The organism is Sedimenticola selenatireducens (assembly GCF_963675335.2).
Taxonomy (GTDB): domain Bacteria; phylum Pseudomonadota; class Gammaproteobacteria; order Chromatiales; family Chromatiaceae; genus Sedimenticola; species Sedimenticola selenatireducens.
The window spans coordinates 461,374-519,044 of sequence record NZ_CAXXYC010000001.1 but is presented as its reverse complement, the minus strand read 5'-3'; the positions used below and the strand labels follow the sequence as shown (position 1 = coordinate 519,044).

56 protein-coding genes (2 of these 56 only partly in view) are annotated in these 57,671 nt (G+C 57.5%); 12 read left to right on the top strand and 44 right to left on the bottom strand.

The genetic code is table 11. The features are described 5' to 3' along the window. The 6 genes from ACHZBF_RS02460 to ACHZBF_RS02435 form a co-directional block, all read right to left on the bottom strand. A protein-coding gene (locus tag ACHZBF_RS02460) for an efflux RND transporter permease subunit (protein WP_321527552.1) crosses the window boundary here: on the bottom strand, positions 1-1,357 show its beginning. It extends 1,817 nt beyond the left edge of the window; only the first 1,357 of its 3,174 coding nucleotides appear in the window; it begins with the start codon at positions 1,355-1,357; its stop codon lies off the left edge, out of view. Then, complete coding sequence (locus tag ACHZBF_RS02455) at positions 1,354-2,637, bottom strand: efflux RND transporter periplasmic adaptor subunit (protein ID WP_321527551.1); 1,284 nt, start codon at positions 2,635-2,637, stop codon at positions 1,354-1,356. The genes ACHZBF_RS02460 and ACHZBF_RS02455 overlap by 4 nt, the downstream gene beginning before the upstream one ends. A 12-nt stretch (positions 2,638-2,649) precedes the next feature. After that, positions 2,650-4,008: a TolC family protein gene (locus ACHZBF_RS02450; protein WP_321527583.1), complete on the bottom strand. Its 1,359-nt coding sequence runs from the start codon at positions 4,006-4,008 to the stop codon at positions 2,650-2,652. Positions 4,009-4,190: 182 nt separating this feature from the next. Next, positions 4,191-4,457, bottom strand: a complete 267-nt coding sequence (locus tag ACHZBF_RS02445; protein ID WP_321527550.1) for a hypothetical protein — start codon at positions 4,455-4,457, stop codon at positions 4,191-4,193. A gap of 133 nt (positions 4,458-4,590) precedes the next feature. After that, complete coding sequence (locus ACHZBF_RS02440) at positions 4,591-5,268, bottom strand: response regulator (RefSeq protein ID WP_321527549.1); 678 nt, start codon at positions 5,266-5,268, stop codon at positions 4,591-4,593. Then, a complete protein-coding gene (locus ACHZBF_RS02435; RefSeq protein WP_321527548.1) occupies positions 5,265-6,722 on the bottom strand; it encodes an ATP-binding protein in 1,458 nt (485 codons plus the stop codon). The genes ACHZBF_RS02440 and ACHZBF_RS02435 overlap by 4 nt, the downstream gene beginning before the upstream one ends. 246 nt (positions 6,723-6,968) lie before the next feature. On the opposite strand from ACHZBF_RS02435, the gene ACHZBF_RS02430 reads away from it, so the two are divergent. After that, on the top strand, positions 6,969-7,451 hold the full coding sequence (locus ACHZBF_RS02430; protein ID WP_321527547.1) for a hypothetical protein: 483 nt from the start codon (positions 6,969-6,971) through the stop codon (positions 7,449-7,451). A 338-nt stretch (positions 7,452-7,789) separates the two neighbouring features. Here the strand turns inward: ACHZBF_RS02430 and ACHZBF_RS02425 are convergent, their stop codons facing one another. From ACHZBF_RS02425 to ACHZBF_RS02375, 11 genes are all read right to left on the bottom strand, one after another. Next, positions 7,790-8,140, bottom strand: coding sequence for a nitroreductase family protein (locus ACHZBF_RS02425; protein ID WP_321527546.1), 351 nt, complete (start codon positions 8,138-8,140; stop codon positions 7,790-7,792). A 113-nt stretch (positions 8,141-8,253) separates the two neighbouring features. After that, complete coding sequence (locus ACHZBF_RS02420; protein ID WP_335342939.1) at positions 8,254-9,306, bottom strand: zinc-dependent alcohol dehydrogenase family protein; 1,053 nt, start codon at positions 9,304-9,306, stop codon at positions 8,254-8,256. Between the two features lie 575 nt (positions 9,307-9,881). Continuing rightward, positions 9,882-10,517, bottom strand: a complete 636-nt coding sequence (locus tag ACHZBF_RS02415) for a DUF6515 family protein (protein ID WP_321527545.1) — start codon at positions 10,515-10,517, stop codon at positions 9,882-9,884. A 13-nt stretch (positions 10,518-10,530) separates the two neighbouring features. After that, entirely contained in the window at positions 10,531-10,749 is a 219-nt protein-coding gene (locus ACHZBF_RS02410; RefSeq protein ID WP_321527544.1) for a hypothetical protein, read from the bottom strand. Between the two features lie 487 nt (positions 10,750-11,236). Next, positions 11,237-12,991, bottom strand: coding sequence for an FAD-binding protein (locus tag ACHZBF_RS02405; protein ID WP_321527543.1), 1,755 nt, complete (start codon positions 12,989-12,991; stop codon positions 11,237-11,239). 4 nt (positions 12,992-12,995) lie between these two features. Beyond that, a complete protein-coding gene (locus ACHZBF_RS02400) occupies positions 12,996-13,211 on the bottom strand; it encodes a 4Fe-4S dicluster domain-containing protein (protein WP_321527542.1) in 216 nt (71 codons plus the stop codon). A 23-nt stretch (positions 13,212-13,234) separates the two neighbouring features. Continuing rightward, positions 13,235-14,617: a ferredoxin reductase family protein gene (locus ACHZBF_RS02395; protein ID WP_321527541.1), complete on the bottom strand. Its 1,383-nt coding sequence runs from the start codon at positions 14,615-14,617 to the stop codon at positions 13,235-13,237. Positions 14,618-14,956: 339 nt separating this feature from the next. Next, positions 14,957-15,094 (bottom strand): hypothetical protein, encoded by a 138-nt coding sequence (locus ACHZBF_RS02390; protein WP_321527540.1) that lies wholly within the window; start codon positions 15,092-15,094, stop codon positions 14,957-14,959. 57 nt (positions 15,095-15,151) lie between these two features. Beyond that, positions 15,152-15,334 (bottom strand): hypothetical protein, encoded by a 183-nt coding sequence (locus tag ACHZBF_RS02385; RefSeq protein WP_321527539.1) that lies wholly within the window; start codon positions 15,332-15,334, stop codon positions 15,152-15,154. A gap of 37 nt (positions 15,335-15,371) precedes the next feature. Further along, positions 15,372-15,623 carry a TOBE domain-containing protein gene (locus ACHZBF_RS02380; protein ID WP_321527538.1) on the bottom strand — a complete coding sequence of 84 codons (252 nt, stop codon included), beginning with the start codon at positions 15,621-15,623 and terminating at the stop codon, positions 15,372-15,374. After that, the gene (locus ACHZBF_RS02375) at positions 15,577-15,810 is read right to left on the bottom strand and encodes a TOBE domain-containing protein (RefSeq protein ID WP_321527537.1); all 234 of its coding nucleotides are present in this window, start codon (positions 15,808-15,810) and stop codon (positions 15,577-15,579) included. The genes ACHZBF_RS02380 and ACHZBF_RS02375 overlap by 47 nt, the downstream gene beginning before the upstream one ends. A gap of 180 nt (positions 15,811-15,990) precedes the next feature. Here ACHZBF_RS02375 and ACHZBF_RS02370 point away from each other — a divergent pair, with 180 nt between their 5' ends. The 7 genes from ACHZBF_RS02370 to ACHZBF_RS02340 all read left to right on the top strand — a co-directional run bounded on the left by ACHZBF_RS02370 (position 15,991) and on the right by ACHZBF_RS02340 (position 24,431). Beyond that, a complete protein-coding gene (locus ACHZBF_RS02370) occupies positions 15,991-16,149 on the top strand; it encodes a hypothetical protein (protein ID WP_321527536.1) in 159 nt (52 codons plus the stop codon). Then, positions 16,146-16,475, top strand: coding sequence for a TOBE domain-containing protein (locus tag ACHZBF_RS02365; RefSeq protein WP_321527535.1), 330 nt, complete (start codon positions 16,146-16,148; stop codon positions 16,473-16,475). The genes ACHZBF_RS02370 and ACHZBF_RS02365 overlap by 4 nt, the downstream gene beginning before the upstream one ends. A gap of 319 nt (positions 16,476-16,794) precedes the next feature. Further along, positions 16,795-17,286, top strand: coding sequence for a MarR family winged helix-turn-helix transcriptional regulator (locus ACHZBF_RS02360; protein WP_394707540.1), 492 nt, complete (start codon positions 16,795-16,797; stop codon positions 17,284-17,286). Positions 17,287-17,342: 56 nt separating this feature from the next. Beyond that, positions 17,343-18,569 (top strand): efflux RND transporter periplasmic adaptor subunit, encoded by a 1,227-nt coding sequence (locus ACHZBF_RS02355; protein ID WP_321527533.1) that lies wholly within the window; start codon positions 17,343-17,345, stop codon positions 18,567-18,569. Positions 18,570-18,578: 9 nt separating this feature from the next. After that, on the top strand, positions 18,579-21,734 hold the full coding sequence (locus ACHZBF_RS02350; RefSeq protein ID WP_321527532.1) for an efflux RND transporter permease subunit: 3,156 nt from the start codon (positions 18,579-18,581) through the stop codon (positions 21,732-21,734). Beyond that, the gene (locus ACHZBF_RS02345) at positions 21,731-23,134 is read left to right on the top strand and encodes an efflux transporter outer membrane subunit (RefSeq protein WP_321527531.1); all 1,404 of its coding nucleotides are present in this window, start codon (positions 21,731-21,733) and stop codon (positions 23,132-23,134) included. The genes ACHZBF_RS02350 and ACHZBF_RS02345 overlap by 4 nt, the downstream gene beginning before the upstream one ends. 133 nt (positions 23,135-23,267) lie before the next feature. Further along, positions 23,268-24,431 carry an IS481 family transposase gene (locus tag ACHZBF_RS02340; protein WP_335342930.1) on the top strand — a complete coding sequence of 388 codons (1,164 nt, stop codon included), beginning with the start codon at positions 23,268-23,270 and terminating at the stop codon, positions 24,429-24,431. Positions 24,432-24,648: 217 nt separating this feature from the next. Here the strand turns inward: ACHZBF_RS02340 and guaA are convergent, their stop codons facing one another. Together guaA and guaB are read right to left on the bottom strand one after the other, a co-directional pair. Further along, positions 24,649-26,232, bottom strand: a complete 1,584-nt coding sequence (gene guaA, locus ACHZBF_RS02335) for a glutamine-hydrolyzing GMP synthase (protein ID WP_273441070.1) — start codon at positions 26,230-26,232, stop codon at positions 24,649-24,651. A 96-nt stretch (positions 26,233-26,328) separates the two neighbouring features. Further along, a complete protein-coding gene (gene guaB / locus ACHZBF_RS02330; protein ID WP_029133878.1) occupies positions 26,329-27,795 on the bottom strand; it encodes an IMP dehydrogenase in 1,467 nt (488 codons plus the stop codon). 120 nt (positions 27,796-27,915) lie between these two features. Here guaB and xseA point away from each other — a divergent pair, with 120 nt between their 5' ends. Together xseA and ACHZBF_RS02320 are read left to right on the top strand one after the other, a co-directional pair. Continuing rightward, positions 27,916-29,280 carry an exodeoxyribonuclease VII large subunit gene (gene xseA, locus ACHZBF_RS02325; protein ID WP_273441069.1) on the top strand — a complete coding sequence of 455 codons (1,365 nt, stop codon included), beginning with the start codon at positions 27,916-27,918 and terminating at the stop codon, positions 29,278-29,280. A 249-nt stretch (positions 29,281-29,529) separates the two neighbouring features. Next, positions 29,530-30,765, top strand: coding sequence for a multidrug effflux MFS transporter (locus ACHZBF_RS02320; RefSeq protein ID WP_273441068.1), 1,236 nt, complete (start codon positions 29,530-29,532; stop codon positions 30,763-30,765). Between the two features lie 179 nt (positions 30,766-30,944). On the opposite strand, the gene der is transcribed toward ACHZBF_RS02320, so the two are convergent. The 20 genes from der to ACHZBF_RS02220 all read right to left on the bottom strand — a co-directional run bounded on the left by der (position 30,945) and on the right by ACHZBF_RS02220 (position 51,151). Next, positions 30,945-32,333 (bottom strand): ribosome biogenesis GTPase Der, encoded by a 1,389-nt coding sequence (gene der, locus ACHZBF_RS02315; RefSeq protein WP_273441067.1) that lies wholly within the window; start codon positions 32,331-32,333, stop codon positions 30,945-30,947. A gap of 24 nt (positions 32,334-32,357) precedes the next feature. Continuing rightward, a complete protein-coding gene (gene bamB, locus ACHZBF_RS02310) occupies positions 32,358-33,524 on the bottom strand; it encodes an outer membrane protein assembly factor BamB (RefSeq protein ID WP_273441066.1) in 1,167 nt (388 codons plus the stop codon). Between the two features lie 15 nt (positions 33,525-33,539). Then, a complete protein-coding gene (locus ACHZBF_RS02305) occupies positions 33,540-34,166 on the bottom strand; it encodes a YfgM family protein (RefSeq protein WP_273441065.1) in 627 nt (208 codons plus the stop codon). A 69-nt stretch (positions 34,167-34,235) separates the two neighbouring features. Then, the gene (gene hisS, locus ACHZBF_RS02300) at positions 34,236-35,504 is read right to left on the bottom strand and encodes a histidine--tRNA ligase (RefSeq protein WP_273441064.1); all 1,269 of its coding nucleotides are present in this window, start codon (positions 35,502-35,504) and stop codon (positions 34,236-34,238) included. A 198-nt stretch (positions 35,505-35,702) separates the two neighbouring features. Beyond that, entirely contained in the window at positions 35,703-36,737 is a 1,035-nt protein-coding gene (locus ACHZBF_RS02295) for a RodZ family helix-turn-helix domain-containing protein (RefSeq protein ID WP_321527530.1), read from the bottom strand. Further along, positions 36,737-37,531 (bottom strand): type IV pilus biogenesis/stability protein PilW, encoded by a 795-nt coding sequence (gene pilW / locus ACHZBF_RS02290; protein ID WP_321527581.1) that lies wholly within the window; start codon positions 37,529-37,531, stop codon positions 36,737-36,739. The genes ACHZBF_RS02295 and pilW overlap by 1 nt, the downstream gene beginning before the upstream one ends. Before the next feature lie 2 nt (positions 37,532-37,533). Further along, a complete protein-coding gene (rlmN, locus tag ACHZBF_RS02285) occupies positions 37,534-38,616 on the bottom strand; it encodes a dual-specificity RNA methyltransferase RlmN (protein WP_273441062.1) in 1,083 nt (360 codons plus the stop codon). A gap of 113 nt (positions 38,617-38,729) precedes the next feature. Further along, positions 38,730-39,158: a nucleoside-diphosphate kinase gene (ndk, locus tag ACHZBF_RS02280; RefSeq protein ID WP_273441061.1), complete on the bottom strand. Its 429-nt coding sequence runs from the start codon at positions 39,156-39,158 to the stop codon at positions 38,730-38,732. Positions 39,159-39,438: 280 nt separating this feature from the next. Beyond that, on the bottom strand, positions 39,439-41,661 hold the full coding sequence (relA, locus tag ACHZBF_RS02275; RefSeq protein WP_273441060.1) for a GTP diphosphokinase: 2,223 nt from the start codon (positions 41,659-41,661) through the stop codon (positions 39,439-39,441). 508 nt (positions 41,662-42,169) lie between these two features. After that, positions 42,170-43,408 carry a DUF1015 domain-containing protein gene (locus ACHZBF_RS02270; protein WP_321527529.1) on the bottom strand — a complete coding sequence of 413 codons (1,239 nt, stop codon included), beginning with the start codon at positions 43,406-43,408 and terminating at the stop codon, positions 42,170-42,172. A gap of 295 nt (positions 43,409-43,703) precedes the next feature. Beyond that, entirely contained in the window at positions 43,704-43,898 is a 195-nt protein-coding gene (iscX, locus tag ACHZBF_RS02265; RefSeq protein WP_435685358.1) for a Fe-S cluster assembly protein IscX, read from the bottom strand. A 17-nt stretch (positions 43,899-43,915) separates the two neighbouring features. Further along, on the bottom strand, positions 43,916-44,254 hold the full coding sequence (fdx, locus tag ACHZBF_RS02260; RefSeq protein ID WP_273441058.1) for an ISC system 2Fe-2S type ferredoxin: 339 nt from the start codon (positions 44,252-44,254) through the stop codon (positions 43,916-43,918). A 21-nt stretch (positions 44,255-44,275) separates the two neighbouring features. After that, the gene (gene hscA, locus ACHZBF_RS02255) at positions 44,276-46,147 is read right to left on the bottom strand and encodes a Fe-S protein assembly chaperone HscA (protein ID WP_321527528.1); all 1,872 of its coding nucleotides are present in this window, start codon (positions 46,145-46,147) and stop codon (positions 44,276-44,278) included. A gap of 15 nt (positions 46,148-46,162) precedes the next feature. Then, positions 46,163-46,708 (bottom strand): co-chaperone HscB, encoded by a 546-nt coding sequence (gene hscB, locus ACHZBF_RS02250; protein ID WP_273441056.1) that lies wholly within the window; start codon positions 46,706-46,708, stop codon positions 46,163-46,165. A gap of 59 nt (positions 46,709-46,767) precedes the next feature. After that, on the bottom strand, positions 46,768-47,091 hold the full coding sequence (iscA, locus tag ACHZBF_RS02245) for an iron-sulfur cluster assembly protein IscA (protein WP_029133896.1): 324 nt from the start codon (positions 47,089-47,091) through the stop codon (positions 46,768-46,770). Between the two features lie 73 nt (positions 47,092-47,164). After that, positions 47,165-47,551, bottom strand: a complete 387-nt coding sequence (gene iscU / locus ACHZBF_RS02240) for a Fe-S cluster assembly scaffold IscU (RefSeq protein ID WP_029133897.1) — start codon at positions 47,549-47,551, stop codon at positions 47,165-47,167. Positions 47,552-47,652: 101 nt separating this feature from the next. Further along, on the bottom strand, positions 47,653-48,867 hold the full coding sequence (locus ACHZBF_RS02235) for an IscS subfamily cysteine desulfurase (RefSeq protein ID WP_273441055.1): 1,215 nt from the start codon (positions 48,865-48,867) through the stop codon (positions 47,653-47,655). 29 nt (positions 48,868-48,896) lie between these two features. Next, entirely contained in the window at positions 48,897-49,415 is a 519-nt protein-coding gene (gene iscR / locus ACHZBF_RS02230; RefSeq protein ID WP_321527527.1) for a Fe-S cluster assembly transcriptional regulator IscR, read from the bottom strand. 60 nt (positions 49,416-49,475) lie between these two features. Then, a complete protein-coding gene (gene cysE, locus ACHZBF_RS02225; protein ID WP_273441053.1) occupies positions 49,476-50,303 on the bottom strand; it encodes a serine O-acetyltransferase in 828 nt (275 codons plus the stop codon). A gap of 122 nt (positions 50,304-50,425) precedes the next feature. After that, positions 50,426-51,151, bottom strand: coding sequence for an RNA methyltransferase (locus ACHZBF_RS02220; RefSeq protein WP_321527526.1), 726 nt, complete (start codon positions 51,149-51,151; stop codon positions 50,426-50,428). Between the two features lie 127 nt (positions 51,152-51,278). Here ACHZBF_RS02220 and ACHZBF_RS02215 point away from each other — a divergent pair, with 127 nt between their 5' ends. After that, the gene (locus tag ACHZBF_RS02215; RefSeq protein ID WP_321527525.1) at positions 51,279-52,076 is read left to right on the top strand and encodes an inositol monophosphatase family protein; all 798 of its coding nucleotides are present in this window, start codon (positions 51,279-51,281) and stop codon (positions 52,074-52,076) included. A 155-nt stretch (positions 52,077-52,231) separates the two neighbouring features. Further along, positions 52,232-52,474, top strand: a complete 243-nt coding sequence (locus tag ACHZBF_RS02210; RefSeq protein WP_321527524.1) for an integration host factor subunit beta — start codon at positions 52,232-52,234, stop codon at positions 52,472-52,474. A gap of 82 nt (positions 52,475-52,556) precedes the next feature. Here ACHZBF_RS02210 and secF read toward each other — a convergent pair whose 3' ends face one another. The 5 genes from secF to queA form a co-directional block, all read right to left on the bottom strand. Next, positions 52,557-53,495 carry a protein translocase subunit SecF gene (gene secF, locus ACHZBF_RS02205; RefSeq protein ID WP_321527523.1) on the bottom strand — a complete coding sequence of 313 codons (939 nt, stop codon included), beginning with the start codon at positions 53,493-53,495 and terminating at the stop codon, positions 52,557-52,559. Between the two features lie 14 nt (positions 53,496-53,509). Continuing rightward, positions 53,510-55,363, bottom strand: coding sequence for a protein translocase subunit SecD (gene secD, locus ACHZBF_RS02200; protein WP_321527522.1), 1,854 nt, complete (start codon positions 55,361-55,363; stop codon positions 53,510-53,512). Positions 55,364-55,454: 91 nt separating this feature from the next. After that, positions 55,455-55,787: a preprotein translocase subunit YajC gene (gene yajC / locus ACHZBF_RS02195; protein ID WP_029133905.1), complete on the bottom strand. Its 333-nt coding sequence runs from the start codon at positions 55,785-55,787 to the stop codon at positions 55,455-55,457. Between the two features lie 189 nt (positions 55,788-55,976). After that, positions 55,977-57,071 (bottom strand): tRNA guanosine(34) transglycosylase Tgt, encoded by a 1,095-nt coding sequence (tgt, locus tag ACHZBF_RS02190; RefSeq protein ID WP_321527521.1) that lies wholly within the window; start codon positions 57,069-57,071, stop codon positions 55,977-55,979. A gap of 185 nt (positions 57,072-57,256) precedes the next feature. Beyond that, on the bottom strand, positions 57,257-57,671 hold the 3' portion of the coding sequence (queA, locus tag ACHZBF_RS02185; protein WP_321527520.1) for a tRNA preQ1(34) S-adenosylmethionine ribosyltransferase-isomerase QueA. Its footprint extends 617 nt past the window's final position; 415 of the gene's 1,032 nt are visible here — the last part of the coding sequence; its start codon lies beyond the right edge, outside the window; its stop codon occupies positions 57,257-57,259.

Sequence of the window (57,671 nt, the reverse complement as noted above, 5' to 3'; positions counted from 1 at the left end):
GGTTGGTCAGGATGCTGAAGGCGATCGGTATCGATACCTCGCGCGCACCCGCAATCGCCGCGTCGAGATAGCCCATCCCCTGTTGTCGTCGCTCGTAGATATTTTCACCCGCGATTATGGCGTCATCCACCACGATACCGAGGGCGACGATGAAGGCGAACATGGAGATCATGTTGAGTGAAACATCCATGACCGGCAGAAACAGGAAGGCGCCGAGGAAGCTGGTCGGGATACCGAGGGTGACCCAGAAGGCCAGCTTGAACTCGAGAAACAGGCCCAGCAGCACCAGCACCAGCACCAGGCCGAGAAAACCGTTCTTCAACAGCAGGTCAAGGCGCTGCTGGTAGACCTCGGACATATCGTGATCGATGCTCAGGGTGACCCCGGGCGGGAGTTCCGGGGTGATCTCGGCGATCACCGCGCGGGCGGCGGCGGCGACCTGTGCCGGCGTCTGATCACCGACCCGGTAGATCTCCAGCACGATACTGGGGTTGCCGTTGAATGTCTGGGAGCTGTCGTCGTCCTCGAAGCCATCCGTGACGGTCGCGATCTGATCCAGGGTCAGGTAGCCGCCGTTGGCGGTGGTCACCACCGGAATCCGGGCGAACTGAGTGGCCCAGTCGCTGCGCTGTTTGACTCGCAGCAGGATCTCGCCACCGCTGGTCTCCACACTGCCGCCGGGCAGCTCCACCGAACTGCTGTCGATGGTCGTAGCGATATCGGCCAGCGTCAGGTCATAACGTCGCAGGGTATCCCGATCGACCTCAACCTGGATCTCATAGTCGCGGTCGCCGCGCATCTCCAACTGGGTGATATCCGGTTGCAGCAGCAGACGATCGCGCAGGGTCTCGGCCACCTCGCGCAGGATCCAGTCGCTGACCGGGCCCGCGACCGCCACCCCCAGCACTTCCCGCTGGCGGCTGGCAAGCGAGACCTGCGGCTCCTCCGCATCCTCGGGCAGTGTGGTGATGGCATCGACTTCCTGCTGGATCTCCTGGTAGACACGCATGACCTCGGCATCCGTGCTGAGTTCAGCGCTGACCGACGCACGGCCTTCGCTGGCGGTGGCGGTGATCTCCTCGATACCCTCGACGCCTCGAATAGCCTCTTCGATAGCCAGTACGATGCCCTGCTCCACCTCTTCCGGACTTGCACCCGAGTATTCCACCGAGATATCCACCTGATCGAGGGTGAAATCGGGAAACACCTCTTCCTTGATGGTCCAGGAGGTGAACAGGCCACCGACCAACAACACCAGCATCATCAGGTTGGGTGTGACCCGGTTGTGCGACATCCAGGCGATCGGGCCGCGGGTCTGACGGTTCTCGTTATCAGTGTGGTTGTCAGGCGTAGTCACGAATCGGTCTCCAGCCGGGCCACCGGGGCGTTGCCGGCGCGCTGCGGGCGAGCACCCGGGTTAGCCGAGCGCAATTGCAGCGGCGTGCCGGCCACCGGCGTGCTCAGATCCACGGTAATGATTCGATCGTCGCGGTCGATTCCGGTCTTGATCAGCACGTGCTCGCCAGCCTTGTGTACTACCTGGACCTGGCGGATCTCAAGCCGGTTGTCGGCGCTCATGACCCAGACCATATCGCCATCGCGGAGCAGCTTTCGGGGCAGCTTGACCACCTCGGCGAGCGGCTCACCGGCGATGCGCACCCGGAGGTATTCATTGACCATGATGGGTGGCAGGCCGGCGTTCTCATCGCGCAACGCGAGTGGATCGTCGATCTCGATCAACAGGCGTGCGGTGCGGCTTATACTGTCGAGTTCCGGAACCAGCCGCAGCACCCGGCCATGACGGCTTTGCGCCGCATCCCATCCCGTTTGATGCAGTTCGACCTGTGCCCCGGTGTCGCCGTCTTCGCCGGGGATGGCGATTCGGGCAAGGTCGGTGACAGGCAGGCTGACCTCGACCCAGAAGCTATCCACGCTGATCAGTGTCAGCAGCGCCGTGCTGGTGGTGACCCGGGTACCCAGGTCGACGTTGCGTGACAGCACCATGCCATCGAACGGCGCGGTGACCCGGGTGCGCGCCAGATCCAGGTTGGCCTGGTCGCGATCCGCCCTGGCGCTCTCCAGTGTCGCGCGGGCGCTGGCCAGCTGGGGCTGACGCAGAACCAGCGCCTTGTCCGCGGCCGCCAGGTTCCGATCGAGCAGCTCGTATTCACGTTTTGCCACCTCCTGCTGCCCCAGCTCCTCCTGCAGCGCAGACTCTGCCTGCGCGACCGATGCCTGTTGTTTGCGCAGGTTGAACCGGTAGTCCGCCTCGTCGATGCGCAGTATCTCTTCGCCGGCCCTGAACCGTCCGCCCGGCATCAACTGGTCGCTGACGGCAACGATCGGTCCGCTGACCATCGGGTAGAGCGTACTCTCGTGAGCGGCGATCACCGTGCCCATCGCCTCGAACACCGGCGTGTGGGTGGACGGTGTGAACGAGGCGGTTTCCACCAGCCTGGGTTGCGCGGCTGGCGGGGCCATGCGGGCCTGGGGGCCGCTACCGAGCAGTGCCAGGCCGGCAATGGCCCCTGCGCCGATAACCACCAGGGGCAACATCCAGCGCGACAGACGTCCAGCGACTCCGCGCGGCGGTTGAGGGGCGCTGTTGGGTTCCGGGTTCAGTGTGGTCTGGTTCATGAATCCTGTATCTCAGTCATTGGACGATGTGACCGCGGCGGTCTGCTCAAGCGTGTCAGCCAACCAGCCACCAGCCAGGGCACGGTGCAGTGCGATGCGGTAGCTGATCAAGGAACGCCGGGCGGTGAGTTGGTCGCGCTGCAGGCTTTGGTGGGTACGCAGGGCATCGAGGACATCGAGGTAATTCACAGTCCCCTTGGTGTAGTTGTAACGGGTGCGTTCCACCACTTCCGCGGTGAGGGCGAGCTGGCGATCGAGGCTCTGCAGCCGCAGACGTTGCTGCTGTTCGCGTACCAGGGCATCTTCAACCTCGCCGAGGGCGTCGATCACCACGCTGCTGTAATCATACAGCGCGGCACGTGCGGCGGCCCGGGTACGATCCACTTCTGCGACCCGTTGTCCACCATCGAACAGCGGGCCGAGCAGGTCCATGGACAGCAGCCTGATCCAGTCGCTGAACAGGCCACTCAGGCTGCCGGCTGACGAGGTCAATGTAGCGCCCAGGCTGACACTGGGAAACCGGTCGGCCACGGCCACGGCCACATCGGCCTCGGCCGCGCGCAAGGTATGAAACGCCTCGCGCACATCCGGCCGCTGTTTTACCAACTCTGCCGGCAGCCCGGTCGCCGGTAGCGGCGGCAACTCTATCAGCTCACCAGCCGGGAATAAGGTACCGGGTGTGGTCGGTGACTGCCCCAGCAACGCCTTCAGCTGATGTTCGAGTACGGCCCGCTCGGAGCGCGCCGTGGCGAGCAGCGCTTCGGCCGATTCGATCAGCTGGCGTTGCTGCAACACATCGGTGGCCTGCACCTTGCCGCGATCAAAACGAAGCTCGACCAACTCCAGCATCTGGCGATTGGTCTGCTGCTGTTCACTCAGCAGTTCGATCTGGCCTGCCTGCTCGATCAGCTGGTACCAGGTGTCTGCCACCTCGGCGGTCAGTGTCACCGCGGCCGTATCCAGAGCCCCACGACTCGCCAGCCAGGACTGGCGCGCCGAGTCGGCCTGGGCTTGCAGTCCACCCCAGAGATCGAGCTCATAGCTGGCCGCCAGGGTACCGACATGACTGCTCGTACCGTCCGTGTCCGCGCTGGAGAGGCCCGCATTGAGCTGGGGATAGAGCACAGCACCACTCTTTCGGGCCAGCGCAGCGGCCTGGGCCAGGCGCGCCTGGGTCGCCAGCAGGTCCGGGTTGGCATCCAGTGCCTTCTGTTCCAGGGCCTGGAGGTGGGTATCGGGGAGCGCCTCCCACCAACGGGATTGCAGGGGAACCGTACCGGATTGGGAAAACTGCCCGGCAGGCTCCGCGACCGCCGCCGGCTCGCTGAACAGCGTGGCACAGCCAGCCAGGGGCAGCACGGCGATTACCATCAAGCCCCAAATCCGGCTCAGGGAGGCAGTACGGCGGTTATGTCTGTTGCATCTCATTGCTGAACGTTTCTACTCTTCCGCGACCATGGAAAATCTTGCTTGGATGAGTATGCGGGCCGATTGCGCAATAAATAAGCAAAAAACGGGGAAATCTGTCTGTGTCCTACCGCAGATCCAGTCGGTTAACTTCCTGTTAAGTGTGGGGCCCGCAGTATGTAGTGATGATAAAGCGCTGCCAGCACGTGCCCGGCGGTCAGCAACCAGGCCACCCATTGGCCGAACAGCTGCTTGTGGATGAAGTCCATGGGCACCTCGAACACCTCGAGTGTAATTCCCAGTCCATCACTGATGGGGCTGGAAAACAGTCGGGTCTGTTCAAGTTTGGGGATTTCGAACAGGAAGAAGAAGTCGGTGTCGCCACCGGTTCCGGGATGGCCGGCCAGGGGCACGGGATATCCTTTGCCTGGCCACAAACGGCGACAGAGCCTGCAGTGAGGTCATCCTGATTTGATACAGGCCTATTGTGCAATACCAATGAGCAACAAGTTTGCACCAATCGGGGATGCGATGAGACAGCTGGTATCAGCTGGTGGGATCGTATTTGTAACCCACACCATAGACGGAATGAATGACATCCCGGTCGGGTATCAGCGAGGCAAGTTTTCGACGCAGCTTCTTTATATGGCTGTCGATGGTGCGTTCACTCACAATGCGTCGGTCTGTATAGATGCGGTCCATGAGCTGGTCGCGCGAATAGATACGGCCGACGGACTGGCTCAGCGTCTGCAGGAGATGAAATTCAACGGCAGTAAGTTCCAGTGATCTGTCGCCGGCAACCACACGTAACTCTTCTTCGTACAATTCCAGCGGCGGCTTGTATGCAGGCTCCCCCTGCTGAACTACCCGACGCAGAACAGCACGCACACGGGCCACGACTTCGCGTGGACTATAGGGCTTGCAGATGTAGTCATCTGCACCCAGTTCCAGACCCAACAGGCGATCGATCTCCTCCACCCGGGCTGTCACCATGAGAATGGGTATGTTGCTGAATGCACGCACATCACGACAGATGTCCAGTCCGTCAGCACCCGGCAACATCAAATCGAGCAGTATCAGATCCGGCTTGTGCTGACGGACCCAGGGCGTGGCCTCCAGACCGTCATAAATGCAGTGAACCGAATAGCCGGCCTGTTCCAGGTAACTGGCAAGCAGTCGCGCCAGTTTCTCTTCGTCTTCCACGACCAGAATTGTCTCGTTCATATCTGTTCCTCCGGGATGAGAGGCAGTTCAAGCGTCATACAGAGTCCGCCCAGGGTCGACGAAGTGGCTGTCAGTGAACCGGAATGGGCTTCCGTGATATTTTTGCAGATGGCAAGCCCCAGACCTGTGCCGCCAGTCTTGCGATTACGCGACGAGTCGGTCCTATAGAGTCGATCGAACAGCTTCGGCAACTCCGACTCGGAAACCCCCGGCGGAGAGTCTTCCAGGTGCAGGCAAACCGTATCCCCCTTTCGGGACAAAGTCATTCTGACGTGACCTTGGGCGTCGGTATAGCGCAGGGTATTCTGCAGCAGGTTGGAAAGCAGCTGGTCGAGACGATCGGGGTCGGCGTATACAATCGCCCGGGGCTCATCCTCCAGACCTTCCGTATCGACACAGATCGATTTTTCCGAGAATGCCGAAACGACTCCCTCCAGGGCGTCCCGCGCCGCGGCGCCCAGATCCACGGCCACCTTGTGGTAGTCGAGGGCCCCGATATCGGACATCGACAGTTCATAGAGGTCGTTAACTATCCGCGAGAGCAGCAGTGCCTCCTGGTGCAGGGAGTTCAAGGCGTTGTCGTCCAGCGTATAGACGCCATCGCGAATGGCGTCGATCTCACCCAGGAGAATCGCCAGCGGGGTGCGCAGTTCGTGAGAAATATCCGCTACCCATCGACGGCGTAGCGACTCGTTCCGGTTCAGCGTGATAGCGAGTTCGTTGAAGTCCCGGGCCAACTGACCCAATTCGTCGTTGGTCTGGTGCTGGATACGAGGCGTGTAGTCACCGGAAGCGAGTCGCCGCGTAGCCAGCGTGAGATCCTTGATCGGACCGACAAGATGGGAGGCCAGAGGCATGGCGACACCGGCCGAAATCAACAACATGACCAGTGCAATGACCAGATAGGCCTGGTTCTGCTGTTTGGAGAACTGCAGGTCACGAGCAGCGGAAAATGCCGCATCATCCTGTTGCACACCGAGATAGCCCACTATATCGCCGCTGTCATTTTTGATCGGGTGAAGATCCAGCTCCGACAGCGGTTCATTCCCGCGCCCGTAGATCATCTGACGCTTCGCATCCAGCAGCCGGATACGCCACTCCAGTGGTTGAGGCAATCCTGCGGGCGGTGCCTGCAATTGCCTGGGTGGCCACCCCATCTCGCGCAGACGTTGAGCACGACGCTCCAGTCGTTCTCCGGTCAGGGGCAGGCCAACGGCCGAGGTGACCAGTTGCAGCCAGCGCTCGGGAGAGGTGGCCAGTCGCTCCCAGCCACCATCCGTGGCATAAATGTGGCTCAATTCATTGACCAGGCCCTCGGTGAGCTGACTCTCCCGTTCGTAGACATAGCGTATAAAGCCTCGGTCGAAAGACCACTGCACGAAAAAGTACATGCCGCTGACCAGGACCAGAGCAATCAACAGTTGGCTGATAAAAAGTTTGCGCGTAATCCCCATTTCAGATGTCGGTCGCCCGATTCGCAGTGTGACGGATACGCGCAGTATGCATGTAAATGGGCAAAAAAAAAGGATGGGCACCGGACCCGAAGGTGCATTTTGGCGCTGGGGGAGCAGTTCCATCCGCATCCGCCCGCTGAGGAATCAACAAATTTTGAGGAAAAATTCATTATTCGTGCACATTGTTTGCTTGTTCGCGCCCCATACTGCGGCCGAATCCAGCGAATTTTGGGAGCTACAGAGACCATGAGCATTGAAATCCCAGGCACCACAACAGCGGGCTATTACGCCATGCAGTCCACTTCGAAAAGTGCCACCCTGACACAGGACCAGCTGCAACTGGTAGAGGAGACGCTCTCCAACTACGATCCAAACCAGTTGACCCAATCAGATGCCTCGAACATCGTTGCCGCATTCAGCGATGCAGGGATAACAGCAGGACACGAACTGGCTGAAACCATGGCCAGCTTCGGATTCGATGCCAGGACGATCGGCGAGATGGCCGGTATCGGCCAGACTCAAGGCGACAGACCACCTCCGCCACCAAGCGGCGGTAATGTCCTGACCCTGGACATCAGCGACGATACGCTGCAACAACTCAACCAGTTGCTTACGGACTACTACGATTCAGATCTGACGAGTGACGAAAAGAGCAGTACGCTTGACGCGATCAAGGATATTTTTCAACAGACCATGCCTGAAGGGGGGCTGGTGGATATTCACGCCTGATAGCGCAGCCTGTTTTCCCCCGAGTACAGTCGCCCCGACCGTCGAGCACGTATCAAGCGTGCCGGTTGGAGCGGCGCGGGAATCCCAACATTGGCGAACGCTTGTGGGAATCGTGGTATGCCACTGACTTTACCCGCATCTTAAAGCAGGCATTAGGAAATATAAAATCCCGTTGTGTACCTGCATAATCTCAGGCATGCCTGAATTCGCGCTGTCCAGGGCAAGGCAGCATCCTGCCAAGTGCCCCACACAGGTAGCGATTTTCCAGATCACTGTTCGCGTAGCCCGATGCGGTTGCGCAAAACACTCGACGCGAAGACGGGTTGAACTTAATGTTTTCAGCAGCAGAGACACCACCTGTCTGAACAACAGGCCTGGAGCTCGTTGTCGGGCTCTTGACAGATGGAGCCAAGGCCCTTGCCGCGCAATCCACACGCTTCCGCGTCCAGATACAAAACCTGTGTGATCATCCCCGCTTCCCAATGCAGGCGGCGATACGCCCAGGCACCGGCCTGATCCAGCACCGGGCCGATCGCGCCTATCATCCCGACACTGTAAGCCCCGCGACCCGCGATACCTTGATAACAACTGAGCTGCGCAGCGAGCCTGGTGCAGTCTGTTGGCGCGGACAGCCGGTAGAGCGGCAGCTCGGTATCGGGCTCCTGTGTCCATACCAGCCCCTTTGCCATGCATCCCATGCTCACCCTGTCGGCAGTGGGGCAGCGACTCGACCGCGGCATGACGGAAATAGTGAGGATCTAAGGGGGAGAGAAGAGAGGGAATGCCTCCCTTCCCCCAAGGTTCAAGCGTCGATAATCACCTTCAGGGCCTGTTCGCGCGCCGCATTACCGAACACTTCGTATGCCTTGAGCATCTCATTGAATTTGAAACGGTGGGTGATCAGCTGTGCCGGCTCCAGGGTACCGGCCTGCACGGTTTTCAACAGCATGGGCGTGGTATTGGTGTTGACCAGGCCGGTAGTCAGCGTAAGGTTCTTGATCCAGAGATCCTGAATCTGCAGATCAACACTGGTGCCATGTACGCCCACGTTGGCAATGTGTCCACCGGGTCTCACGATACGCTGGCAGATCTCGAAGGTCTGCGGAACACCCACTGCCTCTATCGCCACATCAACGCCATCCTTGGTCAGTGCCAAAATCGCATCAATGGTATCGGCGCGACTGCTGTTGATCAGGTCGGTGGCGCCGAACCTCTGCGCCATCGCCAGCCTGGCATCGTCGAGATCGACCATGATGACCCGGCCCGGCGAGAAGAACTGTGCAGTCAGCAGAGCTGCCATGCCAATCGGCCCGGCGCCCACGATCGCTACCGTATCGCCAGGCTGGACCGAGCCGTAGAGCACACCGATCTCGAAGCCGGTGGGCAGGATGTCGCTCAGCATCACCAGCGCCTCTTCATCGGCGCCGTCCGGAATCAGGTAAAGGCTGTTGTCAGCATGGGGAATGCGTACATATTCGGATTGGGTGCCGTCGATCAGGTGTCCCAGGATCCAGCCGCCATCTTCGCAGTGCGAGTACATCTGCCGCTTGCAGTATTCGCATTTACCGCAGGAGGTGATGCAGGAGATCAGCACCCGGTCACCGGGTTTGAAGTTGCTCACCGCAGCGCCCACCGCTTCCACGACTCCCACGCCTTCATGACCGAGAATCCGCCCCTCGGTGACGGCGGGGACATCGCCTTTTAGGATGTGTAGATCGGTACCACAGATGGTGGTTTTGGTAATGCGGACCACGGCGTCGGTCGATTGCAGAACCGTCGGTTTGGGCACGCTGTCCAGCGATTTACTGCCGGGGCCTCGGTAGACAAGTGCTTGCATGGTGTCAGAGGTTGTCATAGTCAGTGTCCTTTTGCTGATGTGCCTGTTCTGGCTTCAAAGCCTAACAGAGGTTTACTGTTTCCGTTGTCGCTCCGGGTCAGTATCAGACGAATTTCCAGCGCCGCCAGGCTAACATGACCCTGTTATCCATCTTTCCCGCCATTTCTGAATACTCTAAATCCCTGCTCTCCGACTGGATAACAGGCGAGGTCGACCCGCATTTATCGGCCTGGCCGCCTTCCCTTGCCAGGAGGACCGCCTTCCGGTGCACAGGCCAACTGCTCCTCATCACCCTGTAGTGCCGTGCAGATACCACTGATTTCATCATTGCGCGGGCCAGTGAAACTGCACGCATCACCTGCTGAAAGGTCTGCGCATGCCTCGATCGCCTCGGATGGAGGCCCTTGGGGTCTGTCACGCTCTCGCGGCCCTGCTGCGCAGGATGCCAAGACTGATACCAGGGACGCGACAAACAGTGTCGTGGACCATCTGTACCTGTTCCGATTGACTGACATCTTCAACTCCTATTCTGGTTTACTCTCGTTATGCACCGAGACGCCCTGACCAACAGCCAGGTGCCCGGCACAAGGCGCTCAGCGCACGCTATAGCCGCGCGCCTCCATGCAGGCAGTCATGGCCCGCAGGTAGTCGCTGCGCCGCTCGGCGCGCTTCTCCCCACTTACCCCGCCACCATTGCGGGTCGGATCATATCCGGCCTGGTCGCTCGCCCACTCGTGGCATTCGAAACGGTCGTTGGCCTGCTGCGCCGCGCTTTGCGCCTCGCGCGGGTAAACGAACAACTCGTCCGATGCCGGGTCGATCACCACCGGCACCTCGACCGGACGCTCCACCACCCGGTAGCCGTCGTGCTCATGCACGTAGTAGACGCCGCCATAGCGGTAATGGGGCACACCACCGATGGTCAGCACCACCGCTCCCCTCGGCAGGAGAGGCACCATCAGCCCGGCCGGCGGTGCCACCACCATGAATCGACTGCCAAAAGGCCGATACCAGATACCGTCGTGAAAGTGGTAGGGATGACCGCGATAATTGATCACCCGGTTCCCCCGCGGCATGCGATCGACCACGGCCCCGCGGGACGGATAGCGAAAGGCATCGGCCCCGGGGCCACCCGGATCTCGCCCCGGGGCGGCCTGGACCGGTAATGCCAGCAGGCTGCTCAGCAGCACGGCAGTTACCATGGCGACGTGTTGAATTGTCTGTTTCATACTCACCTCCAGTTCAGCGCACGCTATAGCCGCGTGCATCCAGACAAGCTGACAGGGCGCGCCGGTAGGCCGCGACGCGGCGACTCTCCGCCTCGACGACACTGGCATCGTAGCGAGCCTGGGCCGCATCGGCACGGGCCTGGTGCTCCGCGTCCACGCTGGCGCCGGCCAGCGCACCCACTACCGCACCGACAGCTGCTCCGGCGCCACCGTGACGCGGCCCCGATACCAACGCGCCGACGGCAGCCCCGGTCACCGTGCCCGTGACTGTCGCGGCGCCAGCGGGCGGGTCGGGTACCACCCGAGTCCCCGCCTCCATGGTTTCGCTCTCTGCTGCCGGGTCATAACCGCTCTGGCGTACCGCCCACAGATAACACTCATACCGATCCTGGCGGATCTGGCGCTCGCTCTGGCCCCGCTATGGATAGGCAACCACTTCTGCGGTGTCGGCCGCTAGCGGCAAGCTCGGCGCGCCGGCGCGTGGCGCGGCGCAACCGGCCAGTAATACGACCCCGACCCAAACCGGCACCATGGACACGGCAGACAGGGCCGTGAACCATCCGTATCTGTTCCGATTGACTGACATCTTGAACTCCTGCTTTTTTTACCCTCTACGCAGACAGTGTGCCGGTCCAATAAGGAGTGACTGTGGAGGAATCATGGAAAACTCCCCCTGTTACTGACTATGGCCGGAACTCCATCTGCACGCTGCACGGCATCTAGGCAGGCCAACGACCGAACGGCTGCTTTTCCAGTTGCATGTTGCCTTCTGCGTCTTTGCAGATATTGATCCAGGCCTGCCAGTTCTCGTCATCGATCTCCGGGTAGTCGAGCCGGTAATGACTGCAGCGGCTCTCTTTGCGCATGAGCGATGCCTTCAACTTCATCTCGGCTGTCATGATCATATTTCGGGTTTCATGGGCTAGGCGCAACTGATGGCGGTCTTCCGCCAGCAGCATGGGGACATGGTGATCTCTCAACTCCTCCACGTACGCCAGTGCACCGTTCATCATGCGTTCTTTCTTGATGTACAGCACGAAGTTCGGAATCATGACTGCCTGCAGAACCTGGGTCACCCAGGCCGGACTGTAGCCTTTCTCTCTTTTCAGCGGCGCCAGGATCTCTTCCCTGATCTGATTTCGCTTCGCCACCGCGATGGGTACAGGCGTAACCCCGGCGCTCGCGTGGGCCGCCGCTTCCCCCGCAATGGCGCCCTGCACCGCGGAGCCCGCCAGCGAACTGCCGATCTGGGTATAGATACCGCCGGACATATGGGAACCCAGTGCATCACCCGCGGCGTAGAGCCCCGGCACCGTGCTGAGTCCGGTATCATCGACAGGCACCAATCCCTCGGATTTGTGGATAGCCATACCCGCTGACGATCCACCGACCGACTCGCCCCCCATTCCCGGTGGCCCGTCGTGCTTGTTTGATCTGAACAGGGCAAACAGTCCCTGTTCCTGTTGTGGCGGTGGTGGCGGCCCTCCGGTTCTGCGAAACGCTGCAGGCACATAGGGTCCACCCGAGGTTTGAACGGAACCGTTTTCAGGCTTTTCACCGGGTTTAGGTGGCCCCATCGATACCGGACCACCCTGCATATAGGCCTGATAGTTGAGATCAACACCAAGATCGTGATGAACCTCGACCGTGGTGGTGCTAGGCTTCTCTTCTATCTGGCCGTGCCAGTTGTCGTAACTGGAGCCCGAGTTTTGCGCAGAAGCCGGGTGCCCGTCGTTCCACTCCTTCCCGGTGATTTTTGCGCCGATGTCATAGGCCATGATGGAGCCGTCGTGGGTCAGGTCACACACCGGGAAACCGCTCGGCTTGAAACCGCCTGAGCCGGTGCAGAGCACCACGGTTTTTGCCGAGAAATGAATGATTTTGTTTTCATCCAGGCTGAATCCCGAAGCGCCCACGACACGCCCCCTCTCTTTCACCAGGTGCGTAATCATCACCCTTTCCACCAGGGGAATCCCGCGGTCCTCGATGGGTCTCCTGAAGCTGTTGGCATACAGCGCTGAATCAAAAAATCCCCACGCCTTCAACTCCTGAACGCGGTCATAAGAGTGTTCCGCAAGCTGGCGGGTAAAAACCGGGTTGTTGGTACCGATGGCCGATTCCGATACCTGGGTAACAAAGTCATCGATGCTCATCGGGGCATTTGACTTGTCGTAACTGAAAATACCCTTGGCAAAAGGCGTCAGGCCCGAACTGCCCAGGCGACCCTTGACAACCATGGTGACTTTGGCGCCGGCATCATGGGCCTTGACGGCCGCGAACAGGGCTGCCATGCCGCCGCCGATGACCAGTACATCGGTTTCCAGCAGTTCCTGTTTGAACTCCTTCGCCTCTATTTTCGGCCTGTTTGGCACAGGTTCTGCGCCAAATGCCATGGAGGCAAACGTCGCCGCACCCAGCACACCGGAGGTCACGCTCATGAACTGGCGTCGCGACATATCACTTTTTGAACTCATACCATTACCTCCAGGAAACCATGACCGGAATACTCTTTTCCGGTGTTATGGTGATCGCATCAACTGGACAATAGAGCCGGCACAGATGGCAGATCTGGCAGTCTTCCGGATAAGTAATCACGGCTTTGTTCCTTTCCTTGTCAAACTGGATCACATCGGTCGGGCAGGTAGAAATACAGGTTTTACACCCGATACAACCGTTTATTTGATGAATGGGCATAGCCTTACCTCGTCAACCTGTGGTTAGAAAGAGAGCTGTTCATAGTGAACGTTCGCGGCGGGAATACCCAGCGACCCGAGGCTTGCCTGAACTGATTCAATCATGGCTTGCGGGCCACAAAGATAGACGGCCCAGTGGCTGGCAAGCTCGGGGTCGATGGTCTCCGCGATATACTCCTTGGTGATCACACCACGGCGAACCTCTGGATCGTTCGTCGGGTTCACGCACACCGGTATCTGCGCAAAATCCGGCATGGTTTTCTCCAGTGATTTGATCTCGTCCTGCATCACCATCTGTTCATGAGAGTTATTGCCATAGAGCAGACGAATCGGGCGGGGATCATTATTCACTGCCAGTTCTCTTAGCAGGCTCAACATGGGTCCAATACCGGCACCCCCGGCTATCAGCGTGACGCCTTTGGCAGTTTCGCCGTCGCGCAGGCTCATGCTGCCATAGGGTCCGTCGACATAAACCTGCTGGCCGATGGTCAAGGTATCGAGTTGTGAGGTGTAATCGCCCGCCTCACGAATAATCAGGGAGATTTCAGGCAAGTTTTTTTTGCACGATGCAATGGAAAAGGGATGTTCATGCATGCTGTAGACAGAGCCGCTGGTATTGATCCAGATGAACTGGCCCGCTTCAAAACTGAATTCCTGTGACGAATCATTCCGGAGTGTAAGCAGCCAGTCTCTGCTGCTGATTCTGGCAAGGCCGGTTAGTTTGAATGGTTTCTGTTTCAGATCTGCTTTTTTAATAAGCTGGTTGTAAACCACGAGCCCGATGGCCATGGCGCATAAGCTCCACCAGAGTATGTTGAACTGTTCATCAAACTGGCCATGACGGCCGACACTGGTGATATGCAGGGTGGCCAGTACACAGATAACGACAAAACCGAGCAGATGGCTCAGGCGCCATGTTTCGTAGCTGATTTTTATTTTGTCTCTGAAAACAGCTGTCAGAACCCACAGGATCATGACCAGCCAGGCAATAATACCGGTGAGCAGTTGAGGTGAGGTCACGGCTTCAACCACACTGGTCATGCCATCATCAAACGAAACCAGAAAGCGTGGTGCGAGTATCAACAACGGATGAAGTAAAAAGAAAATGCCCAGCCACTTTCCAACTTTTTTATGTCTCGACATGCTCCAGTCGATATTTGAAAACAGGGGCAGATGTTTAAGACGTCCCACCAGTGGAAACTGAATAAAAAACGCCATCATGGCAACCGTATTCAGGAAACCCAGCAGCGCCTGGTAGAGCCCCTGGTAATCGATATCCAATGAACGGCTGGCAAGATAAGGAATTAATAACATAGCCAAATAAACCACTGCCATGCTGCTTTTTTTAATATCGAACCGCTGGCGTAGCGGCCTGGCCAGACGTATTGCTAAAGAGTGTTCAGTCATGCCCCATTCTGCCCGTATAGTAAAACACTAAGAATTTGCTGCAGGTTTCGTTGCCGCCGTTAATGCCAACGGCACGGCTTCCTCCTGCTTGACTGGGGACCACTCTATTAAAATAAAGCGCAGAAAATGTGCAGATAAAATGAATATGTTACGGTTTCGGCATTAACAGTGGGAATATCTGGAACTCTTCACAACGCTTGAGCACGGCTTCAGCGTTATCGCTGCAATCTGACGACATCCGGCGCGCAGTTGCGTCCGACACCGAGTACTTCCACCCGTTTATCAGGCCGCAGCAGGAAACCGGTTCTGACCTGCTGCCACCCGGTGGGCGACCGGGCATCAGCCCAGGACGCCGGCACTTATCCCTCCCCCATCAAATTCGCCCAGGGCATCAAGCAGCGCACCCCACAGGTACTCCGCCGAAGCACTGTCGCTAAAGATGGAAAACAGCTCCAGTCCATTAACTTGATCATTCACAATCACGCTGTTCACCCGGGCCAAGGAGGTCTGCGCAATCGCACCCGGCTCAAACGCCTACGGTCGCAGATCGACCCCACAGAGCTTTGCCACCACCTCGGCGCGGTGGTCTCCGGTGAGCGCAAACCAGCTACGACTGTCTTCGCAATAGCCGGGGTAGCAGCGCTCACCCGCGATCTTCGGCAATGGCTTGTCGGTCCGCCGCGGGTTGCCCAGCAGCCAGTACTCGATCTGACTCAAGCGCAGCACCCAGCGGCCCGAAGAACCGAAGGAGAGCTTAGGCTGGTACGCCAAGCATCACCTGGCTCGCTTTGAACAAGGCGATGACCTCCACCCCGTCGGCAAGACCCAGCTCGGTGGCCGCCTCGGCGGTCACCACCGCACCGACCACCGCACCGACCACCGCCCCATCGGGCATCGTGATCGAGACCTGAGTGTTGATCGCTCCGGGGACCAGTTTGAAGATTTTACCGGTGAGTTCGTTACGAGCAGTGAAACGGTATTCCGGGGTACCGGTAGCAAGGAACACTGAGGGCCTTGACCAGGGCCACCACCTCCTTGCCGGGGGCGAGGTTGAGGCTGCGGACACTCTGGTCGGTAACCATGGCCACCACCCGGTCACCACCCTGGGTGGTTAACTCCACTTCCGCGCTGATCGGGCCCTCCTTGAGGTTGGTGATAGTACCTTTAAACTGATTGCGCGCGCTGATTTTCATGGTCGTTCTCCTGTGTAGAGGATGATGGGTGTGCCTTCGGTGGGACACGAGGTTCGACTCCCGCACCAGGAGTCTTCGACGCGGTAATTGTTGGTCATCTCGCTATATATTGAACACCATAACGAGCTGCAATACGGGCTCCCCGCGCCCCACCCCGAATGAGTCATCAAGGAGTAACCGATGTCCACTTTCTCCGCCAACCAAGGCGGGCTCTCCCCGGATACTGCGGTAGGCAACTTTCTCGGCGAGACCCGCATCCATCTGCTGGAGGCGATCGACAAATACGGCTCGATCGTGCGGGCCGCAAGGGCGGTCCCCCTCTCCTACATGGTGTCATGAAATGCGGTGGACATCATGAACAGCCTCTCACCCCAACCACTGGTGGTGCACACTACCGGCGGCGGCCGCAGCGGCGGTACCGAACTGCCCCCTACTGCCGCCTGCTGCTTGCCGCCGGGACGGAGGGCGTCACTGACTTCCGACGCATGCTGGCGCGCCTGACCACCCGCTCCAGTGCACGCAACCAGTTCGCCGGACCGGTGGAGTCGCTACGTTACGATGCGGTGAACTGCGAGGTACGCATCCGCCTGGAGGATAGGCTGCAGGTCACCGCGCTGATCACCACAGAGGTCTGCCAAGCACCTCGACCTCCGGGTGGGCCCTGAGGTTCACGCCTTCGTCAAGTCCTCCTCGGTGCTCCTGCTGTCCGGAGCACCGGGGAGCCGGCTGTTGCCCCCCAACGGATTCCAAGGAGTGGTAATGCGCATCCATCGGGGGCCGGTCAACACCGAAGTTGGGTGTTGTCAGAATCCAGCATCATCCGACCCTCTTTTCTTGCCTTGTTGCACAGGCGTAAAGGGTTGGTTGGTCAGAGACCTGATGCAAACTGCAAACAGGCTTGAATTGTTCTTTGCGAGTTGCACAGGCCAACTGATATTAGTATACTAACTATTAGCATATTAACTTTGGTTGCGATATTATCCGATGTCTTTCAAGAAAAGGTACAATTTTCATTTGCATATCCACTTCGCACATCTTCTCGAAGAGCGTTTGCGTAACCGGCTGGCGCCGCTCGGGATTCATCCTCGACAGGCCCGTATTCTCGGTGTTCTCGGAATGATGGGGCAGGCATCCCAGGCGCAATTGGCTCGCGAATTTGGATTGACTGCCGCCAGCATGAGTACCATGACATCCCGCTTGTTGGCAGCGGGTCTAATCGAGAGGCATGTCGACCCACAGGAGCATCGCAGTAATGTGCTCAAACTCACTCGACACGGAACCAACCTGCTGGAGCAAATTCACCGGGAGTGGCAAGCAATCGACCGTGAGACCACCGAAGTACTCGGTGAGGAGAACGCCGCACTCTATGCCGCTTTGTCCTTGCGACTAAGAAACGCATTCGGCGGTTCAACACCGGGCGAGGAGTGTCTGGATAAAGACGCTGTAGCATCACCCAGTCGCGGGGAGAACGCGTGAATAGAAAAACCATGTTTAAACCTGAATCATCATCCACGCACACAGGGAAAGACATTATGCGAAAGACCCCTGGCACCTCCCATGTGTGCCCACGCCCAGGCCGGGTATTAGTTAACAGGATCATGGTTGCAGCACTGGTGTTGACGCTTGCCGCCTGCAATCAGGAATCACCGCCGGCACCTGAAGAAGCACCACCCGTGGAGGTCGTAGCCTACACCGTCGAGAGCAGGCAAGTGCCTATTTCATCCGAGTTGACCGGACGCGTGGTCGCCGCTGTCACCGCCGAGATACGGCCCCAGGCGGGTGGTATTGTTCGCAAACGCCTGTTTACAGAGGGCAGTGAAGTTGAAGCCGGGCAAGTACTGTATGAGATCGATCCGACGTCTTCACAGACTGCCGTCAGAGATGCCGAAGCGACGCTTGCCAGCGCAAAGGTGGCCCTCGCCACTGCCAGGGCCAAAGCAGTGCGTTATCGCGAACTGGTCGCTATCGAGGCGGTAAGTCAGGAGAGCGCTGAAGAAGTCGAAGCTGCCTACAAACAGGCGATCGCGGCGGTTGACTCTTCCGAGGCCAATCTGGAGGCAGCCAGACTCTCCCTGTCTTACGCTAATGTCACCTCCCCCATCAATGGCCGCATCGGGCGCTCGAGTGTGAGCGAGGGTGCACTGGTCACTGCCAACCAGACTACCGCACTCGCCACCGTGCAGCAGCTCGATCCCGTCTATCTGGATGCAACGCAATCGGCCACTGAATTCCTGCGTATTCGCCGGCAATTTGAACAAGGTAAGGTCAAACTGGAAAATGGCCGTCCCGTCGTGCGACTGATCAAGGAAGACGGGAGTCTCTATGACCCGGTCGGAAAGCTGGAACTGGATGATGCCATCGTGGATGAGACAACCGGTACGGTGACCGTACGCGCGCAATTTCCCAACCCGAATAGCGAATTGATCCCGGGAATGTACGGGCGGATAAGACTCGAAGGTGCGGTTATGCAAAATGCACTGGTGGTGCCCCAGGTGGCCATCAGCCGCGACGTGAAAGGAAATGCGCTGGTCTATGTGATTGGTGAGAACAACAGGATAGAAGAACGAACATTAACCACAGGTCAGACACTGGGTGATCAGTGGATCGTGGAAAGCGGATTGAAAGCGGGCGAACGTATCGTCGTTGAAGGTTTGCAAAAGATCCGAGTCGGCTCCGTGGTGAGCGTCGCTGAAGAGACGGAGGAGACGCCCGCCACCCCTCCCAACTCTGAGGCCTCTACGCCATCGGCGTCGGAGTGATCAAACATCATGTCTCAATTTTTCATTAATCGACCCATCTTCGCCTGGGTGCTGGCTATCGGCACGATGCTCGCCGGCGTGATGGCAATCAGCTCGCTGGCCGTGTCACGCTACCCGGCCATCTCGCCTCCCACCGTTTCTATCAGCGCAACTTACACCGGTGCATCCGCGGCTGCGGTGGAGGAATCCGTCACGCAAGTCATTGAGGAAAACCTCACCGGCCTGGATGGACTGCGCTACATATCCTCCTCATCCAGCTCTAACGGTTCATCCAGCGTGCAGCTGACATTTGAGATCGGCACCGATCCGGACACCGCGCAAGTGCAAGTCCAGAACAAGGTGCAGCAAATCACGTCGACGCTACCGGCATCAGTACAGACGCAAGGCGTGACGGTCACCAAATCGGGCGACGAGATGCTGATGGCGTTGGGCCTGGTATCCAGCGATGGCAGCCTGAGTTCGGCAGATTTGGGAGACTACATCTCTTCCAACCTGAAAACACCGCTGAGCCGCGTCGCGGGCGTTGGTAGTGTGGGAGTGCTTGGCGCCCAATACGCCATGCGCATCTGGCTCGATCCCGTCAAGCTGAGAGAATACAAACTCACGCCCGATGACATCAGCAGCGCAATAGCGGCACAGAACACGCAGGTCTCCTCAGGTCAGCTTGGCTCCTTGCCGGCTGTTGATGGACAACAGCTCAACGCCACCATCACCGCGCAAAGTCGTCTGCACACCGCGGAGCAGTTTCGCAACATCATTCTCGTGACCAGCACGAGCTCGGCCACCGTACGTATATCCGATGTGGCCGATGTCGAAATAGGCAGTGCCAGCTACGACGTCAAGAGTACCTATAATGGCCAGCCAGCCGCGGGTATGAGAATCATGCTCTCAACGGGTGCCAATGCGACTGATACGGCCGCGGCAGTCAGGGCCGAAGTGGAAAAATTGTCAGCGTCTTTTCCCGCCAACATGAAGGTAGTAACAGCCTACGACACCACCCCGTTCATCGATGCATCCATTGAAAGCGTGATTGACACCATGGTCGAAGCCGTGGCACTGGTGTTTCTGGTCATGTTCCTGTTCCTGCAGAACTGGCGCGCAACACTGATACCGACGCTCGCCGTGCCCGTGGTTCTGCTGGGCACCTTCGCCGTACTCTCGGCTTTTGGCTACAGCATCAACACCCTGACAATGTTCGGTATGGTGCTGGCGATCGGCCTGCTGGTGGATGACGCCATCGTTGTCGTGGAAAACGTCGAACGCGTGATGACCGAAGAGGGTCTATCACCACTGGAGGCAACGCGTAAATCCATGAAACAGATTTCCGGGGCGCTGATTGGCGTTGGCCTGGTGCTGTCGGCAGTGTTCCTGCCCATGGCGTTCTTCAGCGGTATGACAGGAGTCATCTATCGCCAGTTCTCCATCACCATTGTGTCAGCCATGACGCTTTCGGTGCTGGTAGCACTGATCTTCACACCAGCGCTATGCGCCACCTTGCTCAAGCCAACTCCGGCAGGGGGGCATGGGTCGAATAAGGTGTTTGGTGGTTTCAACCGCCTGGTGGAGCGTACGACGAAAGGCTACGAGACCGGCGTGGCTCATGTGCTCAAGCGCGGCGGCCGCTTCGTGTTGCTGTACGCTCTGTTGGGCCTCGTACTGGCCATGCTTTTCATGCGCCTGCCCACCTCTTTTGTGCCTGACGAAGATCAGGCCGTAATGTTCGTGAGCCTGGAGTTGCCTGCCGGTGCTACGCAACAGCGTACCAACAAGGTCATTGAGCAAGTAGAACAGCATTTCCTCGAAAATGAGAAAGACACGGTGAAATCTACCTTTCTGGTCGCAGGCTTTGGCTTCAACAGCGGCGGCCAGAATGTAGGCACGGGGTTCATTCGACTGAAAGACTGGTCTGAACGCACAGAAGATTCGCAAAGTATCACGGCTATTCAGGGCCGTGCCATGGCAGCCTTTGGACAGATCAAGGATGCGCGAATCTTTGTTCTGGCGCCTCCGTCCATTCCCGGTTTGGGGTCCACCGGCGGCTTTACAATGCAGCTACTGGATCCAGAGGCCCAGGGCACCGAGAAGCTGACCGCCGCTGCCGATGCACTGGTGAATGCCGCCAACAGGAATCCGCGATTGCAGGGCGTACGCATCAGCATCCCTGCCAATACCGCGCAATACATCCTGGATATCGACAATGCCAAAGCCGGTGCGCTGGGTGTCTCGGTAAGTGACCTTAATAGTGTGTTGTCTATCGCCTGGGGAGGAAGTTACGTCAATGACTTCATTGACCGGGGCAAAGTCAAAAAGGTGTACGTGCAAGCCCGCGCCGACGCACGCATGCTGCCCGAGGATCTGAACAAATGGAGCGTGCGCAACAACAATGGCGACATGGTGCCGTTCTCGGCTTTCACCACGGGCAAGTGGACAACGGGTTCGCCCACGCTGTCACGCTTTGACGGTGACTCCTCCATTCAAATTCAGGGCGATGCCGCTGCGGGCGTCAGCTCGGGTACCGCCATCGCCGCAATGGAAGAACTGGCGCAGGAATCGGCTGAGGGCTTCAGTGTGGCCTGGAGCGGCCTGTCGTACGAAGAGCAGCAGGCCGGGGCCAACGCCACTGCCTTGTATCTGTTTTCCCTGCTGGTGATCTTCCTGTGCCTGGCCGCACTGTACGAAAGCTGGTCAGTACCACTGTCGGTGCTGCTGGTGCTGCCTGTCGGCGTGTTAGGTACCGTGCTGGCCACACAGATACGCGGGCTGGAGAACGATGTGTACTTTCAGGTCGGCCTGCTGACGATCCTCGGACTGACCGCCAAGAATGCCATTCTTATCGTTGAATTTGCCAAGACAGCAGTGGACCAGGGGCAGGAAGTGGTTGCCGCCACACTGCATGCCTGTCGCCTGCGACTACGCCCCATCGTCATGACATCAATGGCCTTCGGCCTGGGTGTTTTACCGCTGGTAATCAGCTCCGGCGCAGGCTCAGGCAGCCAGCACGCGGTAGGCACAGGCGTTATCGGCGGGGTGGTCACCGCCACCTTTTTGGGTATCTTCCTGGTTCCACTGCTCTATGTGCTGGTACACAGACTATTTACACGGAACAAGACCAAGCTACCAACAAGCGATTCGGTAACCATCACTACACGCCCGGAGGCGCCATGAACTTCTCTCGCCTCTCACTGCTGGGTGCCATCCTTGGCGTCACCTTGACGGGCTGCGCCAATCTCGCACCTGAGTATATCCAGCCTTTGGCGCCCGTTGCTGCAACATGGCCAACGACGCAAGTCGGCGATTCAGAAACGATATCGGTGGACGAACTCGGATGGAAGGAATTCTACGGTGACGAACGCCTGCGTCAGCTCATCGAGCTGGCGCTGAACAACAACCGCAGCTTGCGACAGAACGCGCTTGCCGTTGAGTCAGCCCGTGCACAATTTCAAATCACCCGTGCTGACACGCTGCCGACAGTCGATGCCGCCGGTAGCAGTACCGCGCTGCACTCTGATGGCGAGACCACTCATGCCTATAGCGCTACTCTGGGTATCAGTGCTTTCGAACTGGACTTCTTTGGACGTCTCAACAATCTGCGTGATCAGGCGTTGGAGACCTACCTGTCATTCGAAGAATCACTACGTTCCATGCGCATCACGCTGGTCGCAGAAGTTGCCACAGCCTACTTTACACTGGCGGCAGATCAACAAAGACTGCGCCTGGCAGAAAGCACGCTCGAAAGCCAACAGAAATCGCTGGACCTGACTCTGAAAACCTTCGACATCGGCACCGCGTCGGGTTTGGATGTTGCCACCGCTCAAACCAGTGTTGATACAGCGCGCGCTGACATTGCTATTTACCGAACGCAAGTGGCACAGGATCTCAACACGCTGACCCTGCTCGTCGGTCAGCCTATCGAACCGGCATTGGTCGCAGACGCCGGCACCCGTGTCAACGATCCACTTGCGCCGTTGATCCACGCTATTGGTCCGGTGGTGGACGCGCCATCCGAACTGCTGCAGCGTCGCCCCGATGTACTGGCTGCAGAACGCACCTTGCGCGCGACATACGCCGATATCGGTGCTGCTCGCGCGGCGCGCTTTCCAAGTATCACACTGACCACGAGTGTCGGCACCTCCAGTAGCCAGTTGTCTGACCTGTTTGGCGGCGGCTCCGGCCTGTGGAGTTTCATCCCGTCAGTGTCGGTGCCCATTTTTGACGGCGGCTCGGGAGAAGCGACGGTGCGCGTTGCGGAAGTCGGGCGTGATGCTGCTCTGGCGGAGTATGAGTACACCATTCAAACAGCTTTCCAGGAAGTCTCAGACGCCCTGAACGAGCAGAGTAATATGCAAGAACTATTGGCAGCACGCCAATCACTGCTGGAAGCTAATGAGAAAATCTACCGCCTGACCGAAGCAAGCTACCGCAAGGGTCTTGAAAGCTCGCTGTCGGTCCTGACGGCACAACGCTCCTATTACGCCGCACAGCAAAACATGATTACAGCGCGATTGGCGGAAGCCAGCAATTGGGTCACCCTCTACCGTGTGTTGGGTGGGGGATGGCAGCCGTGATCACTGATGCAAAATTACATGGTGGCGCAGGCTGTGCTACCTGACACATAGGTTACAGACGATACCGGAGACATAGGTTACACATGACGGTATTTGGGAGGAATCTCAAATGCCCTGGAAAGAGTGTAACCGTATGGAAGAACGCCTTAGATTTGTTGCCCGTCTGCTTGACGGTGAAAAAATGGCTCCCCTTTGCCGGGAGTTCGGCATTTCCCGTAAAACAGGTTATAAGCTATTCAATCGCTATAAAAATGAAGGATTAGCAGGGCTGGAGGACCAAAGCAAACGCCCCTATCGGCATGCCAATAAATTACCCTTCCAAATTGAACGCGCCATTCTCAAGATCAAGACGGAACATAAGAGTTGGGGCGCACCTAAAATCCGCGAGAAACTGATTCGCCTTTATCCAATGATTCGGCCGCCAGCCAAGAGTACGGTCCATGCCGTGCTTGATCGACACGGCCTGGTCACACGCAGAAAACGGCACCACCCAAAGGCTCAAGGCACCTCGCTACGTGACAGTCAAACCCCCAATGGACTCTGGTGTGCCGATTTCAAGGGCGAATTCCTGTTAGGCAATCGCTGTTATTGCTATCCGCTAACCATGACGGATTACGCCTCACGATATCTACTATCCTGTGAAGGCTTGGAGTCCACCAAGGAAGTAGGCGCTTTTCCTGTCTTTGAGCGGACCTTTAAACAATTTGGCTTACCGCAGGCTATCCGCACCGATAACGGCGTGCCTTTCGCCTCGCCCAATGCGCTTTTTGGTCTGAGCCGACTCTCCGTCTGGTGGTTGCGCCTGGGCATCGCTATCGAGCGGATTCAGCCGGGACAACCGCAGCAGAACGGGCGGCATGAGCGCATGCATTTAACACTGAAGAAGGAGGCCACAAAGCCGCCTGCGTTCAATTTTCTTCAGCAGCAAGAACGATTTGACCAATTTTTAGAGGTCTACAATAACCAGCGCCCTCACCAGGCACTGGGCATGAAGTACCCCGGTGAGCTGTATACACCTTCCACCCGTGAATATCGCGTTCCCGAAGTACCTGAATACCCTTTTCATGATCGCACCGTAAAAATCACGAAGTGCGGACGTATCTGCATCGGCCGCCGAAAAATTAATCTCAGTACGGTGTTCGCCGGTCAATATGTGGGTATTCGCGAGGTCAGTGACAAAATTTGGCTTGTCAGCTTTATGAAATATGACTTAGGATTTTTTGATGAAAACGAAGAAAGGGTTGAGCCAGCGCCCAACCCTTTCTTGACCGAAGTGTTACCTATCTCTCCGGTATAAAGTGTGACCTATGTGCTCGGTACACACCGGCCGCATATCCGGTATGCACTTCGGAGTTGAATCCGCGACTCGAGAACAAGTGAATCACTGATGGAAACAAACACACTCATCAGTCATACCTGTTCTCCAGAAAGATCCTCAAGCCTGCGCGTGATGGGCTGAAGCCGAGAACTTGCCGAACTCTAGATGGATACCTGCTGGTGCCTGCCAGTTCCGATCACTCCCACTCAATAGTCGCCGGGGGCTTGCTGGAGATATCGTAAGCCACCCGTGAGATACCGGTCACCTCGTTGATGATGCGCCGTGAGACCAGCTCCAGAAACTCGAACGGCAGATGGGCAAAGCGGGCCGTCATGAAATCCACCGTCTCCACCGCACGCAGTGATACCACGTATTCGTAGCGTCGGGCATCCCCCACCACGCCCACCGATTTCACCGGTAGGAACACGGCAAATGCCTGGCTCACCTGATCGTAGAGATCGTGATTGCGCAGTTCCTGAATGAAAATGTGGTCCGCCTGGCGCAGCAGGTCGGCATAGGACTTCTTCACCTCGCCCAGGATGCGCACACCCAGACCGGGACCCGGGAACGGGTGGCGGTAGACCATCTCGGAGGGCAGGCCCAGCTCGACACCGATCTTGCGCACCTCGTCCTTGAACAGCTCGCGCAGCGGCTCCACCAGCTGCAGCTTCATGTAGTCGGGCAGGCCGCCCACGTTGTGATGCGACTTGATAACGTGGGCCTTGCCGGATTTGGCGCCGGCCGATTCGATCACGTCCGGATAGATGGTGCCCTGGGCCAGGAACTCGACACCTTCAATCTTGGCCGCCTCTTCCTCGAAGATGTCGATAAACAGGTTGCCGATAATCTTGCGCTTCTTTTCCGGATCACTCTCGCCGGCCAGGGCATCCAGGAAACGGGCCTCGGCATCCACCCGGATCACCTTCACGCCCATGTGCTGGGCAAAGGTGGCCATCACCTGGTCACCCTCATGCAGCCGCAACAGGCCGTTGTCAACGAAAATGCAGGTGAGGCGATCGCCAATCGCCTTGTGCAGCATGGCCGCCACCACCGAGGAGTCGACCCCGCCGGAGAGACCCAGCAGCACCTTGCCCTCGCTGCCTACCGTCTCGCGGACCTGCTCGATACTGTCTTGAATGATGCTGGCCGGATTCCACAGCGCCTCGCAGCCGCAAATATCGAACAGGAAGCGTTCCAGAATACGCCCACCCTGGCGGGTGTGGGTCACTTCGGGATGAAACTGGATGCCGTAGAAGCCGCGCGCCTCATCGGCCATACCCGCCAGCGGGGCGTTGTCGGTCTCGGCGATTACCATGAAGCCATCCGGCAGCGTCTCCACCCGGTCGCCATGGCTCATCCAGACATCCAGCAGACCATAGCCTTCCGCTGTGGTGTGATCCTCGATATCCCGCAACAACCGGGAGTGTCCGCGGGCACGCACCTGGGCATAGCCATATTCATGAGCATCGGAGCCGGCCACCTTGCCACCCAGCTGCGCTGCCATGGTCTGCATGCCGTAGCAGATACCCAACACCGGCACCCCCAGTTCGAACACCAGGGCCGGCGCCCGCGGGGTGTCCTCGGCCGTTACCGACTCAGGACCACCCGAGAGGATGATACCGGCCGGGTTCTGCTCCCGGATGGCGTCCTCGCAGTTGTCATAGGGCCAGATCTCGCAATAGACACCGGCCTCGCGCACCCGCCGGGCAATCAGCTGGGTGTACTGGGAACCGAAATCGAGAATGAGGATGCGATGAGCGTGGATGTCCTGATTAGTCATAGGTCTGCATTCCAATCATGCTGAAACAAAAGAACCGCAGAAAGGTGGTGAAGCCTCACCACCGGCCTGCGGCTTCCAGATAGCGCTGCGAGGCGATCAACTCTGGCGGTAGTTGGGCGCTTCCTTGGTGATGGCGACATCATGCACATGGGACTCGCGCATGCCCGCGTTGGTCACCCGGACAAACTCCGGTTTTGTGCGCATGTCGTCGATGGTGGCACAACCAGTGTACCCCATGCTTGCACGTACACCACCGGTCAGCTGGGTAATTACGTTAACCAGTGGGCCTTTATAGGGAACGCGACCCTCGATGCCTTCAGGCACCAACTTGTCGGACTCTTTTGTGTCCTCCTGGAAGTAACGGTCACTGGAACCGTTGCGCGCCTGCATCGCCCCAAGACTACCCATACCGCGATAGGCCTTGTAGGAGCGTCCCTGGTAGATCTCGACTTCACCCGGCGCCTCTTCCGTGCCGGCCAGCAACCCACCGACCATCACGCTGTAGGCTCCGGCCACTAGTACCTTGGCGATATCACCCGAGTAGCGCAAACCGCCGTCGGCGATCAGTGGTATGCCGGTGCCCTCCAGCGCTTCCGCCACGTTGGCGACCGCCGTGATCTGGGGAACCCCGACGCCGGCGACAATCCGGGTCGTACAGATGGAACCTGGACCGATGCCGACCTTGACCGCATCCGCTCCGGCCTCGACCAGCGCCCGTGCAGCCGAAGCGGTGGCGATATTGCCGCCAATCACCTGCACCTGTGGATAGTTTTTCTTGACCCAGGCAACCCGATCAAGCACGCCCTGGGAGTGGCCGTGGGCGGTATCCACCACGATCACGTCAACTCCGGCCCTGACCAGCGCATCCACCCGCTCCTCGGTGCCTTCTCCGACACCGACAGCGGCGCCGACCCGCAACCGCTCCTGATCATCACGGCAGGCATTGGGATAGTCCTTGGCCTTCTGGATATCCTTGACGGTAATCATGCCGCGCAACTGGAAGGCATCATTCACCAGCAGAATCTTTTCAATACGGTTGGCCCGCAGCTTGGACATCACTTCATCCCGGTCGGCGCCCTCCTTGACCGTGATCAGGCGCTCCTTCGGGGTCATGATGGCGGAAACCGGTTCATTCATGCGGGTCTCGAAGCGGACATCGCGGTTGGTGATAATACCCACCAGGTCTTCACCTTCGACTACCGGCACCCCTGAAATCTTGTTCGCCTGGGTAATCTTGACGAGCTCGCCGACCGTCATGTCCGGCCCGACGGTAATGGGGTCGATGATGACGCCACTTTCATAGCGCTTGACCGCGCGAACCTCGGCAGCCTGCTGTTCGGCCGTCATGTTTTTGTGCATGATGCCGATCCCTCCCTCCAACGCCATCGAGATGGCCAGGCGGGATTCGGTCACAGTGTCCATGGCCGCGGAAACCAGGGGGATGTTGAGCCGGATCTCACGGGTGAACTGGGTGCTCAGGTCCACGTCCTTGGGCAATACGGAGGAGTGGGCCGGCAGGAGCAGAACGTCATCAAAGGTAAGGGCTTCCTGAACAAGGCGCATAATCGGTTCCCAAGTGAAAGGTTTTCAGTAAACCGGGTATTATAAAATCTTGGCGAATCAAGGTAAACTCGAATTAGCATTTATTTATAGACAATATCGACTCAAAGCGGCCGTTTTTTTATGTCTTCCAGTGATTCAGAAGTAAACTTCCAGCGGGACATCTACAGCGTGTCGCGCCTCAACAGCGAAGTCCGGAGCGTGCTGGAAGGCAGCTTTCCGCTGCTCTGGGTGGAGGGGGAGATCTCCAACCTGGCCCGCCCCGCATCGGGTCATATCTATTTCACCCTCAAGGACCCCCAGGCCCAGGTACGCTGCGCCATGTTTCGTATGAAACGGCAGCTGTTGCGCTTTCAGCCGGAAAACGGTCTCAAGGTGCTGATTCGGGCCCGTGTCGGCTTGTACGAGGGGCGCGGCGAATTCCAACTGGTGGCGGAACATATGGAGCCGGCCGGCGAAGGCAATCTGCAGCAGGCATTCGATGCGCTGAAGCTCAAGCTGCAGCAGGAAGGCCTGTTTGACAGCACACACAAAAAGCCCCTGCCCCTGCTGCCAAAACGAATCGGCATCATCACCTCTCCCAGTGGCGCTGCCGTGCGCGACGTGCTGAGCGTGTTGCAAAGACGCCTGCCCGCCGTGCCGGTGCTGATCTACCCGGTGGTGGTACAGGGGGAGGAGGCTCCCCGCTCGATACTCAACGCCCTGCGACTGGCAGAGCAACGACAGGACTGCGATCTGCTGATACTGACCCGGGGCGGCGGGTCCCTGGAGGACCTGATGGCCTTTAACGACGAGGCGGTCGCACGCTCCATTCACGCCCTCACCATCCCCCTGATCTCGGCAGTGGGCCATGAGGTGGATTTTACCATTGCCGATTTTGTCGCCGACCGGCGCGCCCCCACGCCCTCGGTAGCGGCGGAGCTGGCGACACCGGACAAACAGGAGATTCTGGACCGGCTCAACTCCCTGCAGCGCCGGATCAGACTGGGGACCCTCCGCCACCTCGCCAGCAACAGACAGACCCTGCAGGCTCTTGGCAAGCGGCTTGAGCGGATGCACCCTGACATGCGGCTGCAGCAGCGGCAGCAGTACCTGGACGAACTCGCAATGCGTCTTCTCCGCAGCATCCGAAGCCAAATGGAACAGGGCGAGGTAAGAACCGGCCTGCTGGCAAGCCGGCTGAACGCAGTCATCCCGACCCATCGGATCAACCAGCAGCGGGAGCTATTCAATGGCCTGAAGCGCCGCCTCCTGCTCGCAGTGGATTCAAGGCTGCGCATAAAGCGCCAGGGACTGGGGCTGGCCATCGGAAAACTCGACACCCTGAGCCCCCTCGCCACCCTGCATCGCGGCTACTCCATTACCCGACTGCTGCCGGAACGAAACGTGCTGCGGGATACCAGTCAAGCCAAGACTGGTGACAAACTGGAAACCCGGGTGAGTAACGGAACGGTCATCTCGACCGTGGAAACCACCGTGCCTTTGTAGGAGTGGCTTTACGGATTTTAGCCTTTGCCGCAATTTGGCTGAACAGCAACAGGTGGATGCGCCTGCCGGCTTATCCGCCCTGCCTCGACGCCTTGACGACACCCCGGGTTTGACCGTGACCAGGTTTGTCGTAAAAACCGGAAAACCGAAAACTTTTTTCCTCCCAAGCCATATCCCACAACAGAAAAAAGCTTATTTGTTTCAAGTGAAACTATTGCGCTGCAAAGTAAAACAGGGTAAGAATGTCGCATGATCTCACCCAAGTCTCTCCTTGCCACCGGCATCATTGCGTCCCTTGTGGCAATCGGCCCGCTCTCCACCGACATGTATCTACCGGCCTTTCCGGCACTGATGCAGAGCTTCGATGCCGATATCAACCAGGTTCAGCATACCCTGAGCATTTTTCTGATCGGCTTCGCCCTGGCCCAGCTGATCTACGGCCCCCTGTCCGACCGCTTCGGCAGAAAACCAGTCCTGATGGCGGGCTTGCTGTTGTTTCTGTTGAGCAGCCTGGCCATTGTCTTTGCCGAATCCATTGCCACCCTCTCCTCCCTGCGGCTATTGCAGGCGATCGGCGGCAGCGCCGGACCTGTATTGGGACGCGCCATGGTGCGGGATATTCATGGCCCGAGGGATTCCGCCCGACTGCTCTCCTATATCGGCACCGCAATGGCAGTGGCCCCTGCCGCCGCCCCTATTATTGGCGGCTACCTGACCGTCTGGTTTGGCTGGCAGTCGATCTTCCTGTTTCTCACCGCCTACGGCGTGGTTGGCGTGATGCTGCTGGGAATGCGCATTCCCGAGACCGCCCCGCCGGGCAGTCACCACATCATGACCATCGGCAATCTGTTGAAAAATTACGGCATTCTGCTGAAGCATCCAACCTGGCGCTGGTACACCCTCACCTGTAGCTTTGTATTCGCCGGGCTGTTCTCGTTTTTGTCTGGCTCATCTTTCGTCATTATCGATTTTCTTGGCTTCAAAGAGGAGCAGTTCGGCCTCTTCTTCGCCCTGGTGGTGGGCGGGTTCATGATCGGCACCCTGATCGGGGGGCGGTTGGCCCGCAGTGTCGGCATCAAACGACTCCTGGGTTACGGCTCAGTCGTTGCGGCAACCGGCGGCGTCAGCATGTTGGCATTCGCCCTGGCCGAGGTACATCACGTGGCCGTAATTGTACTGCCGCAGATGATCTATATGATCGGTGTGGGCATCGTCATGCCGCAATCCATGGCGGGGGCACTGGCCCCTTTTCCACACATGGCCGGTACAGCCTCCGCGTTACTCGGCTTTATCCAGATGTCGGTCGCCGCCGGCGTTGGCGTTCTGGTCGGGCACTATCATGATGGTTCGCCGCTTTCCATGTCACTCTCCATTGCCCTGATGGGGATCTTCACCCTGATCAGCTTCCTGCGACTCCGCCGCATTGATCATGAGGAAGAGGATGATAATGAAGATGGCGGGGTGGAGCCGTCCGGCATCCTGTAAGCATCCGCGTGGGCACAAAAGGTGTGCCCTACGAATCTGCGTACCTCTCGGTCAACGTAGGATGGTCAAAACAGAGTGTGCCCATCTTTTCCCCAGGTTAACGATTTGTATTTGATGGGCACGCAAGCTTTGCCCATCCTACGCACTGCGCGCCTCTCAGCAGGAAACAGTGACGGGAGTTATTTGCGCTTGCTGAAGGACTTGAGCCGTTGACGCTTTTGCACCTGACGCTGGGTCAGCTTGTTCTTGCGATCCTTGAACGGATTATCCCCGGATTTGAACTCGATGCGAATCGGGGTTCCGGTCAGCTTCAGGACTTCGCGAAAGCGGTTGATCAGATAACGTTTATAAGTGGTCGGCACTGCATCGGTCTGATTACCGTGAATTACGATAATCGGTGGATTCTGGCCGCCCTGATGCGCGTAGCGCAGCTTGATCCGTCGGCCATGCACCATCGGCGGCTGATGCTCCTGAACGGTCCATTCGAGGATGCGGGTCAGCTCTGGCGTGGCCAGTTTGCGGGTGGCGTTGGCATAGGCTGAATCCAGCGCCTGATAGAGCTTGCCGACGCCTGAACCATGCAGCGCGGAGATAAAGCGCTTGGCGGCAAAATCGAGAAACGGCAACTTGCGGTCGATGTCCGCCTTGATCCGTTCCCGCTGGTCAGGTTGCAGACCGTCCCATTTATTGATCACCACCACGAGGGCACGGCCACTCTCCAGAATATGTCCCGCCAGGGTCGCGTCCTGCTCGCCTACGCCCTGATGGGCGTCCAGCACCAGCATCACCACATTGGCCTGTTCGATCGCCTGCAGCGTCTTGATGACGCTAAACTTTTCGATCATCTCATTGACCCGCGCGCGGCGCCGCACGCCCGCCGTATCGATCAGGGTATAGGGTTTGTCGTCATGGCTGTAGGTGATGAAAACGCTGTCCCGCGTGGTGCCCGGCTGATCAAAAGCAACCACACGCTCCTCACCCAACATCCGGTTCACCAAGGTAGACTTACCCACATTGGGACGGCCAACCACCGCAATCAGCGTGCCCTTTTCCTTCTCCTCGGCAACTCCGTCCGGTTCGGGAAAGGCGTCCAGCAAGTCATTGATCAGGGAGCGCACACCGCGTCCATGAGCGGCGGAAATAGGCAGCGGATCGCCCAGTCCAAGTGAAAAAAAGTCGGCGCCGGCCATATCCCCATCCAGACTTTCGCTCTTGTTCACCACCGCGCTAACCGGTTTCCCGGTACGCCTGAGCTGACCCGCGATGGCGGTGTCGGCAGGCGTGCATCCGGCGCGGGCATCCAACAGGAATAGAATATGATCGGCCTCGGCAATGGCCGCCTGTACCTGCTGTTCCATCAACTGGTCGACGCCACTCGCTTCACCACTTAATCCTCCAGTGTCCACGACGACATAGGGGCGGTCACCCAGTTTGCCGACCCCGTACTGGCGATCACGCGTTAGTCCCGGTTGATCTGCCACCAGGGCATCGCGACTTCGAGTCAGACGATTAAACAGGGTGGACTTACCCACATTGGGCCGGCCCACCAGGGCGATTACGGGCAGCATGTTTGGCACATTTACACTCGGAGATCAGAGATCGGAAGTTGTGATGGCAGCCATCTCACCACCATCAGCATAGATATAAACAATGCCATCGATGACCAAAGGCTGCGTGGAGATAGCGGATTTGGCAACCCGCAGACGGCCCTCCAGACGGCCATCCACACGCGACAAAAAGTGCAGATAACCCTCAAAATCCCCCACCAGAATACGCTCGCCCAACACCACAGGGGCAGTCAGTTTACGATATTGCAGTTTCTTGTTCTTCCAGAGCGCGGAACCGTTACCGGGATCTACCGACAACACATGATCAGCATCATCAGAGACGTAGATCTGGGCATAATCTGCCCCCATGCCAGCATAGGAGGAGAGCTTGCGCCGCCACAGCACGACCCCCGTTTGCAGCGATACAGCCGCCATCTCTCCCTGGTAGGTGACCGCGTATACCACATCACCGATCACCAGCGGATCACCATCGATATCCACCATACGCTCCAACTCGGAGCGGCCGCTTGGAGCCGATACCGTAATCTCCCATAGCAGTTCACCACTCAGCAGATCGAGCATCACCAGTTTGCCGCTGGCAAAACCGCCGATCACACTATTTCCCACAATTACCGGTGAACTGCTGCCGTGCAGGGTCAACACGGGGATGGAGCGGTCATAGATCCACTTCTGGGTACCGGTCAGGGCGTCCAGACCAAACAGCTTGCCGTCAATGGTATGCACCACCACCACACCCTGACCGGTCTTCGGTACCGACAGCACTTCGCTACTGACCCGGGCGCGCCATTTTTCACCGCCGGCGGTCTGGTCCAATGCGACCACCTCACCGTTACTGGTACCAAACAGCACCAACCCCTCTCCCGCACCCGGTCCGCCGGATATCTCCAGATCGGTATCCACCGACCAGAGTGCTCGCCCGGTGGCGGCATCAAGCGCCCGTACCTCGCCGCTTCGACTGGCGGCATAGACCCGGTCGCCATCCACAAACGGCACCAGCTTGACCCGCTGTTCATCCGCGCCGTCACGAATCGATGTTGACCAGAGGATTCGGGCAGGAACTGACTCGGTCATTTCCACCAGTTCGGCCGGCGGTTCGGAATTATCCTCGTCGGTAAACCAGTCCACCGGGTTCATCGACCCGCAGCCGCTTAACAGCAGGGCAAGCAGGGAAATCGACAGATAGCGCGTCATCGGCAATCCTCGGTACTATTCGGCCGCAGCCAGATCATCAAACTTCATCTGTACCAGGGCGCTGTTGCTCACCTGGTACTCCAGCGCTTCCTTATAGGCTTGCCGTGCAGCCGCCCGATCGCCTTTTTTCAAGGCTATATCGCCTCGCAATTCGGCAATATCCCCTTTGAAATTATCTGACGGGGCCTGCGCGATCAAGCTCGACGCTTGATCCGCATCCCCCTGATCCAGCAGCAGGCGAGCCAGTCGTAAACGGGCAATCTGCTGCAGTGACTGATCATCGGCTTTGGCCATCACCCATTGCAGTTGCTCCTTTGCCCCTTCAACATCGCCCTGCTGAAATTTCACCTTGGCCAGGTTCAGTGCGGCAAACACCGCATAGGGGCTTTGCTCATACTGGGCAATCACAGCTTCAGCCTGGGTAACCGCCGTCGCCGAACCAGCAGCCACACTCTCCGTCAGCCGCTCAAATTGCTGCGAAGCCTGCTCCGCGACCTGTTGCTGATGTTGATTCCAGTATTGCCAGCCGAACACGCCACCCAGGCCGATAACAATACCCGCGACAACAGATTTCCCGTTCTCTTTCCACCAGTTTTTCAGCGCTTCAACCTGTTCATCTTCCGACAGATTCACATCAACCATTTTGTCCTTCCTCTTCGCCGATAACGGCTAAACAATTCGTTACCAAAAACCGTCCGGTCCCCGGTACAGTCAGATTTGTCCTTGCAGATAGTTCGCCAGACTGTTCAGCGCCACCCGTTCCTGTTCGCGCTCTTCACGCAGATACTTAACACCGATAACGCCCTGCTCAAGCTCATCCTCGCCCAGCACCAGCGCAAAACGTGCACCGCTGCGATCGGCTTTTTTGAACTGGCTCTTGAAGCTGCCGCCGCCGCAATGACTCATCAGGCGCAGTCCCGGCACTTCCCGGCGCAACCGGTCAGCCAGCAGCACACCTTGCTTTTGCGGGGTATCCCCAACCAGCACCAGATAGGCATCCAGGGTCTGCAGTTGCAGGGGTGTTTCCCGCTCTTCCAGCAGCACAATCAGCCGCTCCACCCCCATGGCGAAACCGACCGCCGGTGTCGGTTTGCCGCCCAGCTGTTCCACCAGACCATCGTAGCGGCCGCCGGCACAAACGGTTCCCTGGGCGCCCAGTCGATCGGTCACCCACTCGAATACCGTGCGGGCATAGTAGTCAAGCCCGCGCACCAGACGGGTGTTCACCACATAAGAGACACCGGCCCCTTCCAGCCCGGCACAGAGTGTCTCAAAGTGGCCCTTCGATTCATCCCCCAGATAATCCATCAGTGAAGGGGCTCCGGCAATCAGTTCACGCATCTCCGGATTCTTGGAGTCCAGAATCCGCAGTGGATTGCTACCAAGGCGACGCAGACTGTCTTCATCCAGCTGCGCTTTATGTTCGGAGAGATAGGCCACCAGTTGCTCACGATAGACGGAACGTTCATCGGGAGTCCCCAGCGTATTGATCTGCAATTCCAGACCCTCCAGGCCGAGACACTCCCAGAACCGCCGGGTCAACAGGATCATCTCGATATCGATATCCGGTCCGTCGAGTCCATAGGCCTCGGCGCCGATCTGATAGAACTGGCGATAGCGACCCTTCTGGGGACGTTCGTGCCGAAACATCGGCCCGTAATACCAGATTCGCTGCACCTGGTTATGAAACAGTCCATTCTCAATACCCGCCCGTACACAGCTGGCGGTACACTCCGGCCGCAGTGTCAGGCTGTCGCCATTGCGGTCCTCGAAAGTATACATCTCCTTCTCGACGATATCGGTCACCTCGCCGATGGAACGCTTGAACAGGTCGGTCATCTCCACCACAGGCGTGCGCAGCTCCCGATAACCGTAACTGTCCAGCACCGCTCGCACCTGCTGTTCCAGGAAATGCCAAACGGGTGACTGGTCCGGCAGGATATCGTGCATGCCACGAATGGCTTGTATATTTTTGGCCATTACTCTCGTTCTGTACTCTTGCTTAACTTTTTCTGATTTTCCATCTAACTCAGCATGTTCGCCGGATTACGCTGCGCTAATCCGACCTACCGGGCGAAATGCTAGGCTGTAGGTTGCGTTAGCCGAAGACGTAACCCGACAAGCGGATTTAGCTGACAAATTTTATCTGTTTTTCTACCACCTGCGCCCACCCTTCTGTCATTCAGGCTGAAGGGTAAACTTGGCGACATTGCCGCGGATGTGGGGCGTCAGATCGAAGGCGGCGCCGTCAACCAGAATAGTCACCGCAGAAGCGTTACCGAATACCATTTTATAAGGCGCTTCGCCTGCAAGCACGAGGCTGTCGCCCCCCGCCTTATTGCCGATCACTCTATAACTGCCCGTGGCATCCTTGATATCAGTCCAGCAGGCATCAGAAAATCTGACCTGTATCGCCCCAGAAGCCTGGACCTGGGCGGGTTCCGCCGTGATTACCCCGGTTGCCGGCGCTACTTCCACCGCACTGTTCGGCAATGCGCTATCCATCGACCCGGCGACAGCGCCCTCCACCGGCCGCGGAGCCTCAGCGCCGCTCACTAACGGGCCAGCGGCACCTTCCTGTGGCGTCATGTCCACCGGGCTTGGGGACTCATCCACACCAGACCCGGCCGGCTCGACAACCGGTGCATCCAGTATTTCCGGCTTATCAATCAACACCGGCAGGGTCATTTTGCCGTCATCGTCAACCGGTAGGTTATCCGACGCAGCTGGCGGGGTTTCCGCCTGCTGTTCTACCGCCTGATTGCCGGCTTCAAGGCCCAGATTGAGCGGCCATTGCAGATACCCGCGCCACCAGGTCACCACCAGGGCAATGATAGCGATGACGATCAGCCAGGTGGTCAGTCGAATAATGGTATGACTGCTGCGCACTTCATGCTTGATCTGGGCGGCCTTCAGATTCATGGCCTCTTCATCTGCCGGCCTGTACTGATGGAAAGCCTCCAGTATGGAGGCCACAGGAATATCCAGCAGGCGGGCATAGTTGCGCAGATAGCCCTGCACAAATACGGCACTGGGCAATTTGCTGAAATCATCCGCTTCCAGCGCCTCCAGCATCGAGACGTTCAGGTGCAACAGACTGGCCACCCGGTTGATATCCATATCCTTTGCAATGCGGATTTCCCGCAGCTGTTTTCCAGGGCCCTGGATAACCGGTGGTTCAAGCGCCTCTTCGTTATGATCGGCGTCATTCATTAGTGTTCGGAATTCCTCAAGAGCTGCACCTCCCGGGAGTCAGGGAAGTTATTTTTTAACATCAGCGAATAACTGGATACGGCATTCTGATCGCCCAGGAGCCGCTCATTCTGGATACCCAGCCACAGTGATGCCGGTGTTGGCCTGGCCTTTTCCAGATAACGCTGCAGATAGGCACGGGAGGAGAGATTTTCTCCCGCCTGAAAACTGATCTGAGCCATCTGGATCAATGCCAGTGAAAATTCGGGGTTAAAAGTCAGGGCCCGGCGAAGGTAGTTCTCCGCTTTTTGCAGATCATTGTCGCGTGCCGCACAGATACCAGCATTGGTCAGTGCCACCTCGGGAGTCCTGTAGAGCGGATTTTCCAGCGCCTTCAGAAAATATTGATCGGCTTCCGCAAAACGCTGTTGCTGACAGAGAAATGAAGCGTAGGCATTCAACACATAGGAGTTTTTGGACTCTATTTTCAGACTGCGAAGAAAATGCTTCTCGGCCAGGTCACGCTCACCCAACCGGTCATACAGCAGGGCAATAACGTTGTGGCCTTCCGCATTCGCGGGCTCAACGGACAGCGCCTGCTTGGCCTTCTTCAGGGCGACATCAAGATGGCCTTCCCGCATATAGGCGATAGCCAGCTTTACATAGACATCGCCCGCACCGGTTTGGCTGTCCTGCCCGAACTGGCCGGTATTATCCACCATATCAGGCGAAGTGCCGCCCGGTCGCACCGCCCCCTGCTGACAACCCACAAGGAAAAGCAGTGCGAACAATCCCAGAACAGAGACCTGGCTCACTTTCAACGTACAACTCCTCCTGAATGTTTCAATTCACGCCGACTGCGATCCTTCACCCGCCCAACCAGCTGCCCGCAGGCCGCATCAATATCCTCGCCCCGGGTCTTGCGGGTCGTGGTGACTATACCAGCCCGGACCAGCCGCTGACGAAACGCGTCGATCCGTTCTGGTGGGGAGCAGCGGTAACCGGTTCCCGGAAACGGATTGAATGGAATAAGATTGATTTTTGACGGTGTCCCTTCAAGCAACCGGATCAGCTGTTTGGCCTGTTTGTCACTATCGTTGATACCATCCAACATGACATATTCCCAAGTTACCTTGCGCCGCTTGTCGCCCCGGAGATAGTCCCGGCACGCGGGGATCAGCTGTTCCAGGGGATACTTGCGATTGATCGGCACCAACTGATCGCGCAGCTCGTTGGTCGGAGCATGGAGTGAAACCGCCAGACTCACCTCGGACAACTCCGTGAGCTGTTTGAGTGCAGGTACAATCCCCGAAGTACTGATGGTAACCCGGTATTTCGACAGCATGTAAGCCAGGTCGTCCTGCATGATATTGGTCGCCGTTACCACCGGATCAAAGTTGGCCAGCGGCTCGCCCATCCCCATTAACACCACATTAGTGAGCGATTTACCCAACTCCCGCTCGGCCACCCACACCTGACCGATTATCTCCGCCGCCGTGAGGTTGCGGTTGAATCCCTGCTGCGCCGTGGAACAGAAACTGCAGTCCAGCGCGCAGCCGACCTGGGATGAGATACAGAGCGTGCTGCGATTGGGTTCCGGAATAAAAACCGATTCGATCCGGTTGTCGCGGTCCAGTTCGATTACCCATTTATGGGTACCATCCAGTGCCGGCTGATCGAATACGATCTCCGGCACCCTGACCTCCGCCACCTGCTTGAGCTGTTCACGCAGTTTTTTCGACAGGTCCGTCATGGCATCGAAATCGGTGACACCGTGCTTATGAATCCATTTGAGCACATTGCGGCCGTTAAAGGCCTTGGCACCCAGACCTTCAAAGAAGGACTCCATGCCCTTGCGGTCAAAATCCAGCAGATTGACTTTCTGTTCGGCGCTCTGCATTACCCTGCCACTCCACACAGTATTTGAAAGGTGTTGTCGCTGCCCTGCGAACGGAGACACGCTCGGCAATCAACGCCGTGGCGAAGGCAATGCAGATTGATCAAGGGTCGACCTCAACGCAGCCTTTCGCAGACACCTTCGGGAAAGAAGAAGGCGATCTCCACAGCGGCAGTTTCCGGTGCGTCCGAGCCATGAACAGCATTCTCATCAACCGTCTCGGCGAAATCGGCACGAATGGTCCCCGGCGCTGCGTCTTTCGGATTGGTGGCACCCATTACTTCGCGGTTCCTGGCAATGGCATTTTCACCCTCCAGTACCTGTACCATCACCGGGCCGGAGGTCATGAAATCGATCAGGTCATTGTAGAAGGGACGCTCTTTATGCACGGCATAAAACTCGCCGGCCTGCTCACGGGTCAGCTGCAACATCTTCGAGGCAACAATCTTGAGGCCTGCTTCTTCAAAGCGGCTATAGATTTTTCCAATAATGTTCTTCGCCACCGCATCCGGCTTCACAATTGAGAATGTACGCTCGATCGCCATCAAAAACTCCAATAATTTCAAACAATAAAAAAACAATGCCCAGCCGACAGGCTACGCAGGAAACCTGAATTCAGTCCTCTGAAATAACCGCATGTCAATCTGCGGATGGCACTTGCCCGGAGAAATCGCACCTTTTTGCCAAATGTGCCTGAGAGGATCCGTTTTCTATTTACAAAACCAACGCTTAGTTTACCTTGCGGCAGGGGAAACAGGCAATTTATCATTCCGCCAGATCTGTTTACTGATGGGCCAGCCCGTCTCCCTTCCCCATCGCAACGCCTTACACGTCTCGCCTGACCGTCAACACATCGGGCAACTGGGCGATCTTCTCCAACAGGCGGCTCAGTTGACGCATATTGGTAATCTCGACGGTAAAGCGCATATTGGCCCGATCCATCTTGCGGTCCGACTGGGTATTGACCCCGAGCACATCCACCTCTTCATTGGTGAGGATGGCCGATATATCCCGCAGCAGCCCCTTCCGGTCGGTTGCAGTGATCTTGATATCGACCTGATATGAGCCGGTGGCGCCCTCACCCGCCCAGGCCACATCGATCAGTCGCTCGCGATCCTCATCATCCAGATGGGTAACCATGCCACAGTCACTTCGATGCACCGTGACGCCGCGTCCCCGGGTGATAAAACCGACAATCTCATCATTGGGCACCGGCTTGCAGCAGCGCGCAATATGGGTCATGAGATCCTCCACACCCTCAACAACCACCTCACCCCGCCCGGCTTTCTCAGACCGTCCCGGTTTTGGATGGGGTAACTGCTCGACATGGGACGGCTTCTGCGCCGGCATCTCATGAGCCACTCCCATTCCCGCCACCTGGATCGGCGAAACATCACCCCGGCCGATGGCTGCCAACAGGTCATCACTCTTCTTGAAATTAAACCGCCTGACCGCAACAGCCAGATCCGGTTTCGCGACGCCCAGCCGATTGACTTCACGCTCCAGACTGATCTTCCCGGCATGCAGATGCTGTTCGTAATCCTGCTGCTTGAACCATTGCCGAACCCGATTGCGCGCCCGACTGGTTTTCAGATATCCGAGATGAGGACTGAGCCAATCCCGGCTGGGACCACCCTCTTTAACGGTTAAAATCTCCACCAGCTGGCCACTTTCAAGCGGTCGGGTGAGCGGCCGGATCTTGCCATCGATCTTGGCGCCACGACAGCGATGCCCCACGTCAGAGTGTATGGCGTAAGCGAAATCCACAGCGGTGGCGCCCTTGGGCAGCTCCACCACCTTGCCCTGCGGTGTAAGCACGTAGACTTGCCGGGATTCAAACTCGCTTTTCAGATTATCGACAAAATCCTCTGAACCGGCCGGATCATCCTTGACCTCGATCCAGTTGCGCATCAGGGAGATGCGCCGTTCAAACTCGGCATCACCCTTGCTCCCACCCTCTTTGTAACGCCAATGGGCGGCCACGCCGAGTTCTGCATGTTCATGCATATCGTGGGTGCGGATCTGGATTTCCAGGGTCTTGTCTTCCGGCCCGATCACCGCCGTATGGATCGAACGGTACATATTGGCCTTGGGGGTGGCGATATAGTCATCGAACTCACCCGGAATGTGCCGCCACAACCCGTGCACCACACCAATAGCGGCATAACAGTCAGCCACACTATCCACCAGCACCCGGACCGCCCGCAGATCAAAAATCTGCTCGAAGGGAACCGACTTCCGCTTCATCTTTTTCCAGATGCTGTAGATATGCTTGGGGCGTCCGGTTATCTCGGCGTCGATATGCAGCTCGGCGAATTTTGCCTGCAGGATATCGACCACATCCTCAATATAATCTTCCCGGTCAGCACGCCGTCCATCCAGTTTTTTGGCAATGTCCATGTAGGTATCCGGCTCCAGGTAGCGGAGACAGAGGTCCTCCAGCTCCCATTTGATCTGCCAGATACCGAGTCGGTTGGCGAGGGGGGCGTAAATCTGCTGGGTTTCACGCGCTTCCTTGACCCGCATTGCCTCGGGCAGGGATTTCAGGATGCGCATGATATGCAGCCGTTCCGCCAGCACGATCAGGACCACCCGGATGTCATCGGCGATGCTGAGCAGCATGCGCCGCAGATTTTCAGTATGCGCCACCTCCTTGTCGTGCTGACTGGCCGCGCGGTCCCGGGAGACGAAGCCGATCCGCGCCATGTCATTCACCATGCGCGCAACACTCTTGCCGAACTGCTTTTCCAGCCGGGACAGGTTAACCTGATCGCCCGGCAACACATCGTGTAAAATGGCAGCCGCCAAGGTCTCCCAGTCCAGATCCATCTCGGCCAGAATCTCTGCAACGGCAAGGGCATGACGCAGGGTCGTTTCCCCCGTAACCTCGACACCCTCGCGATGAATTTCAAACGCGAGATCACACGCCTCGTGCAACTTCTCCATCTCTGCCGCACTGCGCTTGACGGCCAGACCAGCCAGCCAGACACGAATATCCCGCTCATCCAGACCATCATTTTCAGGAAGGTTGGTTGTGATGCTAACCATCTGAAGTCCTTATGGAAATTTCAATCCAAGCATTACCGAACCAAAACAGGATTCAGTGCCCTAGCAATTTTTATAGTTGTTTTCGTATTTAATAATGGGCGCCAATCCAGAATATTCCCAGCCCACAGGAGAATAATACCATTCAGATCAGCGGCACCATTTTCCTGATAAATCAGCCGCGCATTATTCAGGAAAACGCACGCAATGCCAAACCATGCCCCCTGAGTCTAGCCAAGACGGGAGGGTTACCATATGAACGAGATCAATAAAAAAGGTTCACCGGAACCGAGGATAAACCTTATCCTGACTTTACCCCAGTCACTGTCAACTTTCGGATTAAATATGAGGATAGAAGGCATTTTCCGATAAAACATCTCCCTCCGCCGTTACTACCCTGCACTTGAGGCAATGGCAACGGCGAAAGAATATGAAGGGCCTGGAGAAGATTCACTTCCGTATACGACCACCCCTGCGCCGCGGAATTACTCTTTCGGGAATCCGGGAGTCATTAAAGCAGATGACTGACCAGCCCATCGGCCAGTTTTGGCTCAAACCAGGTGGATTTGGGCGGCATGATCTGGCCTGCGTCTGCCACCGCCATCAGGGCATTCATGGTCGTCGGATAGAGTGCGAAGGCTACCGCCCATTCACCACTGTCCACTCGCTGCTCCAGGGCCTTCAGCCCCCTGATACCACCCACAAAGTCTATCCTGCTGTCGGTGCGTTGATCAGTGATCCCGAGCACTGGATCCAGCAATTCATTAGCCAACAGACTCACATCCAGACTCGCCACCGGATCCAATGATGGAATGCGCGCATCCGCAAGCACCAGTTGATACCAGGCGCCATCCAGATACATGCCGAAATGGCCGGTCTGCTCCGGTTTAACCGGCTGGTCTGCCGCTTCAACCTGAAAGCGATCCCGCACGGCCTGCAGAAATTGCGGCGCGCTCATGCCGTTCAGATCCCTGACAATACGGTTGTAATCCAGGATGCGGGTCTGTTTATGGGGAAAGATGACTGACAGAAAATAGTTATACGGCTCTTCACCTGTATGTTGGGAATTTGCCGATTTGCGCTCAGCCGCTACACGGGACGCTGCGGCCGAGCGGTGATGCCCATCGGCCACATAGAGGGCAGGTAACTCATCGAACAGCAGGGTCAGAGCGGTAATCCGGGTCTTATCCGACAGCACCCATATCTGATGGCGCACCGAATCAGCCGCCGTTATATCCACCGCCGGATCACCCTCGGCGGCACTGCTGAGCAGGTCATCAATGCGGTCGTCACTCGGATAGACCAGAAACACCGGGCCGGTCTGTGCATTCAGCGCCGATATCTGCTTGACGCGATCCTGCTCCTTGGCGGGACGGGTCAGCTCGTGCCGCTTGATCCTGCCGTTGTCATAGGCATCGACAGAGGCAGCCGCCACTACGCCCAGCTGGGTATGGGCACCCATGGTGAGCCGATAAACGTAATAACAGTCACTGCTGTCCTGGATCAGCACGCCCTCGCTGCGCATGGCAGCGAGATTTTCCGCCGCCTTGCTATAGACTTCAGGTGAGTAAGGGTCAACAGAGACGGGAAGGTCGACTTCCGGACGGGAGATATGCAGAAAACTCCAGGGTCTGCCTTCGACCATCTCCCTGGCCTCCAGGTCGCTCATCACATCATAAGGCGGAGCGGCAACTTCTTCCGCACGGCCGGTAGCAGGCCTCAGCCCGGGAAACGCTCTGATCAGCGACATAACTGTCCTCGAAGGATATGCTTGGGAACGGCAGACTTATTCAGCCCGCATTGTTCCAAAGCGTTCACCCGCTGTCCAGACAGAGATGCTTATCGCGATATTAGCCGTTGTTTCGGTGTGGAAAATCCCGCCGCGGGAGTGAATCGGTTTGCCTGATCTGCTGCCATAACCAAACCAGTGCAGATGTGTGATGGAGTTGTAGCGGGCACAGCCCGCGCTGGAAGATCGCCTGGGCGGGATGGATGTGCAGCACCCGATCAGTGTGGTCGCCGTCCCGAAAGCAGGATCAAGGGCGTTATTCCCGCTCTTCAATCCAGGCCATCTGGATGGCCTCCAGAATCCGCTCGCCGGTATGTTTCGGGTCATCATCAAAATCGGGCAGCGCCGTGACCCACTTATTCAGGTCGACGAAGTTGACATGATTGGGATCGACATCCGGATACGTCTCATCCAGTTCAATCGCGATGTTGAGAGAATCCGTCCATTTCAAACCCATAGCCTGCCCCCTCAGTGAGTTTCTGAAACCATATTAATAGTGTATTTGGGTATTTCGATCACCAGGTCCTCATCACCGACCAGTGCCTGACAGCTGAGTCGGGATTCCGGCTCCAAACCCCACGCCTTGTCCAGCATATCCTCTTCCACCTCATCGGCCTCTCCCAGGGAATCAAGCCCCTCCCGGACGATCACGTGGCAAGTCGTGCAGGCACAGGATTTTTCGCAGGCGTGCTCAATCTCTATGCCATTTTGATTGGCGGCATCGCAAATGGAGATACCGGGTTCCACCTCGATCACCGCCCCCTCCGGGCAGATCTCTTCATGTGGAAGAAAAATTAGTTGAGTCATGATCAATCCTACTGGCTTCTGCTATTCAAAATCATCAACGCTGTGGCCGGACATGGCCTTGCGCACACTGGCGTTCATGCGCCGTTCGACATAAAACTCGCAGGATTTTTCCAGCGCGTCCACTGCCGATTTGATCGCCGAATGATCTCCATTGCGGGTAATTTCAGCAAGTGTCCGCAGCGCTGATTCCACACTGCTTCGTTCATCCGCATTCAGCAACGCATCGCCATCGTCCTTGAGTGCAGCGGTCAATGCCTCGATAACACGTTCGGCTTCTACCTGCTGCTCGCGCAGCTTGCGCGCCTCCATATCCTCCTGGGCATGGTCAATGGATTCACGCAGCATGGACTCGATCTCGCCATCGGTCAATCCATAGGAGGGCTTCACCTCAACACTCGCCCTGACCCCGCTGCTCTGCTCTTGTGCTTCCACACTCAGCAGGCCGTCGGCATCCACCGAGAAGGTTACCCGGATACGCGCCGCGCCGGCCACCATCGGCGGTATCCCACGCAATTCGAAGCGCGCCAGCGAACGATTGTCGACAACCAGTTCTCGCTCTCCCTGCAGCACATGCACGGCCATGGCCGTCTGCCCGTCTTTGAAGGTAGTGAACTCCTGGGCCCGGGCCACCGGAATGGTGGTGTTCCTCGGGATGAGCTTCTCGACCAGTCCGCCCATGGTCTCGATCCCGAGCGAGAGCGGATTGACATCCAGCAGCAACATCTCGTTATCCGATTTATTGCCTACCAAAATATCCGCCTGGATAGCGGCACCGATCGCCACCACGCGATCCGGATCGATATCCACCAGCGGCTCGGTACGGAAAAACTCACCCACCAGTTCCCGCACCCTGGGGACCCGGGTGGAGCCCCCGACCATCACCACATCCTCGATATCCTCCGGCGTCAGGCCGGCATCACGCAGCGCGCGGCGACAGGGCGCCAGGGTCTTGCGAATCAGGGGATCGACCAATATATTGAACTGTTCGCGGCTCAGCTCACCCTGCCAGGAGGCGCCGTCCGCCAGGACCACTGATATCGCCGCACTGTCCGATTCGGTGAGCGCCTCTTTTGCCTGGCAAGCCACCTGCATCAATTGCCGCAACGTGGAGCGGTCCGCATCCCGATCAATATCAGCCTGGGACATAATCCACTCGGCAATCGCATGATCCAGATCATCACCACCGAGCGCGGAGTCCCCACCTGTCGACAGGACTTCGAACACACCCTTGTTGAGGCGCAGGATTGAGATATCAAAAGTACCACCACCCAGATCATAAATGGCGTGCACGCCGTCCGATCCGGTATCCAGGCCATAGGCGACTGCCGCCGCCGTGGGTTCATTCAGGAGCCGCAATACCTTTAGACCGGCAATCGTCGCCGCATCCTTGGTGGCCTGTCGCTGGGCATCATCAAAATAGGCCGGGACGGTGATCACAATCCCCTCCAGCTCTCCACCCAACGAGCTTTCCGCGCGCCTTACCAGGGACTTGAGAATTTCCGAGGAGACTTCGACCGAACTGACATCCCCCCGTGCGGTGTGGATGCGGGGAACGGCAGCATCACCGTCCTGGAACTGGTAAGGCAGCTGGTTACCGAGGGATTTGATATCCGCAAGACCACGACCGATCAACCGTTTGACGGAGATGATGGTGTTCAACGGGTCCTTGGCCGCCATCTCCTTGGCCTGCCGGCCCACCTCGATACCGTTTTCCGTATAACGCACGACAGAGGGCAGCAGGTGCTCTCCGTCATCGTTCGGCAGGGTAACCGCCTTGCCACTGCGCACGGCAGCAACCAGGGAGTTGGTGGTTCCGAGATCTATCCCCACCGCCAGCCGGTGCTGATGCGGCGCGGCAGACTGCCCGGGTTCAGAAAGTTGTAATAAGGCCATAATCGGGGCGGCTCATCATAGGGCGTCATCCAGCTCGGCTTCGAGGGATTCGGCATCAAAACGAAGTTTCTTCAGAAATTGCATCTTGCGCAGATTTTCTCTGGCCGCTTCAAGCTGCTCCGGCGTCGCCGCTTCAAACTGGATAGCCATCTGAGCGATCAGGGCGTTGATCCGTTGATTGACGTCAGCCATAAAGGCAGCAATCACCTGATACGGGTCCGGTTGGTTGCGCGCCTCCTCCAGCGCCTCCCGAAGTTCCATCTGCTCCATCAGAAAGGCGGCATCCCGGGTGGTCTCCTGGCCATGCTCCATATTGATACCATGCAGGCTGAGGAGATAGCGGGCACGCAGGATGGGATCTTTTAGTGTCTCGTAGGCCTCATTGATGCGAACAGACCCCTGCATCGAAAGTCGGCGTTCCTGTTCAGTTGAATTGGCAAACCGGTCTGGATGTACTGCCTTCTGTAACTCACGGTAATGAGTCGAAAGATGATCAGTGTCTACAACATAATCCACCGGCAAGCCAAACAACTCAAAGTAGTTCTTTGAGAAATCCAGCATCGCTTTTTATTAACAGTTATAGGGTGATTGGAACTCAGCGTTGGCTCTGGAAAACCCGATCAGACGTTGAAGCTTTCGCCACAACCACAAGCATCCTTGACGTTTGGGTTATTGAACTTAAACCCCTCGTTGAGCCCCTCTTTGGTATAGTCCAGTTCCGTGCCGTCCAGATAGAGCAGGCTCTTCGGGTCAACCAGCACCTTGACGCCATGCTGTTCAAAAATCTGGTCGTCCGCCTCGCTATCGTCGGCGAACTCCAGCACATAGGCCATGCCGGAACAGCCGGAGGTGCGGACACCGAGCCTGATACCCAGACCGGACCCCCGGTTATCCAGAAAATTACGCACATGCCTGGCGGCCGCTTCAGTTATGGTAATGGTCATATCGTCTCGCTCCGGGTTCCCTTTCGGCATCCCGATCTACAACTACTATAGAGGCAATATAATGCCTTAATGGCTATCCTTTTGCATTCTTGGTCGCATAATCCTGCACCGCGGCCTTAATGGCATCCTCCGCCAACACCGAGCAGTGGACCTTGACCGGCGGCAATGCCAGCTCTTCGGCAATCTGGGTGTTTTTGATCTGCTGGGCCTCTTCCAGGGTTTTACCCTTCACCCATTCGGTCAACAGACTGCTGGATGCGATGGCCGAACCACAACCATAGGTCTTGAATTTGGCATCTTCAATCACGCCCTGATCATTGACCTGAATCTGTAACCGCATCACGTCACCACAAGCGGGCGCTCCGACCATCCCGGTACCGACATTCTTGGCATCCTTATCCATCACGCCTACATTGCGGGGATTCTCATAATGGTCCAAGACCTTCTCACTGTATGACATACTCGATTCTCCAAATTCAGTGACCGGCCTGCTTTATGCCGGTGACACGCGTAAACTGCAAATAGATTGACCCTGTTACTTTATCAGACAGTGGCGCAGGCTTAATGTGCCGCCCACTGTACCGAATTGAGGTCAATCCCTTCCTTGAACATATCCCACAAAGGCGAAAGCTCACGCAGGCGGTTGACCTGCTGACTAATCAGTTCGATGACATGATCGACCTCTTCCTCGGTGGTAAAACGACCGATGGTGAAACGGATGGAACTGTGCGCCAGTTCGTCCTGCCGACCTATCGCGCGCAACACGTAGCTGGGCTCAAGACTGGCGGAGGTGCAGGCCGAGCCGGATGATACGGCGAAGTCCTTCAACGCCATGATCAGGGATTCACCCTCGACGTAGGCAAAACTGACATTCAGATTACCCGCCACCCGATGCTCCAGGTCACCATTGAGATAGATCTCGTCCATCGCCCTCATGCCATTCCAGAGGCGGTCACGCAACTTCATGATGCGTTCATTATCCTGCGCCATCTCCGCCTTCGCGATACGAAAGGCCTCGCCCATACCGACAATCTGGTGCGTCGCCAGGGTACCGGAACGCATACCGCGCTCATGGCCGCCGCCGTGCATCTGGGCTTCCAGGCGAACCCGCGGTTTACGCCGTACATAAAGTGCGCCAATCCCTTTGGGACCATAGATCTTGTGCGCGGAGAGTGACAGCAAGTCTACCTTCATACGCTCCATATCCAGCGGGATCTTGCCGGCGCTCTGCGCGGCGTCCACATGGAACAGAATCTTGCGCGCGCGGGTCAGTTCGCCGATAGCCTCGATATCCTGAATCACGCCGATCTCGTTGTTCACGTGCATGATCGAAACCAGGATGGTGTCATCGCGCATCGCCGCTTCAAGCTTGCCCAGGTCGATCAATCCATCCGGTTCCGGGTCCAGATAGGTCACTTCGAACCCTTCACGCTCCAGTTGGCGACAGGTATCGAGAACCGCCTTGTGCTCGGTCTTGCTGGTAATGATGTGCTTGCCCTGTTTCTGGTAGAAATGCGCAGCGCCCTTGATTGCCAGGTTATCGGACTCGGTGGCACCCGATGTCCAGACGATCTCCTTTGGATTTGCATTCAACAGTGCGGCCACATCACTCCTGGCCCGCTCTACCGCATCATCCGCATCCCAACCGAACTTATGTGACCGGGAGGCCGGATTTCCGAACATGCCATCCGGCGTCAGGTACTGGCACATCTTCTCAGCAACCCGGGGATCAACAGGTGTGGTCGCCGAATAGTCCATGTAAATGGGTAATTTCATCATCACTCCAAAAAGTTATTCGGTAAATATCAAGCTCGAACGCCTGTACCCACCGCAGTAGCTGCAAATTTCACATCCGCCGACACGGCGGCCTTTTCAGCGGTCCGCCTCAGCTCTTCATCCTGGCGCTGGGCAACCTTCTTAACCCCGCGCCGCTCCATCAGGTCGTGCAGGCTGATCCGATTAAGATAGTCGTAGATCTGGTCACTGAGGTCATGCCAGAGATCATGGGTCAGACAGCGTTCGTTGTCCTGGCAGTTGTGATTACCGCCACAGCGTGTAGTGTCGACCTTCTCGTCCACTGCCGTGATGACCGAGGCTATGAAGATCTCATTCGCCTCTTTGCCCAGCACGTAACCACCACCAGGACCCCTGACACTGGCCACCAGCAGTTTTTTACGCAAACGGGAGAACAGCTGCTCCAGATATGAAAGGGAAATACCCTGTCGCTCGGCGATATCCGCCAGGGTAATCGGTCCCTGCCCCTGGTGGAAAGCCAGATCCAGCATGGCGGTTACGGCATAACGTCCTTTTGTGGTTAACCTCACAACAGATACTCCTGAAATATTTGATGCTGCTAATATATAATACCTGACTGAATCGGTCAACTATTCAGGAGCGCTATTTTCCTTAACCTGACTTGAAGAAATCGAGTCTGCAGCTCGTTGTATTTTAAGCAGTTCTTCGGCCGTAGAGGCAATTTCACATGAATCTATTTCAGGTATATCGAGGTCAGGCTGCTCCTCACTGACTCGCCTGATAATCCGGCACATGGTCTGCATGCGTTGGTCCATGACATGGATATGATCAAGCATGCAATTAATGGCATGGGCAACCGGGTCCGGGGCATCACTGGTGGCGCCGTAGGCGTCAAAGCCCATCTTCTCAGCCGTCGCCGAGCGTCTGGACGCCGTCGCTGCGGATGAAGCCTCAATCAGTCGCCCGGGCACACCGACCACCGTGGTTCCCGGTGGCACGGCCTTAAGGACCACCGCGTTCGATCCGATCCTGGCGCCGTCGCCGATCTCGATCGGGCCCAGCACCTTGGCACCGGCACCCACAACAACATTTCTACCCAGGGTCGGATGGCGCTTGCCCTTCTGCCAACTGGTGCCGCCGAGGGTTACACCGTGGTAAAGGGTACAGTCGTCGCCGATCACCGCCGTCTCGCCGATCACCACCCCCATGCCGTGATCAATAAAGAAGCGTCGACCAATGGTCGCCCCCGGATGGATCTCGATACCGGTGATCCAACGGGCAAAGGTGGAGATCAGCCGGGCAATCCAGCAGAGACCTATATTCCATAACCAATGGGTGAGTCGGTGGATCAGCAGGGCGTGCAGACCGGGATAGGTGGTCAGCACCTCAAAGGCATTGCGGGCCGCCGGATCGCGTTCAAATACACTGGCGATATCTTCTTTGAGACGAGTGAACATTCAGGGGATTCCATTAACTCCAGCACAACATCGGAAAACAGCTATTCCTGACTATTCTACTCGATTATTTTGCCAACTGACCAGCACCCTAGATATGGGCGTCACGGCTGAAACCGTGCCCGCTAACGGCGCATCGATTTACGGCCTTGTGCCGCACTCAGGATGCCCCGCAGGATATTAACCTCTTCCGGATCGGGGCGCGCCCGCAAAAACAGACGGCGAAGTCGCCGCTGCAGCTTCTCCGATTGCCGGGGATTACTGAAGCCGATGTCCTGCATGGCCTGCTGCAGATGCTGAAAAAAGCCCTCCATCGCGTCCACCGTCGCCACTGCGGAAAGGCCCGCCTCATCAGTCTGCCTATCCGCCAGGGACTGAATATAAACCTCATAGGCAATAACCTGCAGCGCCTGAGCGATATTCAGCGAGCTGTATTCCGGGTTGGCCGGAATGTGCACCAGGTAGTGACAGCGATCCAGCTCACTGTTGCGCAGCCCCGAACTCTCCCGCCCGAACAGGATCGCCACCTCACCCTGGGACGCCTCGGCCCACACCTGCTCGGCACAGGCCCGCGGCAATAACTGTGGCCACTCCACCGTCCGGAGGCGGGCACTCGCACCGACCACCAGCCGACACCCTTCAAGGGCCTGATCCAGGGTCTCATATACCCGGCACTGTTCCAGAATACTGTCTGCCCCGGCCGCCCGGGCGGTCGCTTCCGCACTCGGATAGGCGCGTGGTGCAACCAGGCAGAGTTGCGTCAGGCACATGTTCTTCATCGCCCTGGCAGCGGCCCCGATATTGCCCGGATGGGTCGTCTCGATCAGTACAATTTTGATGTTCTTCAGCATAGCCGCAAAGCGTACATGATTCGGCACCATTTCTCAGCTGGATTAGAAACGCCGGCACTAAAGTTTCTTTCCGGGAAAGTTGATTTTTCCTTTATTAGATGCGCCGCTTGATGTATCTTCCACGCCCATGCACCCGATGATGAATATTGCTGTCCGCGCCGCCCGTAGCGCCGGTAACATACTCCTCCGTTATTACGAGCGAACCGATACCCTGACGATTACCCAGAAGGGTTTGAACGATTTTGTATCCGAGGTGGACCGCGCCTCCGAGCAGGCCATTATCGATACCCTGCGGGGCTCATACCCCAACCATGCCATTCTGGCGGAAGAGAGCGGCAGCAAGAGCGGCAATGAGTTCCAGTGGATCATCGATCCACTCGACGGCACCACCAACTATCTGCACGGATTCCCCCAGTTCTCCATCTCGATCGCCCTGAAACATAAGGGTGTCCTGGAACATGGACTGGTCTACGATCCGTTACGTGACGAGATGTTTACCGCCAGCCGCGGGGACGGTGCGCTGTTGAATGACCGGCGCATCCGCGTCACCAACAGAAAAAGCCTGGACGGGGCGCTGCTCGGCACCGGCTTCCCCTACCGCGATCAGTCCAATCTGGACGCCTACCTGGGCATGTTCCGGGCGTTGATCAAGGATACCGCCGGCATCCGCCGCCCGGGATCAGCGGCACTGGACCTGGCTTACGTAGCCGCCGGTCGCCTGGATGGGTTCTGGGAACTGGGGCTGTCCGAGTGGGATTTCGCCGCCGGCGCCCTGTTGGTCAAAGAGGCCGGTGGTACTGTATCGGATATCAATGGTGGCGGCCGTTTTTTTGAAACCGGTAATATTATCGCTGGTGGTTTGCGGCTCCATTCAGCCATGTCGAGCACGATACGTCCCCACCTCACCGATCGATTGCGCGGCTGATCCAGCTATCGCCACCGATTACGCCCGACGAGCGATCGGGCATCAGTACCGGCACATTTCCCGATAGCGCGCTCAAGTTTCCCAGAACCGTACCGATAACCGGGTTAAGTCAGTGAAGATGCCGTCTTCACTGGGAACCCTGGAGATCGGACCACATGAAGGACAATCCAGCCACAACCGCGACAGTCAGCGACCGCGCACTTGAGTTGATCATGCGCGACGTACTGGATGGTCTGTTTGAACTCTCCCTGGAATCCTCGCTCTGCGCCGATATCGCTGATTTCGAAATCCTGGAGATCCGTCCAGCGATCAGCAGAAACCAGCATAGGCGCGTGGATAGCAGCAAAACCGACGCGGAGATTATCGACTTTCCAAATCTCAAGCGCGCCTGCGGATAGCCCTTAGCCCTTCACGAAAAAAGCCCGACGGGTAAGCAGTCCGCCGGGCTTTTCTATTCTCTGCCTATCTTTACCGCATGGATCAGGGTTCCGCATCCACCTCCGCGCCCTCTTTCACCACCGGCATCAGATCCGCCTTGCTGATACCCAGCATCAGGGCCGCGGTACTGGCAACATAGATAGAGGAGTAAGTGCCGACCACAATGCCGATAATCAGCGCAAAGGCGAAGCTGTGAATGATCTCTCCACCAAACACAAACAGGGCGGCCAATACCAGCAGCGTGGTCAGGGAGGTCATCAGTGTGCGCGACAAGGTCTGGTTCAGTGAGCTGTTAACAATCTCCACCGCACTGCCCTTGCGCATCTTGCGAAAATTCTCCCGGATACGATCAAACACCACAATCGTGTCGTTCAGCGAGTAACCAATCACCGCCAGCACCGCCGCCAGTACGGTCAGGTCAAACTCAATCTGAAAAATGGAAAAGACACCCAGGGTGATCAGCACATCGTGAATCAGGGCAACCACCGAGCCCAAAGCAAAACGGTATTCAAAACGCAGCGCCACGTAGACCAGAATACCCATAAGCGCATAGAGCATCGCCAGACCACCATCCTCGGTCAGCTCATCCCCTACCTGCGGCCCAACAAACTCAACCCGGCGCAGCGTCGTTTCACCTGCCCCCGCCTGCTTCAGCGCAGCGAAGGCGCGATCACTCAACTCGGCGCTTCCCAGTTCAGCCTGTGGAGGCAATCGCACCAGCACATCCCTGGAGGTACCGAAGTGCTGCACCACCGCGTCACCAAAGCCGCCTTCACCAAGGACTTCCCGCACCTTGCCCAGCTCTACCGCCTCCTGATAACCAACCTCCACCAGGGTACCCCCGGTAAAGTCAATGCCGAGACTCAGTCCTCGCACCAGCACGGAACCGATGGCGGTCAGCACCAGTAGAATTGAGAATATTGCAGCAAGCTTGCGCTTGCCCATGAAATCGATTTCGCTCTTTCTTTTGAAAATCTGCATCAGAGTCATCCAAATCAGATACTGAGCCTGGCGACACGCTTGCCACCATAGATCAGGTTGACCACGGCACGGGTGCCCACAATAGCGGTGAACATGGAGGTCAGGATGCCGATAAACAGGGTCACGGCAAAGCCCTTGATCGGCCCGGTTCCGAAGCTGAACAGCACCACCGCCGCAATCAATGTGGTGATATTGGCATCCACAATGGTGGAGAGTGCCTTTTCATAGCCGGCAAAGATACTCGCCTGGGGGGTGCTGCCGTTACGTATCTCCTCACGAATGCGCTCAAAGATCAGCACGTTGGCATCCACCGCCATACCCACGGTGAGCACGATACCGGCAATACCCGGCAGTGTCAGCGTCGCCTGCAGCATGGAGAGCACCGCCACAATGAAGACCAGGTTGAGCAGCAGGGCCAGGTTGGCCACCAGACCAAACACCTTATAATAAATAGCCATGAAGACCATCACCACGGCGAGGCCGATCACCACCGAGGTGAACCCCTGATCGATATTATCCTGCCCCAGGCTCGGGCCGATCGTCCGCTCCTCGACGATATCGATCGGCGCGGCCAGTGCTCCGGCACGCAATAACAGCGCCAGGTCGTGGGCCTCTTCGGGGCTATCCAGACCGGTTGTCTGGAAGCGGCGACCAAACGGTTCGATGATATTGGCGACACTGATCACCTCTTCCACCTGAACCTTGCGGGTTACCGGCTCGCCATCCACCATACGGGTATCTTTGCGGGTTTCGATAAAAACCACTGCCATCGGCTTATTGACATTTTCCGTGGTCACGTTGCGCATGCGACGCGCGCCCTGGCTGTCCAGACTGACCGATACCATGGGACTACCGGTGCGCTGGTCGAATCCGGATGATGCATCGGTGATCTGGTTACCGGTAACGATCACCCGCTTCTTCAGCAGGATCGGGCGCCCATCACGGGTCCGGTAAAGTTTCGACCCGGGCGGCACCTTGCCGGCTAGGGCATCTTCCACGCTGTGTTCCGTATCCTCCAGCCGATACTCCAGGGTAGCCGTGGCACCCAGCAGCTCTTTCAGTTTCGAGGGATCCTGGGCGCCAGGGAGCTGGACGACGATGCGCCGCTCGCCCTGCTGCTGTATCACCGGCTCCGAGACACCCAGCGCATTGACGCGATTACGTAGCGTGGTGATATTCTGATCCAGCGCGAACTTCTTCACCGAGCGCTGTTCACTAGCGCTCATTCTTGCCTGGACCAGGTACTCGCCCCCCTCATCCAGGGACTCAAGCAGCAGGTCGCGGAACTCGTTACCAATCACATCCAGCGCCTGATCACGCAACCCGGCCTCTTTGAACGTAACCAGAATTGCATCATCCCGGTTGGCTACCCGGCTATAACGCACTTTCTCAGTCCGCAACAGGGTGCGGATATCACCGTTATACCGCTCCATCGCCTGACTGACCGCCGCATCCATGTCGACATCAATCAGGACATGGATACCCCCCCGCAAATCAAGACCCAGATACATGGGCAGGGCACCCATACTCTGCAGCCAGCCCGGCACGTCAGTGGAGAGGGTCAGGGCCTGGGTGTAATCCGCCCCCAGAGTTGCCTCCAGAATTTCCTTGGCCCGCAGCTGACTCTCCGAGTCAGTAAATCTGACCAGCAGTTTATCTTCACCGGTTGCGGTCGATTTTATCTTGATATTTGCACTGTCCAGGGCCGTGCGGACGGTCAACTCGGTCGCGGAATCGACCGATGCCCGGCGACTGCCGCTGATCTCCAGTGAAGGGTCCTGATCGAATATGTTCGGCAAGGCGTAGACCAGACCAAACAGTACCAGTACCGCTACGAGGATGTTCTTCCAGAGGGGATATCGGTTCATCGTTGTCTGTTATTGTGGAAGCGCTACAGGGGCACGCCTGGATCACCGGCCTCCCCAATGAAACAGCCGGCCCTTGCGGGCCGGCCAGTGATTAAAGCTCTTTCAGGGTGCCCTTCGGCATGATGGCTGCGACCGCCTGACGACGGATCTTGACCTCGACGCCTTCAGCGATTTCAACTTTCACGAAATTCTCGCCCAGATCGGAAATCCGCCCCATCAATCCGCCTTCGGTCTGTACTTCATCGCCCTTGGCCAGGGTCTCGACCAGTTTCTTATGTTCCTTCTGTCGCTTCATTTGGGGACGGATCATCAGGAAATAGAGCATGATGATCAGGCCAATCGGCAGAATCAGTCCTTCCAAACCCGCTCCACCGGCACCGCCGCCAGTAGCCTGGGCCATGGCATCTGAAATAAAGAAACTCATGGTGTTCTTACCTTAAGTCAAGTGGTCAAAATATATTGATTCAGCACAGAGTACACCGTAGCGAAATCACAAGCGGAGCATTATGCCACAGTTGTTGTGATTAAAAAATTTATGGCGCTACGCCTGCGCATCCGAATCAATGCAAGTACCGGAAATAAGGCCTGGGCTGCGGATTTTCAAGTAGGCACCTCAGGCCCGCATGGCGTAAAAATCCCGAACGAAGGCATCGAAACGCTGCTCCGTGATGGCCTGGCGAATATCGCGCATCAGTGACTGGTAGTAGTGCAGGTTATGGATAGTATTCAGCCGGGCACCCAGTATCTCATTGCAGCGCGACAGGTGCCGTAGATAGCTCCGACTGTAGTTTTGGCAGGTGTAGCAATCACAATGGGGGTCCAGAGGTCCTGTGTCACCGGCATGCACGGCATTGCGAATGCGCACCACGCCCTGATGCGTAAACAGGTGGCCATTGCGCGCGTTACGGGTCGGCATGACACAATCAAACATATCGATACCGCGCCGCACCGCTTCCACGATATCCTCCGGCGTTCCTACGCCCATCAGATAGTGGGGCTTATCTGCCGGCAATCTGGACGAGAGGAAGTCCAGCACCCGCCAACGGTCGGCAGGCGGCTCGCCTACTGAAAGCCCGCCCACGGCATAGCCGTCAAAACCGATCTCCATCAGCCCTTCCAGCGAACGCCCGCGCAACGACTCATAGACACCACCCTGGACAATACCGAACAGCGCCGACGGGTTGTCGCCATGCGCCTGCCTGCTGCGCTCGGCCCAGCGCAGTGAGAGCTCCATGGAGACCCGCGCCTCCAGCTCCGTGGCCGGATACGGCGTGCACTCATCAAAGATCATCACGATGTCGGAACCAAGCCTACGCTGTACCGCCATCGACTCTTCCGGCCCCATGAATATCCGGCTGCCATCGATAGGCGAGCGAAAGTGCACCCCCGCCTCGGTAATCTTGCGCATCGCCCCCAGACTGAACACCTGAAAGCCACCGGAATCGGTCAGAATGGGACGCTGCCAATGAATAAAGTCATGCAGATCGCCATGGGCAGAGATGATATCGGTGCCGGGCCGGAGCATGAGATGGAAGGTGTTACCCAGGATGATTTCGGCGCCCCCCGACTCCAGCTCTTCCGGGGTCATCGCCTTCACCGTGCCGTAGGTCCCGACCGGCATGAAGGCCGGTGTCTGTATGGTCCCACGCGGGAATGTAAGCTGACCCCGGCGGGCCGCGCCGTCAATATTTACGACTTCAAAAAGCATGACTTATATCAACATAAATGGATTTTAACGACTTGACACACTGCAGCATATATTAGAAACTACGCATGTACTGAAAAACAACTCGGTACACACTCCTCCATCCTCCTTTGGTGGATTTATTTACGCGGCAATCCACTTGCCGCGTTTTTTTTGCCCGGAAAATATGAGCGCCACACCTTCCGGGTTCATGCCCAATCTGCGCGCTCCAGAAACATCGCATCACCATAGCTGAAAAAACGATAACGCTGAACCACGGCATGTTGGTATGCCGCCATAATTCGCTCATATCCGGAGAATGCCGCCACCAGCATCAGCAGGGTGGATTCAGGCAAATGGAAGTTGGTAAGCAGGGCATCAACACTACGAAACCGGTAGCCCGGAGTGATGAACAACCGGGTATCCCCGTAGAAGGGTTGTATCTCCCCTTCCCGGGACGCGGACTCAAGACTGCGCACACTGGTTGTACCCACCGCCACAACCCGCGCCCCCCGGGCGCGTGCCGCACGGACCTGCTCACACACCTCCGGACTCACTTCCGCATACTCGCTATGCATGACATGCTCCTCCAAACGGTCGACCCGGACCGGCCTGAAGGTGCCT

Coding starts and splice junctions, on each gene's coding strand:
- rlmN (WP_273441062.1), bottom strand. CDS start 38,616: ATGCAGAGCGCCGAACAGAAAGTCAATCTGCTGGATTTTGACCGCAAG.
- tgt (WP_321527521.1), bottom strand. CDS start 57,071: ATGCTTTTTGAAGTCGTAAATATTGACGGCGCGGCCCGCCGGGGTCAG.
- ACHZBF_RS02350 (WP_321527532.1), top strand. CDS start 18,579: ATGTCTCAATTTTTCATTAATCGACCCATCTTCGCCTGGGTGCTGGCT.
- ACHZBF_RS02320 (WP_273441068.1), top strand. CDS start 29,530: ATGATCTCACCCAAGTCTCTCCTTGCCACCGGCATCATTGCGTCCCTT.
- yajC (WP_029133905.1), bottom strand. CDS start 55,787: ATGAGTTTCTTTATTTCAGATGCCATGGCCCAGGCTACTGGCGGCGGT.
- relA (WP_273441060.1), bottom strand. CDS start 41,661: ATGGTTAGCATCACAACCAACCTTCCTGAAAATGATGGTCTGGATGAG.
- ACHZBF_RS02420 (WP_335342939.1), bottom strand. CDS start 9,306: ATGACAACCTCTGACACCATGCAAGCACTTGTCTACCGAGGCCCCGGC.
- ACHZBF_RS02365 (WP_321527535.1), top strand. CDS start 16,146: ATGAAATGCGGTGGACATCATGAACAGCCTCTCACCCCAACCACTGGT.
- iscU (WP_029133897.1), bottom strand. CDS start 47,551: ATGTCATACAGTGAGAAGGTCTTGGACCATTATGAGAATCCCCGCAAT.
- ACHZBF_RS02340 (WP_335342930.1), top strand. CDS start 23,268: ATGGAAGAACGCCTTAGATTTGTTGCCCGTCTGCTTGACGGTGAAAAA.
- secF (WP_321527523.1), bottom strand. CDS start 53,495: ATGCAGATTTTCAAAAGAAAGAGCGAAATCGATTTCATGGGCAAGCGC.
- ACHZBF_RS02415 (WP_321527545.1), bottom strand. CDS start 10,517: ATGAAACAGACAATTCAACACGTCGCCATGGTAACTGCCGTGCTGCTG.
- ACHZBF_RS02355 (WP_321527533.1), top strand. CDS start 17,343: ATGCGAAAGACCCCTGGCACCTCCCATGTGTGCCCACGCCCAGGCCGG.
- ACHZBF_RS02405 (WP_321527543.1), bottom strand. CDS start 12,991: ATGAGTTCAAAAAGTGATATGTCGCGACGCCAGTTCATGAGCGTGACC.
- secD (WP_321527522.1), bottom strand. CDS start 55,363: ATGAACCGATATCCCCTCTGGAAGAACATCCTCGTAGCGGTACTGGTA.
- hscA (WP_321527528.1), bottom strand. CDS start 46,147: ATGGCCTTATTACAACTTTCTGAACCCGGGCAGTCTGCCGCGCCGCAT.
- iscA (WP_029133896.1), bottom strand. CDS start 47,091: ATGACCATTACCATAACTGAAGCGGCCGCCAGGCATGTGCGTAATTTT.
- ACHZBF_RS02395 (WP_321527541.1), bottom strand. CDS start 14,617: ATGACTGAACACTCTTTAGCAATACGTCTGGCCAGGCCGCTACGCCAG.
- ACHZBF_RS02345 (WP_321527531.1), top strand. CDS start 21,731: ATGAACTTCTCTCGCCTCTCACTGCTGGGTGCCATCCTTGGCGTCACC.
- ACHZBF_RS02370 (WP_321527536.1), top strand. CDS start 15,991: ATGTCCACTTTCTCCGCCAACCAAGGCGGGCTCTCCCCGGATACTGCG.
- ACHZBF_RS02295 (WP_321527530.1), bottom strand. CDS start 36,737: ATGAATGACGCCGATCATAACGAAGAGGCGCTTGAACCACCGGTTATC.
- ACHZBF_RS02430 (WP_321527547.1), top strand. CDS start 6,969: ATGAGCATTGAAATCCCAGGCACCACAACAGCGGGCTATTACGCCATG.
- ndk (WP_273441061.1), bottom strand. CDS start 39,158: ATGGCGATCGAGCGTACATTCTCAATTGTGAAGCCGGATGCGGTGGCG.
- guaB (WP_029133878.1), bottom strand. CDS start 27,795: ATGCGCCTTGTTCAGGAAGCCCTTACCTTTGATGACGTTCTGCTCCTG.
- ACHZBF_RS02220 (WP_321527526.1), bottom strand. CDS start 51,151: ATGCTGAAGAACATCAAAATTGTACTGATCGAGACGACCCATCCGGGC.
- ACHZBF_RS02215 (WP_321527525.1), top strand. CDS start 51,279: ATGCACCCGATGATGAATATTGCTGTCCGCGCCGCCCGTAGCGCCGGT.
- ACHZBF_RS02210 (WP_321527524.1), top strand. CDS start 52,232: ATGAAGGACAATCCAGCCACAACCGCGACAGTCAGCGACCGCGCACTT.
- bamB (WP_273441066.1), bottom strand. CDS start 33,524: ATGACGCGCTATCTGTCGATTTCCCTGCTTGCCCTGCTGTTAAGCGGC.
- guaA (WP_273441070.1), bottom strand. CDS start 26,232: ATGACTAATCAGGACATCCACGCTCATCGCATCCTCATTCTCGATTTC.
- ACHZBF_RS02440 (WP_321527549.1), bottom strand. CDS start 5,268: ATGAACGAGACAATTCTGGTCGTGGAAGACGAAGAGAAACTGGCGCGA.
- ACHZBF_RS02455 (WP_321527551.1), bottom strand. CDS start 2,637: ATGAACCAGACCACACTGAACCCGGAACCCAACAGCGCCCCTCAACCG.
- ACHZBF_RS02425 (WP_321527546.1), bottom strand. CDS start 8,140: ATGGCAAAGGGGCTGGTATGGACACAGGAGCCCGATACCGAGCTGCCG.
- der (WP_273441067.1), bottom strand. CDS start 32,333: ATGCTGCCCGTAATCGCCCTGGTGGGCCGGCCCAATGTGGGTAAGTCC.
- fdx (WP_273441058.1), bottom strand. CDS start 44,254: ATGACTCAACTAATTTTTCTTCCACATGAAGAGATCTGCCCGGAGGGG.
- cysE (WP_273441053.1), bottom strand. CDS start 50,303: ATGTTCACTCGTCTCAAAGAAGATATCGCCAGTGTATTTGAACGCGAT.
- ACHZBF_RS02270 (WP_321527529.1), bottom strand. CDS start 43,408: ATGTCGCTGATCAGAGCGTTTCCCGGGCTGAGGCCTGCTACCGGCCGT.
- ACHZBF_RS02400 (WP_321527542.1), bottom strand. CDS start 13,211: ATGCCCATTCATCAAATAAACGGTTGTATCGGGTGTAAAACCTGTATT.
- ACHZBF_RS02235 (WP_273441055.1), bottom strand. CDS start 48,867: ATGAAATTACCCATTTACATGGACTATTCGGCGACCACACCTGTTGAT.
- hscB (WP_273441056.1), bottom strand. CDS start 46,708: ATGCTGGATTTCTCAAAGAACTACTTTGAGTTGTTTGGCTTGCCGGTG.
- xseA (WP_273441069.1), top strand. CDS start 27,916: ATGTCTTCCAGTGATTCAGAAGTAAACTTCCAGCGGGACATCTACAGC.
- ACHZBF_RS02375 (WP_321527537.1), bottom strand. CDS start 15,810: ATGAAAATCAGCGCGCGCAATCAGTTTAAAGGTACTATCACCAACCTC.
- ACHZBF_RS02450 (WP_321527583.1), bottom strand. CDS start 4,008: ATGGTAATCGCCGTGCTGCCCCTGGCTGGCTGTGCCACGCTGTTCAGC.
- ACHZBF_RS02360 (WP_394707540.1), top strand. CDS start 16,795: ATGTCTTTCAAGAAAAGGTACAATTTTCATTTGCATATCCACTTCGCA.
- ACHZBF_RS02305 (WP_273441065.1), bottom strand. CDS start 34,166: ATGGTTGATGTGAATCTGTCGGAAGATGAACAGGTTGAAGCGCTGAAA.
- ACHZBF_RS02435 (WP_321527548.1), bottom strand. CDS start 6,722: ATGGGGATTACGCGCAAACTTTTTATCAGCCAACTGTTGATTGCTCTG.
- hisS (WP_273441064.1), bottom strand. CDS start 35,504: ATGGCCAAAAATATACAAGCCATTCGTGGCATGCACGATATCCTGCCG.